The following is a 57,671-nucleotide window of genomic DNA, read 5'->3' on the forward strand; positions in this document are numbered from 1 at the left end:
CAGATTGCCAAAAAAAACACAAGAGGCGCAGAAGCTGATCGATTATTATGAATCCAATAAAACGAGAATGAATTATCCGTTATACAAAACGATAGGTGCAGGGCTTATTGGTTCCGGCGCTATCGAATCGGCACACCGAACGGTTGTCCAAAAGAGGCTGAAGCAATCCGGCCAAAGATGGAGCCGAAATGGCGCCCAAAATATGTTGTATCTCAGAGTAACGAAGAAGAATCAACAATGGTCAAAGATTGTAGAACTAACCAAAAGGGAGTTTGTTAAGAATGCTGCATAGCGAAAATTTGAAATGCACCCACTCTTCCTTTTCTACATCTACTATGCTTGTAAATTTGCATTATTCCAAAAACCAACTATACCCCTCATGACCATTTAAAGCCTGAATAAAGCCCTCTGTTAATTGGTAGGAGTTTACTGTTCTCTCAACAAAATTGTCAATGTAGCTGCTCTTAACAGCACCTGTAAACAAATTATACATTTTCCATAAATCGATATTACCATTTGAATTTGATGCAAAATTTTTATCTTCAAAATAGGCTTTGGCTATTGCTCCTAGCTGGCCATCATTCATCGCTAAATAGGGGATTGCAGTTTTTTCCTTCTTTGGCAGGTAATGGTATAATTTGGCCTTACCTATAAACTGACAAAATTGGCGTTGAGTTAACTCATAGTCAGCAAAACTGTCAAGCTTGGTAAGCATAGCATTAGCATTGAAATCCAGAAATAGTGGTACAACTTTGGAAAGTAATTCATCAGTGCTACTTGCTCGAACTTCTTCTGCATATCCATCTGTAGAAATACACATATTGCAACAAACCTGATTCTGAAAGCCAATGAAAACTTTGAATTTTTCCATTGTCTTTTTACTATATAAGTTTTCTTGGTTATATGCCCTTACACCACCTATACTTAATATCAGTTCATTGCCATTGATGATATTTGTAATACTTTTTACTTCATAAATAAACGCCATTCTTTCATAGTAGGTTGTTTTCTCATGTTCTAATAACTCTTTAGCAGGTTTCCCAATGGCTTCAGGAATTCTTCCCCTGATGTCGTGGCTTATTCTTAATTCAGGTTCAGATATAGATTCCATTGGGAAAACCATTTTTATTGCTTCAAATACTGTTTCAACGAATTGATGATGACTTATTGTTGTCTCGTTATCCTTTGAGAAGACTGGTATAATGCAGTCATTAGCTAAATGTGTGAGGCTAACCTCTTTCGTGTTAGCCTCAATAAATGATTTGCTTTTGTTTCTGGACTGATCACTATCAAAAGAAATGTTATCCTGATCTGTGATTTGTGGTATTAACTGAAGTTCCATTTTTACTGAAATTTTGTGGTTGAATAATTGACTTTGATTCTAAGAATAGTTTTTTTGTTGTGAAATGGCTTAGTAACGGCTCCTGATACTGTGGGTAATCCTGATATAGCTTGATAAGTTCAGATACAGATTTACGGCTTTCAATTCTAGTCAAAAGTTGTTCTGACAAATCCATATTGTTTTTGGCCCTATCTGAAATAGGCGTTCCTGAATTGCACCAATCTATTATTTTTTTTCCTGTTTCAGTTGTGATAATAAATTCAGGTTTATCAGTAAATAAACCAGTTCTATCTTTGGACGCCTTTGCTAAGTGTTTATCATTGATAATTTCTAGGGCAATGGTCATCTCATATTCGTAACCATCCCTTATCTCATCATCAAGACCAGCTTTTTCTACTCTAGTTTTACTACCATCTGTAATCATATTGTAGCCCTGCTTTTTCCTGTTAGTAGTTATTATATGACATTGAGATTGTAAAATAGTATTAAGCCATTTTTGATATAATGGAGTTGCTTTGGCCCAGTCCTGATAGCGCCCACCTAAAGAATTTTGATACTCCAATAGCCCTCCCTGACCTTTCCATACATGGGTAATTGAATCAATTATGATAACATCTATACCTGCCTGCTCGCATATTTTGATTGCCTGTATATACCTGTCAGTGGTAAAGGGAGGATCAAGCCTTATGGTCTTAAATTTTCCCAGGTGGGCATAAAGAGAGGCAGAGCCATTTTCTGTGTCCAGGACTGCAATATTTTCCCAATTTGAACAGATTCCATAGGCAATGAGCAATGCTGAATAGGATTTACCAAAGCCACTGGGGGAGGCTATATTTAGCCTTAATTTTACTTTTTGTCTTTCTGCTGTTTGTAATTTCATAAATAGTTGATTTTGTATGATTTAAAATAAAAAAGCCACCTTATGGGTGGCTACAAGAAAATATCCAAGATTTACTCACACCTATAATAGAGCATGGTAAATTTTGGATATTACAGAGTTCCTATTGTTTCACAATCATTGGGATTTTCAGGAAATTCGAAATGATTATATGCTGTACTTTCTATAAAGGGGATTGAAGAATTATAAACAAGATTTAGTGCACTTATATTTATGTAATCATGTTCTTTTGTTATTTCATATGGCTTAGATTTCAGATTCGTGATCTCAATATTATTTGTATTGGTCAAAAGAGTTCTTTCTGATAATGTCGTTGGCTTAGTAGTAAATAAGATATCTCTTAAAGTGTCTATTGCTTTCCCGAAATATTTTTTTAGGTCAACTTCACTCGTTCTTAATGTAGGAATATCTAATCCTGAAGTCCACTGGAAGAAGCTAAAAGTATCATCCCTAAAAAAGAAGTCATTTTCTCGCAAATATTTGAGTATGTCCAAGAAATAAAGTTGTTGTTCCACAGAAAAGAGTTCTTTCTCCAAAATGTCGTTTTTCTTGAGAATATACCTTTTGCCGTTGGTTGAAGTAAATACAGCATTTTTCTTATAAAGTTCTGCAAATAAATATAGCTTTCGATATTGATTTAAGAACAATTGATCATTATCTGATAGATGATGATCAATTACATGATTTTCACCAACTAGTAGTAAGTCATTTTGAACACTATTTAATGCGGCTAAAATATATGTGTTCCTATCTATGAAATAATCTATAGCATTTTGTGTGCCCCCAGAAGGATAAACTTGTGATCTAAACCTTTCTGTAGGACGTTTTATAAGTTTTACTACAGTGATTAAAGCCTTTTTAAATTCAGGAGACTTTGCGGCAGTTATATAGTGTTTTTTCCCATTTTTCTTAACCTCCGTTGCAATTGCTTCTGTGAAATATGCGTATAAGATTTCAAATAATTTCTTTTCTGACGTAAAGCCACTATGGGAATCTCCTGAAAGCTGACTATTGAAAATTTCTAGAATTTTCTGTACAATACCCCCTTCTTTGAGAATTACCTTATCCTTATAGAGTACATTTTGCAATGTTGCATTTTCAAACTGATTATTAAACGCAGCCCATATTGCATATGCAGAAAGATTAGATCCAAAAATCTCAAAACTTGAATAAAGATATCTATCACCGTCTTCCATTACAAACTCCTGTAAATCCGGATAGTCAAGTTTGGGCTTTGTTTCGCTTCTTTTCTTAATGTACATACTCCTGAAATTAAAATTTGAAAATCCCTTTGAAATTACTGATCTTCTTTGAGCATCAAATCGTTCTAATAATTTCAATTGACTATTAATATTATGGTATTTAGCAGACTCTTTAAACAATTTTAGTTGTCTTAAAACAGGAACTACCGAAACTCTTTTTAAATAATCGCTCAGACCGCCAGACAATCTTTCATTTTGTATTAGTCTTTTAGGGGGTGGCATTATTAGGAGTATTTCGTTATTAATAGCGGTTCTCATTCTAGCTATTGCCTGAATAATTGTATTTGAGCCTTCCGTGAAAATCCCCATAGAATCTCTGTTTTTTGAATCATAGGATCTCATATGAGGTAGGATAATAATAAATGATGTATTGGCCCGTGTTATATTTATTCCAGTTTTGAAATTAGTGCCAATATTCCAGAACTGTTCATCAAAGCTTACTCCGGTTTCTCCAGTACAAAGCCGCAATTCTTCGTGAGAGGGGTTGTTTTTTAGTATCTTGCTGACACTAGTTGGGTCATATGTATTGTTGTTTTTAATCCCTAAGACCATTTCACTAGCAAGATTTTCAGAATAGGAAAGAATGTGAATTCTTTTTCCTTTGTCTACTTCCTGTTGTATAATATTGGCTATTTCTTCATTATTGGCATGGTATGAGCCATTTATCAAACATATATTTAAAGGGACTAGCTTTTGAGAAATACGTACCCTTCTTGATTCAACAAGTTGTATGCGATCATCAGTAAGATCAGCAAGATATTTTAATATTATTTTTGCGCTTTCTGAAAAGGTGGCGCTCAATACAAATATTTTTGAGATAACTTCCTGCCACTTCCAAAGATTCCAGATAAATCTTTGCTTAAAACTTCTTACACCTTCATGAATTTCGTCGAAGAAAAAAATAACCTTTTTCTTCTTTCTCTCACAGTGAAATATTATGTTATCTAAGTAACTTCGTTTTAGCTTAGCCTGTAAAAAAGCCTCTTCACCGTAGTTTCCCAGCAAACTATTTATAGTTATCAAGTGAATAGGAGTTTTTGCAATTTTCCTAAAATCGGAAGTTTCATCTATTGAGGTATATAAATATATGTCTGAATCAGAAATGCCAGAATCTGATTCAACTAGTAATCTGTGGTATTGATTTAGAATAGAAATATATGGAGTTGCAAAAACAATAGTAAATTCTCTCTCTCCATTTTCATCTACTTTTGCATAATATTGCTTTGCTAAGTTTATACAGGTCGTAGACTTTCCCTGACCTACTCCACAATTTATAGCTACTGTATTCCTTTCATATAAGTCAACCTCTCCAATTAAGGTGTCAGAAATATAGCCACTGGGATTGGGTTCAATATATGTTGTTTTGTTGTCTTTTACTAGATAATCTTTTTCAAAGTCTTCTGCAGATAACATTTTATACTCAATAGGCAGGGTCGCTTTTTTGACTGGAGTTGTTTTTATACTCATAGCATGATAATTAGTAGCCCAATATAGCTATTAAAGTGATCTACTTAACTGTTGGTTGCAGGGAAATGTCAAATTTATTTGGCGCTTTGATATTCATACTTTGATCTGGGGTAGATGGTAATAGAATTGCTCCCTTGCTATTTCACCCTTCTATAATATTTTATTTCCTAGTAAGACTGATCTTTTGTTATCAAAAGGGTAGGATAGCACCAAACTTGTACTATATCCTTTGTATAATAACCAAAGCATGCTAATTAACGCACTACATTAATCCATCTTTTTAATATTTATCATTTAATGAAAATAAAATAGGGACTAAAATCAGCCCCTATTTTTACAAGTACTTCTATATTTTGGGTAGGTTATTTGGTAAGGTTAATTGATGGGTATAATTCCTTAATGCAGTTTCTGGGTTATTACCCATGAGAAAAGCTGTCATTACAGGATTAATGCCTCCTTCAATACACCTGCTCCCAAAAGTATGCCTGCAAGCATATAGTACTCTTTCCTCTATTTCCAGGTCTCTAAGAATGGGTTTGAAAACTCTGTTCTGAAAATTATTATCATCTATTGATAGCCCTTTAAATGAAGTAAACACCAGATCATCTGGATCTTTTTTTTCTAGTAAGGGATTGAGAACGTTCAGTAAATCCTGTGTTAATGGCAGGGTTCTTTCTTTCCCATTTTTTGTTTCTTTCCTTGTTCTTTGACGAGAACTTGTACCTTTTAGTGAACGTGCTAATACCTCATTAATAAGGATTGTTCTGCTTGCTACGTTTACCTTATTCACTCTTAAGCCAATGGCTTCTGCATTTCTTACCCCGGTTTTGAATATAAAGTATATGAAAGGGTAATAATGGGAATGCTTGTATGCTGAATTTTTAGGAGTGCAGGTATCATTTTTAAAGGCATCCAATATTTTCCCGATTTCTTTTTCTGTGAAAGGCCTTCGCTTTGGTCTGGGTAGCCGTTTTCCTCTTTTGGATTTGACATCCACTATGGGGTTGACTTTCCAGATTCCAGATTTTACCAACCAGCTTACATATTGTTTTAGCATAGTAAGTCTTCTATTATAGGTGCCAATACAGAATTGTTCAGCGTTGAATTTCTTCAGGACATTTTTTTCGCTGACAGCTCCCCACTTGTTTATCATATTCCTGAAGGCATTGTAATTGACATTTTTTTCACAATCCATATTCAGGTAGTCGGATACCCATTCCTCATACTGCTTAGTGAAGGGTTTGGCTTGGGGGGCAGGGGTAGTTTCTCCGCGATACTTTTTTAATGACCCGTCAAAAATCTCTAAAGCAATATCCCTTTCAATTTCTAAAGCCGTTTTTTGAGCTTTTTGCAGGTTTATTTTGTTGTAGGCCAGGAGGCTTAGTGTATATCTCGTTCCTAAATGCCTCCACCTTAGCCGGATTCTGGACCTGTAATTTTCAATACTTACAGTTCCTTTCTGGTTTTTGATACCCATTTGATACCCAAATTTGAAGTGAAGGAGTACCACTTGGCAGAAAAGGACATAAAAAAAGGCTCTACAATGAATTGTAAAGCCTTATCCTGGTGGAGAATACCGGATTCGAACCGGTGACCTCTTGCATGCCATGCAAGCGCTCTAGCCAGCTGAGCTAATCCCCCAAACGGAGCGCAAACTTAATGGATTGTTTGTTATTGTCCAAGATTTTTCTTCATTATTTAGCAGGAACTTTTTGTGCTCGGTATTACACCGGTAATGGACCGGAACACGGTGAAGCCGGCGGCTCATTTGTAACGGATCACTATCCGGGTAATATGGTGTTTGTGTTGTACCGGAGGGCTGCATAACGCTGCAGGAAATATTGCAGGGCACTCTTTAAAGCCGTTTCGGGATATCCGGAATCTCGAAATAAGCGCTACTTTTGACGGGCTTCAAAAGCAGGATTTATGAATTGTTTGATTGTTGATGACAATAAGATCGCACGTACCACTTTAAAACAGCTGGCCGCACAGGTGAGCGATCTGGAGGTGGCAGGGGAAGCTTCCGGCGCGCTGGAGGCCAGTAACCTGTTGCGCCACCAGCCGGTAGACCTGTTGCTGCTGGATATCGAAATGGAGGAAATGACCGGCCTGGAGCTAACCCGTCTTTTGGGGGAGAACCGGCCGGTGATCATTTTTATATCTGCCAAAAAGGAGTATGCGCTTGAAGCATTTGAGCTGAACGTGGCCGATTATATTACCAAACCGGTTCAGCCGGCGCGCTTTCTGCAGGCGATCGACCGCGCCCGGGAGCTGATTGCCAGTAACCAGGTGCAGGTAAACATCCACCCGGACGCTTTTCTTTTTATAAGGGATTCCAACGTGGTAAAACGGCTGGGCTTTGATGAGATCCTGTATGCAGAAGCCATGGGCGACTATGTAAAACTGCATACCGCCAAAAAATTCTACGCGGTACACAGCCCGCTAAAGGTTGTGGAGGAGCGGCTGCCGGCGCAGCAATTCATCCGTGTGCACCGGTCCTATATTGTGGCAGTGGATAAGATCGACAGTGTGGAGCAGGGCGGGTTGGTTATAGGCGGCCGGCCTGTGCCGGTTGCAGATGCCTACCGGAGCGCGCTCAATAAACGGTTAAATGTACTGTAGACGCGCTTCTTTTGTTCCCCCGGGTGTTTCACAGGAAACTCCTCCGGGAAATCGGTTCCCGCCTTTTTAACGTGGAGACTTTCAGAAGTACCAGGCGCCCCGGCAGTATCTGTGCAGAATAAGAACCGGCCGGCATTGCTTTTAACCGGGGCGCGGCGGTTATAATAAAAAGCCCCCCGCTTAAGCGAAGGGCACCTTAACAATCAAGAACTCAAAACGTATTTACTTCTTATTTTCTTTATAGCGTTTATCCGGCGTGCCGTCTTTCTTTAAATGCTGATTTTCCTTATAGCGTTTGTCCGGCGTGCCATCCTTTTTTACATGAGCCGTGGCGGGCGCCGCCTTTGTTTCCGTAACGGCCTTCTTTTCTGCCGCTTTTTTTTCTGCGGCTTTCGAAGCCGGTTTTGCAGCCTGCGTTTTTGCGGGCTTTGCCTGTGCCGGAGCCGTTTGCGCCTGCGACAGGCTAAAGCTGATCAGCGCGAACAGGGCAATAAAAAGTTTTTTCATTTTTTTGTTTTTATTTATGCACTAAAGGTACTCCTGTTAATGAAACTGCGATACCCGCAATAGACGAAAAGGCAAAAATGGTCGTTGAAACTAAAAAAGAAAACGGCCGGCATGCTCCGGCGTATACCTTATCAACCATAGTGTGCCGCATAATAGGCAGCGGCCTCCTCCAGTGCGTGCCGGCACACTTCCTTCAAATGCTTATACGTATGGGCAAATAAAGGATCGGCGGGTGCTATATGTTCCAGTGCCAACAGGTACGCTTCGGTATGGGGCGTTAGCCCCAGGGCGGCCACGGTCGTTCTCATACTATGGGCCGTTCTTCGCACAAGTCCGGCATTGCCCTGTTCCCAGGCCCGCTGTATCTTTGCCAGCTCCTCAGGCACCATTTCGCAAAACTGCTCCATGATGTCTTTTTCGTATTCCCTGTTGCCCCTGCTTACCGCAAACAGGTAATCCAGTTGTAAATAGTGCAGGTATTCCTGTGCAGGAATCCCGGCAGGTGTTTCTGCGGCCGGTGCCGGGGCGGCAGGTACTTCCAGCAGCTGTACCAGTAACCGGTGCAATACGGCTTCATCCAGCGGTTTGGAGATATAATCATTCATTCCAGCCTGTAAACATTTATCCTTCTGGCTGGTTAAGGCATCTGCCGTCATGGCCACGACAGGCACGGTGCTGCGCAGGGTATTCCGGATCTCCGCCGTGGCGGTATAGCCATCCATTTCCGGCATCTGGATATCCATAAGCACGAGGTCGTACGGTTTTTCCTTCAACAGCCGGAGCCCATCGCTTCCGTTGGATACCATATCAAAGCCGATGTTCCAGCTCTTAAGCAATTGTGCCAGCAGGAGCCTGTTCATTTCATTATCCTCCACCACCAGCACTGATTTATGCCGCCATCCCGCAGGAGACGCCTTTAATAACGCACTGTCCCGCTCTTTTTTTTGTCCCCCGCTTACCCACCCAAATGGCAGCCGCACCGTAAATACAGTGCCGGTCCCTTTTTCGCCGGTTACCTCCATACTCCCGCCCTGCAGCTGCACCAGGTCCTTTACGATCGTTAGCCCCAGGCCTGTACCGCCATATTTGCGCGTAATGCTTTCATCGCCCTGGCGGAAACGGTTAAATACCACCGCACGCGCTGCCGCATCCATACCCATACCGGTATCTGATACAACAAAAGCCAGCACCATCTTATTACTCATGGCCTGCTCCAGGGTAACCGTTACCGTTACGGAGCCCCGCTCTGTAAATTTAATGGCGTTGCTGACCAGGTTTACAATGATCTGCGTAAGCCGCACCGGGTCTCCCTCAACAAGCTCCGGAACATCGTCTGCCACCTGTACAGCAAACGACAACCCTTTTTCCTCGCTGCGCTGCCGGTAAAGGTGTTCAATGGTAGCTACAGTTTCCCTGAGGTCAAAAACCGCTTTTTCAACCGGCATCATGCCTGCCTCAATTTTTGAAATATCGAGGATATTATTAACGATCTGTAAAAGATTTTCGCCGGCTTTATGGATCAGGTCTGTGTACTGCGCCGCTTCCGGATCCCCCTGTTTTTTTTGCAGTAGCCCGGTAAAACCCAATATCGCATTCAGGGGGGTGCGGATCTCATGACTCATATTGGCCAGGAAATTCTCTTTGGCCTCAGCCGACCGGCGGGCCCGCTGCTCGGATGCATTCAGCTGATCAATAAGCCGCTGCTGTTCGCCCATTTTATAGGATATATATCCAAAGGCCAGCAGTGAGGCCACGGCCGCAATTACAGCAAGGATGGTTCCAAAAGCTTTGGCATTTCTGCCGTTCCGGTCTGCATTCCGGATCAGCTGCGTAACGCTTACCTGGTATTGCCGGTCAACCCGGTGTGCCTGGCTGCGGATGGAGTCTGAAAGCAGGGCTTCTTCCTGGTCGTTAATCAATGCTTCGGCTGCTTCCTTGCCATCCCCTGCAAAAGTGCGGAGCACCTCCTTGTTCAGCGCGATCTTTTTATTCACCTGGCGTTTTAACTGCAGGATGCCCGCCCCGATAACAGGATTGATCTCAAAAGAATCCAGCGTCCGGAACGACTGGCTGACCTTTTTTGCCTGCTGCTCAAACCGGCCGTCCCGCAGGTCATGCCCGCGTATAACAATACTTTTCACTTCCGTTTCCAGCTGGGTTACATTTTCCTGTACCTGCTGCAGTTCCATCTTCAGCTTTAGTACATTCATCAGGTCCTCGTTGCCATTGATCAGCTGGTTAATGCTCTGGCTGGAGTTAAACTGGAGGAAAACGATGACGATAACGGCCGCTATAAACGTAACCACAAGTATATACCGAAAGGAAGATTTCATAACCGGGCAATTCCTGTCAAACTTACATGAAATTTTTGATCCGAAAATCGCAGGTATAGGCTCCGCGCAGCCGGCAGGCGATCCCAACGCTTTGTGCCCGTCACAGGCGCTGCGGCGCTGTGTCATACGATCCGAAGGGGGGGATACTATCGTTCAGGTATCATCACGATGACTGGTAGTAAGGTTCCAGAACAGTTTTACAAAAACAACCACATCCGCCACGATAAGCACCATAAACAGGGCTACAACGGGCCAGTTCCGGAACACGTATAGCTCATAGAGCAATCCATATACAAACCCGATCAGCAGCAGGACCGACAGTGTCATATATATGATTTTCCAGGTGTTCACGATACGGGGATTTATTCTGAATACTAAAAGTACAACCCGGAAAATGCCTGGCACCGGTAAAATCGCCGAACAGGCAAAATGGGTCGGCGGGGTGATGGCTGGCCCTTCCCGGGGGAGTTCCGAAAGCGTCCTTCCGGTCTTCGGACCGGTTTAAGGCCCTATCCCGATAGTTAACCGGAAAACGCCGGAGCCGGTCCCGTACCCGGTTGCACATTGATTATTGCCCGGTTACCAGTACCCGCTCTATTTATTGATGAACAGGTTCCCGTTAATGGTGCACCCTTTTCCCTTTTTCAACGATCCGTTTTGCCGTTCCGGCTATTGTATCTTTGTATGGCCGCGCGGCCGGCGTAGTTTTAACGCAGCAAACAACATTTCATCATTACTAAAAGTAGCACAATGAAAAAGATCTTAGTAGCCGCAATGATTTTATTAACCACAGGAGCAGTTGTAAATGCCACGGGGATCCCTATGCAGGATAAAACCGTTAAAACAGAAATGAGCAAGACGCACAAGAAGGGGAAAGCCGGTAAAAAACATCATGCACATGCGAGGAAAGAAGCTGCAAAAAAAGATGATAAGAGAAAGTGATAGCGGCCGGTTTTATAAATGTGGATACAGGTTTCCGCCTGGATATTTGAGACAACCTCACCTGGTGGGGTTGTTTTTTTAAGCTGTATTTTTGTGTATGTATTTTTTAAACCAATGCTGTCTTCGCCGGCCGGGCACACTCTTTACCATGCTGATCTGCCTGCTGCTGTTTACAAAGTCCGGGGCACAGTCGGGATCAGACCTCAGGTTGAACGTGGAAGACCTCTACAGTACCCATAGTAATCATTTTGCGGGGGCAAGCGCTTCTTACAACCGGTATTGGGGCAACAAATGGGCGCTGGGGGTGGGAGTTGAGTATTCGGGAACTGCCTATCACGATGATAACGGTTGGAATTTGTACCACCTGAATTTTATCCCTGTGTATGTAAGTGCGTATTTTAATATAGGAACCTACAGACAATGGACCCCTTATGCGCATTTGCAGGAGGGAATCAGTTTTGCCTGGTATGATAAAGAATTCCCGGATCATCCCGGTACGCGGCACCGCATCCGTGAAAAGGGGGGCTATGGTTATGGGGGCGCCGGTACCCGGTATGCTGTTTCGCCAGGGTCCGGCTTTTTCCTGGAAGCCGGCATGAAGGCTTTTCATCTTTCTTTTAACAATTTAGATGTAAATCCACATGGTTTTACATCTAAATTAGGCTATGTTTACCGGCTCCAATAACTGAACCAGATCTATATGAAAGAGCGGATATTAAATCAGTTCCGGAAATTCTCACCCAAAACTTATTGGAAGGAGATCCTGGCTGTACTCGTGATCCTGCTGGCCTTTGTGTTTTTCAGAAGCGAACGTAAGGAGCTGCAATCCATCCTGCCCCAGTTGCGGGCTGCGGACGGAAGCTGGATCCTTGCCGGGCTGGCGGTGTCGGCCCTGTATGTGTTGCTCCAGGCATTAATGTATATTTATAGTTTCCGGGCAATGGGCATGCGGCTGAAGCTGACGGACGCCGTTGAGCTTTTCTTAAAACGGAATTTTTTGAGCGTGTTCCTCCCGGCAGGAGGTATCAGTTCCCTGGCTTATACCACATCGCAGTTGCGTAAGCGGAATCTGAATGCCACACAGATCCACCAGGCCAGCGCCATTTACGGTTATGTGGGGCTACTGACCGTTTTCCTGATAGGGGTGCCGGTGATCCTTTATACCGTTGGCAAACAGCGGCATGCCGGTGCGGCCGGGCTTTCATTATTACTGCTGGGACTATTGCTGGGGAGCGTGTTCCTGGTCGTATATGCTTTTAGAAAAAAAGGGAAGCTGTACCAGTGGATCAGCCGTAAATTCCCTTCTGTTATCAATAATATTGATGAGATCTTTTCAGGGACCATCAATAAACGGCAGTTGTGGCTTACCATTGCAGCCTCGCTGGCCATTGAATGTTGCGGTATTGCACATGTTTATATCAGCATTTATGCGCTGGGTGCGGCTCCTTCGTTCCAGGTAGCTGCGGTGGGGTACACACTTTCGGTAGTGCTGATGATCCTGTCGCCGTTCCTGCGCGGATTGGGCGCTGTGGAATTTACCATGTTGTATATCTTTATGGGGTACGGGTACCGCCATGATGAAGGATTGGGCATTACCCTGCTATACCGGGTATTTGAATTCTGGATCCCCCTGCTGCTGGGTTTGTTCGCCTTTATATGGAGGGGACGGCAGCTGGCAGCACGCATTGTACCGGCGATCGCCATTTTTTTCCTGGGCATTGTAAATATTATTTCTGTAGCCACCCCGCCGCTGGCCGAGCGGATGCGGCTGGACCGCTATTATCTTCCGGTAGAAGCCATACATGCTTCCAAGCTGATGGTGCTGGTGCTGGGCGTGTCGCTGCTGGTTACATCAGCCTATCTCATCAAAGGGCTGCGGGCAGCGTGGATCGCCGCGCTGATCTTTACCGTGCTTTCCATCTTCGGCAATATTGCAAAAGCGCTGGACTATGAAGAAAGCCTGCTGGCAGGTTTCATCCTGGTGCTGCTGATCACCAACAGCAAACAGTACCGTATCCGTGAAAATCCCAGGTGGATCCGCATCGGCTTTGCCACCTTCTTTATCACGCTGATCTCTGTTTGCCTTTTTGATTTCCTCAGTTTTTACTTTATCGACAAACGGCATTTTGGTATCGATTTCAACTGGCGTCAGTCGGTTTACTATACGCTCCGGAGCTTCCTGTTGTTTTCGGATGATGAGCTTACGCCTCAAACCCATTTCGGGCGCGACTTCGTAAATATTACCCGGTTCCTGGGCGTATGCTCCTGGTTACTCCTGATCTATTCCCTGCTGCGCCCGCGCATCTTTGCAGATACCGTTCCGGATGCCCGGACAGCGGCGGATGTAGCAAAGGATGTGCTGGAAGAGCACGGAAGGTCGGCAGTGGATTATTTTAAGACGATGCCAGACAAACAGCTGTTCTTTTCCGGCATCACCAGCGGCTTTACATCCTACCGGGTTGCCAATGACTTTGCCGTGGTACTGGAGGAGCCGGTTTGCGCGGCAGAAGATAAAATGGAAGTGCTGAAAGAATTTGAGGCCTTTTGTAAACAGGAGGGGTTAAAGACGGTGTACTACCGGGTAGATGAAAGCAGCCTGTTGTATTTTGAGGACCTGAAAAAGATGAAGATCTTTATCGGGCAGGAGGCAATCATGGAAGTGGGGCAGTTTACCCTGGAAGGAAAGGGTCGTAAATCATTGCGTAACGGGCTGAACAGCCTGCAGAAAAAAGGGTACGAGACCGTGCTGGTGCCGGCGCCGCAGCGTGATGCTTTCCTGAAAGAACTGGAGTCGGTGTCGGACGAGTGGCTGGATAAATTTGAAAAGAAGGAAATGGTGTTTTCGCAGGGGATGTTTAACCCGGAAGCGATCCGGCAATCGGATGTGATCATTGTAAAAGATGCTGAAGGAGCAGTGCAGGCCTTCCTGAACATCATCAGGGACTATACGCCCGAAGAATGCACTTATGACCTGATCCGTAAACGCCTGGAAGCCCCGGGCGGGTGTATGGACGCATTGATCGTAAAGCTGACGGAGTATGCCCGGCAGCAGGAGTTTAAATACCTGAACCTGGGAATGATCCCGCTGAACGGACTGGACGCCCCGGATAACCCGGCCGAGCGCATCATCAAATATGCTTCACAGCGCATGGGGAGCTTCCGGCACTATAAGACCCTGCGCGATTTTAAAGAAAAATATGCGACCATCTGGGAAAATAAATATATGATCTTTGGAAATGATTTTGACCTGTTGCAGATCCCTGGTGCGCTCAGAAAAGTAATGAAACCTTTATCAGATACAATTTAAGATATGAAAGGAATCTGTTTTTTTTGCGGAATGCTCCTGTCCCTGTATACAGGGGCGGCCGGTGCGGCGGACCTGCCGTTGAAAAACTGGCAGGGCAATGATAAAATGCCGCTGGTACTTTATATAAGCGGCGACGGTGGGTTGAACAGTTTTACCAATGATTTTTGTAAAGGGATCAACCAGGCAGGGTACACAGTAACGGCGATCAATTCCAGGTCTTATTTCTGGAATAAAAGAACACCGGAGCAGGTAACTGCGGAGCTGACGGCTTACGTGGATGGCGTATTGAAAAACCGGCAGAACCGGCAATGGCTGATCATTGGGTATTCGTTTGGAGCCGATGTAACACCCTTTATCCTGAACCGGCTGGGCAATACAGTTAAAACGCACCTGTTGCGTACGATACTGCTGGCGCCTTCGCCTACCACGGATTTTGTGATCCGTGTGTCCGATATGTGGGGCAGTGCCAAAAAAAGAAGCATGGATGTGGTAGCTGAGATCAACCGGGCGGCCGGCCAGCGGATCGTAGCCGTCCTGCCGGGCGATGATAAGGATTTTCCGGTATCCGCGGTAAAATCCGGCAGCTTTAAAGCGGTTGTTTTAAAAGGCGGTCATCACTTTGGCGGTGATACGGCCGGACTTGTGAAAATTGTTGCCGGCTATTTCTGATGAAACCTGTTTACCGGTATGCCGTTTTATGCTGGCTGCTGATAACAGCCGGCATTGCACAGGCCCAGGTGCGGCGGGACACGGCTTTTATAGCCGGGTTTGACCGCGAAAATACCATTGAAGCATATCCCGGCTACTATACCACCCGCTTTAGTTTTGAGGGCTATGGGAAAAGGCCGGCGGCATTCCGGCTTACGGCCAATAGCAACGCCTATACCGGTTTTTTTATCAATTATAAATGGTTGTCCTTTCAGTATGCCTGGGGCATTCCCGGTACGGAACTGGCAAAGGGCATCCGGCTGAAGCATGCTTCTTTTTCTTTCCGGTATAACCGGCCCCGCGTGAGCTTCTATCCTTTTTTTGACGGGTATGACGGGCTGCTGTTACGGACGGCAAAACGGCATCCCCGCTTCGATTCGTTTCGCGGGATGCAGCTCTTCCGGGCCGGCGTGCGTACGTATTACTTTACCAATACGGAACATTATACCTACCGTGCAGGACTTTCTTTTGCGGAACGGCAGCTGCGGCCGGCCGGCGGGTTTATTTTTAATATGATCCCGCAGTGGCAACAGATCAACTGGAAAACCCCCTCCCGCGCGCTGATCCGCGATTCGGTCACGTACCGGTTGCTGGCCTCCGATCCCCAATGGATCAGCCTGGTGGCCGGGGGCGGGTATAATTACAACTGGGTATTTAACAGGGGAGCATGGATCGTATCACCTGCGGTTATCGGGGGCATTGGCGGTCTCCGGGAATTGAACAATGCACGCTCGGTGCAACCCATGCTGAACCTGCAGGCCTGGGTAAATGCAGGATATAGCGGTCCGGTCTTTTACGCTTATATCAATGGCAGCATCCAGGCCTCTCAAACCCATCTTATTGTGCGAAAGCTCAACACTATGGATGACGAAGTTTCGCTTACTCTTGGTTACCGGTTCAAAGGACATTCGAAAAAGATACTGGGGATGTTGTGAGGGGGAGGAATTTGAAAATTTGGAAATGGGCATCGTGTGTGAAATCGGGCTGAAGACTGACGGCTGAAAACTGATAACAGCCCCTTAAAAATAAAGCAGGAACACGGTTCCTTCGCCTTCCTTGCTTTTTACCTGGATGCTGCCTTTATGCAGGATCATGATCTGTTTACAAAGGCTAAGGCCAATGCCGTTGCCATTTTTACGGGTACTGAAAAAAGGGATAAAGATCTGGTCCGCAATATTGCTGGGAATCCCCACGCCGTTGTCGGCAATTTTAATATAGGGACGGTCGCCTTCGCTGAACGCCGAAAGTGTGATCTGCGGTGTGGCTTGCATCCGTACCGCTTCGATGGCATTCGTCATCAGGTTGATCAGGACCTGCTCTATCAGGCTGACATCGGCCTGAACGCTCAGGAACGGATCCTTTAAAATAACGTCCAGCTCAATATGTTTCTGGTCCAGCGTAGGCTGCATCAGGTTCTGGAGGTTTTCAAAAATATCGCTGACCAGCACTTTTTTAAAAACCGGTTTGGTGATCTTGTTGAGGTTGCGGTAAGTGATGGCGAAGCGCTGCAGTCCTTCGCTTCTCTTCCGGATCGTTTCCAGCCCCAGTTTCAGGTCTTCCGGGTCGATGGGCGCAGGCCCCGCATCGGGTTCCCTGGGCTCCAGCTGGTTCTTCAGGGTATCGGCCAGGGATGAGATCGGGGCTACGGAGTTCATGATCTCATGGGTCATCACGTTCAGCAGCTTTTGCCAGGCTACGGATTCGGTTTCATCCAGTGTGCCTTTAATACTTTGCAGGGAGATCAGTTTATCCGTTCTGCCATCGGTCGCAAATAGGGTGGCGCCGATAAGCAGCTTTTCATCCAGCATGCCTTTTTTAAAGGTGAAGACATTCGTTTGCCCGGTTTCCATGTTCAGCAGCAGTTTCAGGAATTCCGGGTTCCGTTTTTCAAGGGCCTGTATATTTTTAAAATAGGGGATGTCGGTCATTTTTTTGAATGCTTCATTCATCCAGCGGATCAGCCCGGTTGTATGATCAAAGGAGAGGATGCCGATCCCCGTCAGCTCCAGGATGGTTTGCAGGTAGATATTCTCTGCCTTCCTTTCTTTATTAACCGTCTTAAAGCGGTCGTTGATGGAATTCAGGCCGGCAAGCAGTTTCTTCATGTCGCCACTGGCGGAAGCCGTATTGTAATTTTTGCTGAAGTCGTTGTATTTAACGGCTTCTACAAATTCGAGGATGATCTTATCCGTTTTCTCTGCGGACCCGATAATGCGGGTCAGCACATAGAACCAGAGAGGGAAACAGGCAACGCCCCACCACCACTCCCTGCGCACACAGCACCATGCAATCACTGCCGTTAAAAAAAGCAGCAGCAGGATCTGCAGGAGCAGCCCGGTTCTTTTTTTATTCAATATCATATTTATTCAGCCTGCGGTAAAGGGCGGTTCGGGTAAGCCCCAGCTCTTTAGCAGCTTTTGTGATGTTGCCATTGTTTTTTTCGATCGCCAGCAGGATGGCGTTGCGTTCCAGCGTATTCAGGTTGATGGACTCCGGGGCTTTTGCCAGTTCCACTTCCCGGCTTTCGATGGGCGAGAACACAATATCACCGGGCAGCAGCTGTTCTCCGTCGCTCATGATCACGGCGCGCTCAATGGCGTATTGCAGCTCCCGCACATTACCGGGAAAGTGATAGTGATTGAGTTTGTCGATCGTTCTTTTATCCAGCTCCAGGTTGGGCTTAAAATATTTTTCCTTGTATTGTTTTACAAAGTGCCGGGCCAGCAGCTCAATGTCGCCCGTTCTTTTCCGCAGCGGCGGCAGGATGATCTCCACGGTATTGATGCGGTAAATAAGATCCTTACGGAAACGCTTTTCATTGGCCAGCTCCTCAAGCGGCACATTGGTGGCGCAGATCAGCCGGATATCGATTGGGATCGGCTGGTGCGATCCCAGCTTGGTTACCTGCCTGTTTTGAAGTACGGTCAGCAGGCGCGCCTGCTGATGCAGGGTAATGTTGCCGATCTCGTCCAGGAACAGCGTACCGCTGCTGGCTGCCTCAAAGCGGCCGGCGCGTTCTTCCCGCGCATCGGTAAAAGCTCCTTTTGTGTGGCCAAAGAGCTCACTTTCAAAAAGACTTTCCGTCAGAGACCCCACATCCGTTTTTATAAACGGGCGCTGCACGCGCAGCGATTGCTGGTGAATAGCCTGCGCTACCAGGTCTTTCCCCGTCCCATTTTCACCCAGCACCAGGATATTGGCATCCGTGGGGGCGATCTTTTCAATTTTCTTCAGCACATCCTGCATGGCCTCCGAGTGGCCCAGCAGGCCGCCGGCATCTTTAGCCGTTGCCGGCACGGCAGGCCTGCCGGTTCTCTTTTTCAGCAGCTCTTTTATATTCTGGATCAGCTGGTCGTTTTGCCAGGGTTTCAGCATAAAATCCGATGCGCCTTCTTTCAATGAACGTACGGCCAGGTCGATATCGCCGTAGGCAGTGATCATAATGATCGATGCTTTTGACCCCAGCTCCCGGATCTTCCGCAGCCAGTATAAACCTTCATTGCCGGTATTGATGCTGCTGTTAAAGTTCATGTCCATCAATACCAGGTCAAAGTCTTTTTTGGAAAAAACGGAACGCAGGTTCTCGGGGTTCTTTTCCGTGAATACTTCTTTTACCTGCGATTTTAACAGGAGCCTTGCTGCTGTCAGCACATCAGGATCGTCGTCTACGATCAATATGGATGCATCTCTTAATACCATAACCGGTACAAAAATGAGGATAGTCCTCCGTACTACAAATATTCATTGCTGAAATTTTTACAGCTGTATCAAAAACAGACGTTTGGTGTTCGCTTTTACGCAGGACTGGAAATTGTGATAAGTGTAAAATGTTGATACATAGCTTTTTGATATTGTGGCACGCTGTTGCCATACAGTGTAAATGAAAAAAAGAAGCATTATAAATTTTTTAAAACATAGAACAATGAAAAAATTAGCAGGGATCATCGCCGTCTTTGTATCGCTCAGCGCAGCGGCTGTAAACAGCAACCCGGTTGTAAACGAAAAAGTACAGAAAACTTTTGAAATGGTTTTCGCCAATGCACAGCATGTTACCTGGCGCTCGGAAAAAGACAATAACGAAGCCAGCTTCAGCATCAACAATATCAGGGTACGTGCTGTTATTGACAACAGCGGACAGCTGGTCCGGACGATCCGCTATTACGGGGAGGAAAACCTGCCCGCTTCGATCCGTTACGGTCTGAAAAAGAAATTTGACAAAGAGGAAATCAGCAGCGTTTCTGAACTAAGCGCCAATGACCAGGTGGTTTACTATATCACCTTAAAGGATAAAACCCACTTGCTAAACCTGGTGGTGAATGCGGGTGGCAATATTGTTTCATTAAAAAAATACAAAAGGGGCGATCTGTAAGCGCCCCCGGTGTATCGTTTTTTATCTTCCGACATTTCTCATGTATAATACGGAGCGGGTAGTCTTACCGGCTCCCTTTTTTTCCGATCTGAGGCCTTCCGGAGTGATAGAGGAGGGATATACGAAGGATACAGAAAGGATACAGGAAGGATATACAAACGATATACAAAGGATACAGAACCGATACAGAAAACATGCTTTTTGAGGTCATTGGCAGTCAGATGAGATCAGATGGGATCAGAAGGAGTCATCAGGGATCAAAAAAATGAACGGGTGTGCAAAAGCACCAACTTTATACCGCTGAAATTTATTTTTTTGAAATTGAAAGTGATGGAAGGGCTATTGGTGTATAAAGAGGGATGAATAACAGGTTCAGCTGTTAACCGGGTATTTTACGGCATCATGATTCCTGCTTTACGCAACAATACTGAGGGGCAAGGCGTTGTTCCTCACCTGGATCCGGATTGTATCAAAACCGGACAGCTTTTGTGCGATAGCGGACAAGAAAATAAGGGTTGCCGGTACAATATGTTGGTTGTTAGGTGTTTATTAAATTGGCATATTGTTGAATGTTTTGCTGTATTGTTTTTAATTGACAAAAGAAGATGAAGACAACGTATTTGTATGGAATGCTGTTATTGGGGAGCTGCCGGGCGGGTTTTCCGGCAGGGTATACCAATAACTGGGAGGGAGCAGATCAACCCGGCCATACCTATGCTGATTTTGGCAGGCTGAACGGCAGACAGCGTTTTGAAATGAATTTGCCGGGAAGCGACAGCGGTTTTGTACATTACACGGTGCAACGTAAAAGCGGAACGCTGAAAATGATGATCCGCTCTGCTGATAAAACGATTGTTGACGCACAGGTAGACCAGGTACTGTCAGATAGCCTGGTGCTGCCTGCTAACCGGCGATATTCGGTAACCTTTATAGGAAATAAAGCGTCCGGGCGTTTCGATGTTAAATACGGGATCAAATAGTTATCAAAACAAAAAAAGAGCAAGTGGACAGAGTCATAGAGAAAAAATTCTGGAACAAGAAACGGATATGGTCCATCGCTGGTATCGCGGCACTGGCTTTGTTAATTATATTCAGCATTGTAATGGCCGGTGGCAAAAGTAAGTTGAATGTGGATATGGAGCGCATAACGGTTAGCGAGGTTAAAAAGGCTGCTTTTAAGGAATACATACCGGTAAACGGCGTGGTGCTGCCCATCAGTACGATTTACCTCGATGCCATGGAAGGAGGAAGGGTTGAAGAAAAATTTGTGGAAGACGGGGCCATGATGAAAAAAGGAGAACCGATATTGCGATTGAGCAATACCGATCTTGAGCTTAACCTCATCGGCCAGCAGTCTTCAGTGTATACTACCCTGGCGCAGGTACAGCTGGCCAAGGCAACGGCCCAGCAGAATACGGTGAATAACCTGAACCAGATGACGGATGCCGAAAGCCAGTTGAAAGAGGCAGAGCGGTTATACAAGCTGAACAGGTACCTGTATGAAAATAAGGCCATCGGCGAGCAGGAGTTCCGGAAAACGGAATTGGATTATAACTACAGGCTCAAAAAAAGAGATCTTGCCGAGCGGATCACCAAACAGGATGCCGAGTCGAACCAGTTACAAACCAAACAGGCCAGTCAGTCTTTCAATAATTCTCAAAAGGCCCTGAGCCTGTACAGCCGGAAGGTGGGCGACCTGGTACTGCGTGCTCCTGTAGACGGGCAGCTGACCTCGCTGGATGCAGAGATCGGCCAATCGAAAAACAAGGGCGAGCGCCTGGGGCAGATCGACGTGCTGAGCGGGTATAAAGTGCGGGTGGATATAGATGAGCATTATATTTCCCGCGTTTTCAACGGCCTCACCGGGGATGTAACGATAGCCGGCAGGAACTACGAGCTGCGGGTTAAAAAAGTATATACCCAGGTTACCAGTGGCCGGTTCCAGGTAGACATGGAATTTACAGGTGCCGTACCTAAGGACATCCGCCGGGGGCAAACCCTTTCCATAAGCCTGGCGCTGAGTGATGAAACCACGGCGATCCTGCTGGCAAAGGGCGGGTTCTATCAGCAAACCGGCGGAAACTGGGTATTCAAACTGAGTGATGACGGGAAAACGGCCTATAAGGCGGAAGTGCAGCTGGGACGTCAGAACCCGGATTACTATGAAGTGCTCAAAGGTCTTAAACCCGGGGATAAAGTGGTAACCAGCAGTTATGAAAATTATGGAGATATGCAGGAACTGGTATTGAAGAAGTAGCGATCAGCTATCAGTTTTCAGCAACCGGTTGTTTAAAGTTGATCCATGAACCCTTGAATCATTTTTTTTATTTCGATGCCCCCCGGATTAAGCTTTCGGCAGGCGTAGGGGTAATATAGGAAAGATCTTTGGAAAGAATAAGTTGGTAATGAATTTCGGTAGCGGAGCCTGCGGCTATATCGAGGAAGTTTTTGAATTGTGGAACTGTTCTCCTGCCACAGCCTTCTGCGATGTTCGTAGGAATAGAATAGGCCGCTTTTCTTATTTGATAAGTCAATGCCATATTTTGTTCCCTGGGAAAATTTTAGTAATGCGGTAGATGGCTAAGGTGAGCTGATGATTCCTTTGCCAAATAGCAAGTTTTGCAAAAGCGCTCATAGGGTCGTTATTGATAGTGTTAATAGTAAGTAGATATAAAAAATAGTTTAATTATACAGATTCGTGTAAAATCTGATAGCTGAAAGCTGATGCCTGATAGCTCGATTCTCAACCCCCAATTCTATATATGATCAAAATAACCAATCTCGAAAAGATCTATCGCACCGAAGAAGTGGAAACTGTAGCATTGAATGACCTTTCCTTTCAGGTAAAAGAAGGAGAGTTTGTTGCTGTAATGGGCCCTTCCGGTTGCGGAAAATCTACACTGCTCAACATACTCGGGCTGCTGGATGATCCTGATGCAGGCAGCTTTTTATTCAATGGTGTTGAGGTAGCCAAATTTAACGAGCGCAAGCGTGCTGATATGCGCAAAAAGAACATCGGGTTTGTGTTCCAGAGTTTTAACCTGATTGATGAACTGACCGTTTTTGAGAACGTAGAACTGCCGCTGATGTATGCGGGTGTCAAGAAGTCGGAACGTAAGGCCCGGGTAGATGAAGTGCTGGAAAAAGTACAGATCATGCACCGGCGCAATCACTTCCCGCAGCAGTTATCGGGCGGGCAGCAACAACGTGTGGCCGTTGCCAGAGCCGTAGTGAATAAACCCAAATTGATCCTTGCGGATGAACCTACCGGTAACCTCGACAGCAGTAACGGGAATGAGGTTATGCAGATGCTTACCGACCTCAATGAAGCCGGTACTACCATTGTGATGGTAACGCACAGCGAGCATGACGCCCGTTACAGCCATCGCATCATCCGTATGCTGGATGGACATACGGTAACGGAGAATATCCTGGTGTAGAAAATGCGGAAATTGGGAAATAGCCAGTAAGGAATGACAGGTGGGGTGTAGCGGAATGATGACGGCAGCAACCTGAATGCAGACAGCTCAATTCCCGGTTGAGCCGCTCAAATCTCAAAATTATGATCAGGAATTATTTAAAAACAGCGTGGCGCCAGTTTAAAAAAAATAAACTTACCACCGGAATCAGCGTCACCGCCCTGGTGCTCGGGTTTTCCACGGTAATGGTACTGGCGGCAATGGTATACCAGTTTAAGACGGCCGACAGCCAGTTTGCTCACCGGGATAATATGTATTACCTCCGGTCTGTTCCAAAGGAAGGTGGGTTGGGCGGTATGCAGACGACCTATCCCTTGCTTGGTGAAATTGTAAAAACCTGCCCACAGGTGGTTGCGGCCTCCCATTACCAGCAATGGTACCAGCCCTGGTTAAAAAATGGGCAGCATGAGATACAGGACAATACGACTGCTTTTGTGGATACCGCTTTTCTTAAAGTGTTTCCCTTCCCGCTAAAATATGGCAACAGGGAATCCGCCCTGGCGGGCAAATTCAGTATTGTTCTGAGTGAGGAGAATGCTGAGAAATTGTTTGGCAATGAAAATCCGCTGGGAAAAACGATTGCGGCGGATGACACCACGCTGCTTACAGTAACAGGCGTGCTACAGCATATCCCCGGTAATACATCGATAAAGCCGGGTGTATTGCTGACCACTGCCTTCCTGGAAGACAGCCCCGGGTTTAAAGATAATGTAAACTGGTATAATGGCTTTGCAGTGAATTATCTTCGCATAAGACCCGGCACAGATATGATGGCGTTGGAAACTGCTATCAATAAGATCGTACGGCTCAACTATTCAAAGGAACGGCAGTGGGAGCAAGTGATCATAAGACCTTTTAGCCGGCACTTCGCCGACAATGCCGATGAAGTAGGCAAATCTGTTGTAACAGGAAGCCTTGGTACCATTCTTTTCATATTAACGATCCTGGTAGTAAATCTGATCAATCTGAATGCGGGTAATTTATACCGAAGGGCAAAAGAGGTAGCGGTAAAAAAGATTGTGGGAGGCTCAAAAAGAGGTATTATAGTACAATTTTTTACCGAAAACCTCCTGGTGGTATTTGTTTCCCTGGCATTGGCGGTCCTCTTTTCTTATTTCCTGCTGGTACCGTTCATTAACAGTACTTTTGGCGCACGGTTCGGGGATATGGAATTCTCTCTGAACCGGGATTATCCGCTGGTACTGCTCTTCCTGTTGCTGGCTTTCGTAATTGCAGCTATTGTTGCGGTATTGCCGGCCATACGCATGCTGAGCCTGAAGATCAGTGATGCGGTGAAGGGGAAGATCGTTTCCGGCGGCGGGAGAACCGCTTATGTGCGGAATATATTTATTACCCTACAGTTCCTCCTGTCTGTTATTATTATCTATGTTGCTATCATACTTGCACGCCAGTTAAATTATATGAAAGCAGGTTCATTGGGATTCAATAAAGGGGATGTGGCCGTTGTTGACCTTGACCTGGCGTTCAAAGATCCTAAAACAGCTTCGTCGCGGTTTAACGTAATCCTGAATAAGCTCCGGAATCATGCGGATGTTAAATCATTCTCCGTTAACCGGTTTATACCTACCGCCTATGGGTATAATACCAATGCTTTTGTTGACCGGTCTGCCCAAAAGGAAGTATGGATGTTTCAGGGTGGAGCAGATGCCGGGTATTTTCAGACATACGATATCCCCGTATCTGAAGGCCGGCCGTTTGATAATAGCGCTGCAGATTCAATAGAGACCCGCAATGTAATTATCAATAAGGCAGCAGAAAAAGCCTTCGGGTGGACGAATGCTGTCGGCCGGCAGATTATCCCGAAGTCAGGTGGCCCGTCTTATACCATCATCGGTGTTACCAATGATTTTGTATTTCAGAATTTCCCCGGCAAAGTGGAGCCGCTGATCCATTATTATACCGGAAAACAGGCTTTGGAAGGGGCCGCTTTTCTGAGTTTAAATATTGCAAAGGGGAAAGCACAGCCTGTATTGTCCATGCTGGAAAAGGAATTTAAGGAAATGCCGGGCAAGCGTGCTTTCAATTATGATTTTATCAGCGACCGGGTAAGCAAACAATACCAGATGCTTGACAGTATTTTGAAAATGACTCAGTACGCTGGTTTTATAACCATATTTATAGCGGCCATTGGTATGCTTGGGCTTATAACGATCCTGCTGCGGTTAAAGGTAAAGGAGATTGGCGTACGAAAGATACTGGGCGGCAGCGTTGCCGGTATTGCAACCTTACTTTCAAAAAGTTTCCTGGTAATGGTAATGATTGCCAGTGTGGTTTCGGTGCCGCTGGCCTCCCTTATAATGGGAGCATGGCTGCAGCATTTTACATATCGTATCACCATTTCCTGGTGGATGTTCCTGGGTGGGGCATTAATGACGCTACTGGTAGCATTAATAACAGTAGGCACACAAACCATCAAGGCTGCGATGGCCAACCCGGTGAAGTCGTTGCGGAGCGAATAAGGAAAATGGGCAAATGTGTTGATGGGGCCCCCTGACTGTGGGGATGAAAATAGGGCGTGGGATCCCGGGCCTCAGGTGCCGAATCAGAAATCGTAAATCAGAAATTGCGGTATGTTCAAAAAATATTTTAAAACGGCTTTGCGAAACCTGCTCCGGAACAGGACCTTTTCCGTTATTAATGTTACCGGCCTGGCTTTTGCATTGGCGGCCTTCTGGCTCATTATGCTTTTTGTGGCAGATGAACTGAGTTACGACCGGTATCACGCAAAATCAGATCGTATTTTCAGGCTGGTATCACATGGTAAATGGGATGGCGGAAGCTTTGATATTACGGGCACTTCCGGTCCTATGGCGGCAGCGCTTAAAAAGGACTATCCTGAGATAGAGGCGACAGTTCGTCTGGATCCCACTGCCGGCGGGCTGATTACCTACGCGCAAAAACATTTAAGAGCAGACGATGTTTTTTTTGCCGACAGTAACTTTTTTTCGGTATTCAGTTTTCCGTTCCTGGCGGGAGATCCTTATTCAGCATTACTGAAACCCCAATCCATTGTGCTTACCAGGAAAATGGCTGTGCGTCTTTTTGGCACGGTTGACGCGGCGCTGAATAAAATTGTTTATTTCCAAAATAAACAGCCCGAACAGGTAACAGGTGTTGTTGAAGATGTTCCCGAGAATTCGCATTTTACCTTTAGTGCCATCCGTTCTTTCCCGGCTGATTTTAACCCGGACTGGTCCAATTTTTATCTTTATACTTATGGTGTACTGAGGGACAAAAAGGAGGGTGCTGCTTTGCAGGAGAAATTACCGGGGTTTGTAAAAAAATATCTTTACAGCAAGGGGCTTGATATAAAATATGATTTGGAATTACAACCACTTACATCCATTCATTTGCATTCAAATGTAGGGTATGAACTGGGCGCAAACCGGAGCATGAAGTTTATTTATATTTTCTGCATTGTAGCCTTGCTGATTTTGTCCGTCGCAGTCATCAACTATATCAACATTACTACGGCCCGTGCTTCTGTAAGATTGCGGGAGATTGCCGTGCGGAAGGTGATTGGTTCGGGGCGGAAAGATCTGGTTTGTCTCTTTCTGGCAGAATCGGTTACGATAACGATTGGGGCTACCTTATTAAGTGCCCTGCTGGCAGGAGCTTTTATGCCTGTGTTTAACCAGCTGGCTGGTAAAAGCCTGCAGTTCTGGCATTTTGGCCCGCTCCAAACCGTTGCAGCACTCTTATTGTTTGCAGCAGTACTTGGCGCTACAGGAGGTTTGTATCCTGCGTTGTTTTTGTCTGGTTTCAAACCTGTTCCTGCCTTGAAGAATCAAATAGGCAAACAGCCTCTTCAGGCATTGTTTCGTAAAACGCTGGTGGTATTTCAGTTTACTATAACTGTGGTGATGATTGTGGCTACCCTGGTCGTGTACTGCCAGCTTCGCTATATGACTCATAAAGATCTGGGATTTGATAAAAACCAGGTGCTCACCTTCCGTTCGGATGATGAAAATATGCGTTTAAAAAGTAAGGAGTTCCGAAACAGTTTATTAGCAGATAGCAGGATAGAAGAAGTGGCATTTTCCGGTAGCCCTATTGGAAATAATAATATCGGAATGGGCTCTTTTAACGTGGAGACAGAAGATGGGGCTATTGATCAGAATATGACACTGGCCTATGGGCTGGCTATTGATGAACATTATATCCCCACAATGCGCATACGGCTGCTGCAGGGGCGGAATTTTAATGAGGCAATGCTTACGGATAGCAACACCCTGCTGGTGAATGCCGCCTTTGTTAAGAAAACGGGTTGGAAAAATGCCATTGGCAAAGGGATACAAATGGGTAGAGATGCATCCGGAAAACCGGTGGTTAAAAGGATCATCGGTGTTACCAGCGACTTTCATACGTATTCCCTGCAGCACAAAATTGAGCCGCTGGTTATGCACCTGCCGGCCGGCGCAAATGAGAAAACGAATGTGTATGTGCGTGTTAGCCGGCAGGATATTGCGGCCACTACCGGTTTTATTGGAAATGTATTTAGAAAATTTGATGCCATATCGCCTTTTGAGTACAATTTCCTGGATCGGAATTTTAGAAAGCAGTATCAGTCGGAAGAGAAGCAGGGGAAAGTGCTGCTGCTTTTTACGATCGTTACCATTGGTATCGCCTGTTTGGGCCTGTTGGGATTGATCACGTTTACAACAGCCCAGCGGGTAAAAGAGATCGGTATCCGCAAAGTGCTGGGCGCTTCGGGTATTGGTTTGGTTCGGCTGTTATCAACGGGGCTGCTGAAGTTGGTGATTATTGCTTTAGTGATCGCTATTCCTGTGGCGTGGCTTGTGATGAACAAATGGCTGGGCGATTTCGCCTATCGCGTCCATATCCGCTGGTGGATGTTTATGGTTTCGGGCGGGGTTGCTTTTGTTATTGCAGGAGTTACTTTGAGCTTTCAGACTATAAAAGCGGCGATTGCCAACCCGGCCAAAGCATTGCGGAGCGAGTAGTAATGTGCAAATGTGTTGATGGGTTCCGGCGGCTGTCTGTCTTGTGAAGGGGATCCTGTTCATAGGAGGGCGTCAGCAGGGCATCGTTTATAGGTAAGTTTTAAATGTCGGATACGGGATCTGGATAATAAACTGAAAATTGTAGTATGTTCAAAAATTATTTTAAAACAGCCTGGCGCAGCCTGTTTCGGAATAAGCTCACCACCTTTATTAACGTTTTTGGGTTGGGCCTGAGCATGTCGGTAGGATTGATGGTGATGGTCATTGTGCAGGATGCGCTTGGCTATGACCGGTTTCATCCTCACCCCGGCAGCACATACCGGGTGCTTTCCGACTATACAAAGCGTAACGGGGAACACTGGGCCATGGCAAGTACTCCGCTGCCACTGGCAGATGCATTGCAAAAAGACAGCAGTACCGTTGCTGCCGTTACAACGGTATATCCCGCACTGGGTGGCGTAGCCACGGCAAACGGAAAAGAGCTTTATATCGATGGCGTATTCGTTCATCCCTCTTTTTTCAGCATTTTTGGTTTCCGTTTTAACGAAGGAAACCCTGTTTCAGCGCTGCAGCAGCCTAATACCATTGTAATGAGCAAAGCAACAGCGCTTAATTTTTTTGGAAAAACAGAGGTTGTCGGCAAAACCATAAAGATGGCCAATGGGGTGAATTATACCATAACCGGTGTTTTGGAAACACCGCCCGGCAAATCGCATCTGGACTATGCCGTATATGGCTCTTACAGCACGGTGGCACAAATGGAGAAAGACGGGCTGCTGGCAGAAAAATCGGCCGCCTGGTATGCATTCAATGCTGCTTATACCTATATATTATTAAAGCCGGGCGCCAAAAAGGCGGTTCTTCAATCGCAGCTGAATGCCATAGCCGGGGTGCTGAACCGCGGGAATAGGGATGGCAGTTGTGCGCTCGGGATCCAGTCATTAAATAAAATATCACCGGGGCAGGCTTACCTGGGCAATGACAACGCAAGAGGCACATCCTGGGGGAAGCTTTATTTTTCTATGGGACTGGGGCTGCTGATCCTGCTGGCAGCCTGTTTTAACTATACCAATCTTACCATTGCCCGGGGGCTCACAAGGGCCAAAGAAGTAGGCATGCGCAAAATTTCCGGGGCCCGGCGCTATCATGTTTTTCTACAGTATGTATGGGAGGCCGTACTGCTTTCCCTGCTGGCACTCCTGTTTGCATTTGTGATCCTGTCGGTAATACTCCGGTACCAGCCCTTCAATGATAGCTATGAAATGATCCCCGCCTCGTTCCGCTTTAGTTCCCGCTTTTTTATTGTATCCCTGCTGTACGCGATAGTGGCAGGAACCATTGCCGGCATATTCCCTGCCTGGATCCTGTCTTCGTTTACACCGTTGCGGGTGTTAAAGAATATTGGAACAGCCCGGATACTGGGTAATGTAAGCCTGCAGCGGGCGCTGATCGTTTTTCAGTACGCCCTCTCCCTGGTATTTATTATTTTTCTTTTCGCTTTTTATAAACAGTTCTCCTTTCTGTCAAAGTCGGATCCCGGCTTCAAACGGGAGGGCGTGTTAATAGTACCGCTGAATGGGTTGAAGGAGGGGGTTGCTTCGCAACGGGTGGCTTCGGTACCGGGGGTGAAATCTGTTTCAGCAGCTTCGATGAAATTTTCGGCGAGGTTTGGCGGCATGAACGACCCCATATGGCTCAGCGACCGGGATCATGCGATCAATCTGAATTATTATTATGCGGGAGACCGGTTTCTAAAAGATATGAAACTGGCTTTTATTGCCGGTACTAATTTTCCTCCGGCGGCCGGCGAGGATCAAGAGCATTATATCTTATTGAATAGAAAGGCGGCGGTTGCCTATGGTTTTACAGATCCGGGGAAAGCTGTGGGACAAAAACTCTGGATCAATGATACCACGCAGCTCGAGGTGAGGGGCGTACTGAAGGACTTCAATTACGAAAATATGGGAAAACCCATATTCCCGCTGGCGATCCGGAGCAACCCACCGGCGAACCGCTATTTATACATCCAAACGGCGGCGGCAGACAGAAAGGAGATTGCTTCAAAGGTACAGGGCGCATTGCAGGTGCTGGATCCGGGCCAGCCTGTTACTTTCTCATGGCTGAGTGAGGACCTGGATGCCGGAAATTCGCAGGCTGCAACCATTTCCCTGCTGGGCTTTTTAGGCTTCATTGCTTTATCCGTGGCTACCCTGGGCCTGTTAGGGCTGGTCGTATACACTGTAGAAATAAAGCGGAAGGAAATAGGTGTGCGTAAAGTAACAGGCGCCAGCAATGCGCAGATCGTTCATGTTTTGTCAAAAAGCTTCGTAAAGTTGCTCCTTGTTGCAGGCCTTATATCAATGCCGGTTGGCTGGGTTTTGGCGCGATTATTTATGCAGAATTTCGTTTTGCGCGGCTCATTCGGGATCGGGAGTGTATTGTTGTGCTTCCTGTTCCTGCTGGCAGCAGGCCTGTTTACAATTGTGTCGCAAACGCTGAAGGCAGCGGCGGCAAGTCCTGTTAAGGCATTGCGCAGCGAATAAGCAATGGAGGCAACAGGAAGTAGATAGCCGTACAGGACAACCGGGGTATAAGGGTGTGCCGCTGAAGATCGTTAAATATGACGGAATATCGTTTAAAGTGTAGCATTGCCGGTTTAATATCCGGAAGCCGGGACCCGGTGCCTGAAGTTTACCATACAACAGGCCCGGTATCTGATGCCAGCTACCTGGTGCGGGGTGTTTGGTATCCGGCATCTGATATTTATCATCTAATAATTCCAATCCATGATAAAAAACTATTTTAAAACAGCGCTCCGCTTTTTTTGGAACAATAAGGCCGTTACCGGCATTAATATACTGGGCCTGGCCATTGGCATTAGCGCCGCACTGGTCATTTTCCTGATCATCCGGTACGATTACAGCTTTGATAAATGGGAGCCCGGCCGGGAGCGTATTTACCGGGTTATTACAAAATTGCCGGACGGGAGCGACGCCGGTTTGTCGCTAATGGCGCCGCCTGCAATAAAAGCGGGTGTTACCGGTATTGAGGCGGTAACGCATATGGAACGGTACGCGTTTTATAAGCTGACGATCACCGTTCCCGGAGATGATAAGACCCCGCAAAGGATCTTTACAAAGAATGATAATGTTATCCTGGCGGATGAAAATTATTTTAAGATATTCCCGCACCAATGGCTGGCCGGGAATGCACAGGCACTGGCACAATTGAACCAAACCGTGCTTACGCTTTCAAATGCGGAAAAATATTTTCCCGGCAACGACCCCGGAAGTATCATTGGAAAAAAGATCGTTTATAACGACAGTATTGTTACTACAGTAGGTGGGGTTATCGCGGATCTGAAGGAGAAAACGGATTTTGACAACCGGATGTTTGTATCCTTTAAAACCATTGCTGAAACCGGTTTAAAGAAAAGCTTCCTGGGAGAGCCCAACTGGACGAATATAAACAGCGGCACACAATGTATTGTGTTGCTGAAACGGGGAACAGACCCGGCAAATATTGAGGCGCAGATCCGGAACCTGTACCGGGCCGGTCTGAGCGGGTCCCATTCCAGGTATAAGGGCTACGGCGGGCTGCAGCCTTTAAATGATATCCATTTTAATACTGCGCTGGACGGTAAGGTAAGTAAGAACGCTTTGCGGAACCTGGCGGTACTGGCCTTGTTGCTGCTGCTGCTTGCCGCTATAAATTTTATTAATCTTTCTACGGCGCAATCCACATTGCGGGGAAGGGAGATCGGTGTGCGTAAAACATTTGGCAGCGGCAAAAAACAGATTGTTTACCAGTTCCTGGCGGAGACCTTCCTTGTTTCCCTGCTGGCATCTGTTTTGGCGCTCGGCTTTTCGCCCTTCCTTCTTTATGCTTTTAAGGAATTTATTCCAAAGGGACTGGAGGCAGGGGAGATCCTGCAAGGCAATGTGTTTGTTTTTCTTATGGTGCTTATTGTTGTGGTAACACTTCTGGCAGGGCTGTACCCCTCCTTTATTCTTTCCCGGTTTCAACCCGTAGTGGTATTAAAGAATAAGGTACTCAGCAGCGGAAAATCGCGCAGTGCCGTTATCCGACAAGTGTTAACGGTAGCCCAGTTTGTGATCGCATTGATATTCCTGGTAATGGTATTGGTGATCAGCCGGCAAATTTATTTTATACTCAATAAAGATCTCGGGTTTAAAAAAGAAGCCATCGTATCCGTTCCCGTTCCGGATGTTATGCTGGGTAAAAAAAGTAAAAGCGGTGTGTTGGTAAACGAACTTAAAAGTATACCCGGCATCCGCAACGTATCCGTATCAACCGCGCTGCCTACCCAGGATGGCCGAAAAAGCGGAAGGGTGTTCTGGTACCATAAAGGAGAAAAAAGGATATTGGATGATATTCATTTTCGTACGATCGATGAGCATTACCTGGATCTCTTTGGAATTCAGCTGATCGGCGGGAATAATATCCGGGTAGATACCGGCTCAAAGATAACGGATGTATTAATTAACCAGACCCTGCTGCATCAGCTGGGATTTCAGCATCCGGAAAATGCCATCGGTCAGTATATGAAGGGCGGGCCGGCAGATTCGGCTCAGATCGTAGGAGTGGTAAAGGATTTTACTACGATGTCTTTGCACAACCCGGTACAGCCGGTGCTGCTCTTTGCCAATAACCAAATGTTTTCACCGGTGATTTCGGTGTTGCTGAGCCCGGACCCCGCTTCGTGGAAGCCTGCAGTTGCGGCAATGGAACAAAAATTCAGGGCCCTGTATCCGGATAAGGAATTTGAGTATAGCTTTTTTGATGAGAGCATCCGGTCGCTGTATGAAACGGAGCAGCGTATAGCGATGTTGCTGAAATGGGCTGCCGGGCTGGCGATATTGATTAGTTGCCTGGGATTGCTGGGCCTGGTTAGCTTTATGGCGAACAGGCGGGAAAAGGAGATCGGGATCCGTAAGGTGCTGGGAGCTTCTGTGGGACAGATCATTTTCCTGCTTTCAAAGAGCCTGCTGCTGCTGGTAATGATCGCATCGGCAATTGCCTTTCCTGTTGCCTGGTATTTTTCCAGGAAATGGCTGGAGGATTTTGCGTTCAGGACAAACCTTAGCTGGTGGCTGTTTTTGGCAAGTGCAGCGGGCATGCTGGCCATTGCCCTGCTGGTGTTATGCCTGCGCACTTTCAGAACAGCAACGGCAAACCCTGTTAGAGCATTGCGGAGTGAATAGTGAATGGTGAACAGGCAATAGTTCATGGCGAATTAATATCGTTTCCTTAAGAGGGGGCAGGCTGAATGTTTGAGTTGTGTTTCACTTTTCACTGAGCAGGGACCGGTTTCCCGTTGGACGTTTGAGGTTTGACGGATCCGCCTCATACGCGAAGTGCTCCTGAATAGACAATGGTGAATGGTTAACAGTTAATAAATCGGCTATCTACCATCTAACGTCTGCCATTTAATATCTGACCAATGTAACATTTACCCATTTGTTGCGATTGATAAGTAGAGCCGGTTCATGAATGGGACCCGTTCGTTTCAATTGTCAAACAAATCATTCATCAGAAAACAAAAGATCATATGAAGAAGAATTTTCTATTATTGATGTTCATTTTTGGCGCCGGCTGTTCTGTAGCGCAGGGGCAGTCAGACAAGACCCCCTATCTGACCAAAACGTTCAATGCCGCTTCTGTAAAAACGGTAAAGGCCGAAACCTCCGGCGGCTTCATAACGGTAGAAGGCGGAAATGCTCCCGGACTTGTTGAAGTGTATGTAACCGCTTCCAACTTTGACCGGAGGAGAAAGATGTCCGAGGCCGACATCCGGTCCGTGCTGGAGCGGTATTATGACCTGGAAGTGCGCACATCCGGTAATGAGCTGATTGCAAGAGCCACCCGGAAGGACCGTACCTGGAATGAAAAAACGGCGTTATCCATTTCTTTTAAGATTCATACAGGAGCAATTGTGAATACTGATTTAAGGACCAGCGGCGGCAGCATTGCGCTATTGGGCGTTAAAGGTGATCAGCATTTTAGAACGAGTGGCGGAAGCCTGCGGGTAAGGGAGGTAACGGGGAACATCACCGGCAGGACCTCGGGTGGTGGCATCGAGGTTTCGGATGCACAGGATGAGATCGACCTGGCTACCAGCGGCGGCTCTATCCACGCTGATCATCTCAAAGGAAATATCCGGTTGAAGACTTCGGGAGGCTCGCTTTCGCTGTCGGATCTTTCGGGCCGGATCGAGGCACATACCAGCGGTGGGTCCATCACTGCTTCGGAGATAAAAGGCGACCTCCTTGCCGGCACTTCCGGCGGCAGTGTAACCCTGAGGGACATTGATGGCAACCTGGACGCTCATACCTCCGGTGGCGGGATCACCGCAACACTGACGGGGACAAAAGATTTTGTAAAGCTGCGGACCTCGGCCGGTAGTGTAAAAGTGGATATGCCAGGTACCGGCAATGCCCGGCTGGATTTGAAGGGGAGCAGGGTCAATGTAAGCCGGCTGGGAAATTTCAATGGCTCCATAGAAAAGGATCGGGTAAAAGGAACGATCGGTTCGGGAAAATTGCTGGTGGAGGTTGCTGCCTCCAGCGGGAATGTGAACCTCAACATGTGACGGGGCTGCCAGGCATATTGGTTTTAAAACTGTACCAAAAGCGTACAGTTTTTTGTTTTAAAAGCGGACATGTATTTCCTGGTCTGTTTTTTAGTACGTTGATTATTAATTTGTTGAAAATACGGCACATCGTTGGCGCAACTTCCTGGAGATCGTAAGGCCGGTATTTTAAACCATATGTTTTATGCTTAGAAATGATTTTAAGATCGCCTGGCGGCAATTGAAAAAACAGAAGCTGTATGCGGTCATCAAGATCGGCGGCTTTGCCCTTAGTATTGCGGCCTGTTTGCTGATCGCTCTTTTTATCCGGGATGAACTGAGCTATGACCGCAGTTATCCGGATGCAGACCGTATTTATCGTTTGATTGCAGCATTTGACAATCGGGGAAAACGGGAAAAAGGATGGTCGTTCCCGGCTCCCGTTGCGCAGGTGATCAGGCAGGATTTTCCTGAAGTGGAACAGACGGGCCGCCTGATGCCCAGCGCGCTTTTTGACGGAGCCGGCAGCAACCAGGTGCGGTCAACCGATATGCTGCAAAATACCTATGAGGATAAATTTGCTTATGCCGATCAGAGCCTGCTGGATATCTTAAAATTGCCGATGGTATACGGGAACCGGGCTACAGCCCTGGCAGAACCGAATACGATGGTACTGACCAAAGCCATGGCCGACAAGTATTTCCCTGACCAGGACCCGGTTGGCAAAACGATGATCCTGAACGAGAATAAAGAACGGATCTATAAGATCGGGGGCGTCATACAGGATTTTCCGGCTACATCACACTTCCCGTTCCGCTTTCTGCTGACCCTTACGGATCATGAGCTTTGGCCCGGGGAACAATCCCGGTGGAACGCCAGTAATTACAGTGTATATATGGTTTTAAAGAAAGGGAAGGATCCCGCCGTATTGCAAAACAAATTTAAAGAGATGCTGACCCGGTACTACCTGCCGGTTTTGAAAAGCTCGGGTGCCAAAGACCCCGAGTCTGTAATAAAGAATACCCGGTTAATGCTTCAGCCGCTGACAGATATTCATTTGCGGTCGGCCGATATTAACGACTGGCAATCGAAAGGTGATATCCGTTTTGTTTGGTTGTTTGGTGCCGTAGCCTGTTTTATATTGATCATCGCCTGTATCAACTTCATCAATCTCTCAACGGCCCGGTCGGCGAGCCGCGCAAAAGAAGTAGGGCTGCGTAAGGTAGTGGGCTCGCATAGGAGCGGACTGGTGCGGCAGTTCCTTATGGAGTCGGTAGGTTACAGTCTTGCTTCCTTTGTATTGGGCCTGGTGCTGGCCATCCTGCTGTTGCCCTATTTTAACCAGATGGCCGCCAGGTCGCTGACGATACCCTGGAGCGCCTGGTGGCTGTTGCCCCTGTTGCTGCTGGGTGCCGTGGGAGTAGGGCTGGTGGCGGGGCTTTACCCGGCTTTTTATCTTTCGGCTTTTAAACCGGCACAGGTGTTAAAGGGAACAGGCGCCCCGCTCAGCAAACGGTCCTTCCTGAGGAACGGGCTGGTTGTATTCCAGTTTGCCACATCGGTAGTACTCATCGTTGGTACAGTTGTGGTGTATCGCCAAACCCATTACCTGCTAAACAGGAATGCAGGTTTTGATAAGGACCAGGTAATGTTGCTGCAGGGCACCGGCACCCTCGATCCGGTGACCGTATTGCCCTCGTTAAAAAATGAACTGCTGAAAATAGCGCAGGTGAAGCAGGTCTCTGTCAGCGATTATTTGCCGGTAGTGGATACAAAAAGGGACGGGAATCCCTTTTACCGGGAAGGCCGGACAAAGGAAGATGCGGCAGTGGGAGGCCAGAAATGGTATGTGGATGCGGATTATATAAAAACGATGGGAATGCAGATCGCCTCCGGACGTGATTTTTCAAAAGAGCTGGCTTCCGATACGGCTGCAGTGGTCATTAATGAGGCAATGGTAAAGGCGCTTGGATTAAAGGACCCGGTAGGGCAGCGCATTACGAACGGATGGCAAACGTTTACGGTAATAGGCATAATAAAAGATTTCAATTTTGAAACGATGCGCCGGGAGGTAGCGCCGCTTTGCCTGACCATGAGCCGGTTTAGCGCCTCATCCATGATAGCGGTAAAGATCGATCCTGCAGGAGTGGAGCATACCATTGCATCCATTACGGCAGCCTGGAAAAGCTTTGCACCCCATCAGCCCGTTCGGTTCACTTTTCTTGATGAACGCTTTGCCGGTATGTATGCCGATGTGCAGCGAATGGGAATGGTGTTCAGCAGTTTTGCGATGCTGTCCATCTTTATTGCCTGCCTGGGGCTTTTTGCGTTATCGGCTTTTACGGCGGAGCAGCGTATAAAGGAGATCGGCGTTCGCAAGGTACTGGGAGCCGGTGTGGGAAACCTGGCGGTGCTGTTATCAAAAGATTTTATAAAGCTGGTATTGATCGCATTGGCGGTTGCCATGCCTTTTACGTGGTGGGTCATGGAGCGATGGCTGCAGGATTTTGCATACCGTATCAAAGTGACCTGGTGGATGTTCCTGGTTGCAGGATCACTGGTCATCATGGTAGCCCTGGTTACCGTCAGCTTCCAGGCCATCAGGGCGGCTATAGCCAACCCGGTAAAAGCATTACGTTCGGAGTAGGGATGGGGCAATAAGCAATAGTTAATAGGCAATGGTCAATAGCTCATGGTTTGTAGTCAATGGTTTGACTGTTTACGATCTGAAGCTCCCGCGTTAGGAGGTATCCCGTTAACATCTCGCTAATGACATCTCACTAATAACATCTCACTAATAACATCTCACTAATAACATCTCACTAACAACATCTCACTGATAGCGCATAAATAAAAGCAATGATCAGAAATTATTTAAAAACAGCATGGCGGAATTTAATACGTAACCGGCTTTATGGTGGTTTAAATATTACCGGGCTTGGCATAGCAATGGCCGCCTGTTTTATTTTACTGCTGTATGTGTATCATGAGTTTTCCTACGACCGGCACAATGAAAAGCTGGATCGTATTTATCAGGTATATACCAATTTTAAGAATAATAATGAAATCACTACGGGGAAATCGACGCCTGTTGGTGTGGCGCGGGTTGCAAAGCAGGACTTTCCGCAAGTGGAGGAAGCTGCGGTTACCGCCGCTCAGGGGGAAAGATTGTTTGGTAGCGGGGACCGGGTCTTTCGATTGGAGACCCTGGCAGCGTCACTCTCATTTTTTAATATATTCTCTTTTTCATTTTTACAGGGTACCCCGTCTGCCTTATTAAAAGATCAGGCATCCGTAGTGCTTACCCGCTCATCTGCCGTGAAGCTCTTTGGCAGAATTGATGTTGTTGGAGAAACAATTCAGTATAATAAGGAGCACCCGTTACAGGTTGCTGCGGTCATTGATGATCTGCCCATCAATGCATCGGTCCGGTTTGACGCATTGATCCCCTGGAATACCTTTCTTGGAATGGAACAATGGGTAAAAGAGGAGGCCTGGTATAACTATAGCTTCAATAGCTATATATTAGCAAAAGAGCATACAGATGTGCGCGCCTTAAATAGCGCATTTGATAAAATGCTGCTTCGCATGGATCATAACAAGGATAATAACCTGTTCCTTTTCCCTTTTTCAAAAGCTTATTTATATGATGCCTTTAAAAACGGGATACAAGCAGGTGGCCGTATCGAATATGTGCGCCTGTTTTTGATCCTGGCTTTATGCATTTTAGTAACGGGCTGTATCAACTTTATGAATATGAGTACTGCCCGTTCTATAAAACGCGCGCGGGAGGTGGGGATCCGGAAGGCAATCGGAGCAAGGCGAAGCCTGCTGGTAACGCAGTTTATAAGCGAATCGGTTTTAATGGCTGTATTGAGTTTTATAATTGCTTTGACGCTGATGATGGTACTGCTGCCCCTGTTTAACAGACTCATGCATCTGCAGCTGGCATTACCTTACTACAATCTAAGAGCATGGGTACTGACAGGCGCCGTGGTACTGCTTACAGGGCTGTTTGCCGGTAGCTACCCTGCTTTTTTCCTTTCCTCGTTTAACCCGGTTAAGGTGTTGAAAGGAAGCTTAAACAGCAGGGGGAAGGCGTCTGTAAGACCAAGACAGGTGTTGGTGGTCATACAGTTTGCGTTTGCCATCTGCCTGATTCTTTCAAGTATGCTTATTTTTAAACAAGTACACTATGTAAAAAACCGCCCGCTCGGATATAATAACAAAGGGTTAATAGAACTGCTTCCTGAGGGCAACCTGGTAAAGGATTTTGAAATTTTCCGGAGGGAAGCGATCCGGTCCGGGGCCATTGTTGATGGTGCGATCTCGGGCGGAGGCATCAACAATTCCTTTGGCAATACTTTTGGCGTTGTATGGCCGGGCCAATTGGCCGGTGAAGATAAAACGATGATCAGCCAGATAGCTACGCGATACCATTTTGTATCAACAATGGGCTTGCAGCTTACAGTAGGGCGCGATTTTTCGGAAGCTTATCCGGCAGACTCCAGTGCGGTCATCCTGAATAAAGCCGCTGTGCAAATGATGCGATTGAAAGATCCCATAGGACAGAAGATCAAATGGCAGGGGCGCGATCGCGAAGTGGTTGGCGTGGTAAAAGATTTTAGTATTAACAATCCTTATGATCAGTCGAAACCGCTTATTATCGGCTACATGAAAGACTGGATCGGGAATATTACCCTGAGACTGAACCCGGCTTTACCAATAAATGAAAGTTTAAGCAGGCTGAGACTTTTGCAGAAGCAGCTTAACCCCGGGTATCCCTTTGATTTCAAATTTACCGATGCCATTTTTGCAGATAAATTTCAATCGGAACAAAAATTGGGTACGCTGGCAATGCTTTTTACCGTGTTGTCTGTGATCATCTCCTGCCTGGGCCTGTTTGGATTGGTGGCATTTTCGGCTGAGCAGCGCCGCAAAGAAATTGGTATTCGAAAAGTACTGGGCGCGAGTGTCGGCAATGTCTGGCTTAATCTTTCCAAAGAATTTGTGCTGTTGGTGCTTATTTCGTTTGTTATTGGAGCAACTGTCAGCGCATATATGATGAAGGGCTGGCTGCTCGGGTATGAGTACCATACCAGTGTGAATGCCATGGTATTCCTTATTACGCTGCTGCTCGCATTAGCGATCTGCTTATTTACGGTAAGTTTTCAGGCCATCAGAGCTGCAGTGGCTAACCCGGCGGTGGCATTACGGAGTGAGTAAAGAGGGCTGGTGTAAAAGTGGTCTGTGGCAGAAGGCCTTTTGTCCCGGATCCCTGGTATTTGATTCAGAATGTTTAAATAGAAATAATGTTCAAAAATTATCTGAAAACCGCCTGGCGGAATATAGTACAGAGGAAAACTTTTGCTTTTATTAATATTACCGGGCTGGCCATCGGTATGGCGGCGGCACTGCTCCTTTTTATCGTGGTCCGGTATGAGCTGAGCTATGACCGGGCGCAGCCCGGCTATAACCGGATCTATCGCGTAGTAACCCAGGATAAATTTTCCGACGGGGTTACCTATAACCCGGGTGTTCCGGTACCGGCCCTGGAGTATTTGCGCGCCCGGTTTCCCGATCTTTCTTTTGGCGCTATAAATGCTACTTATCAGAGTGCCGTTAATGTGCCGGATGAAAAAGGTAACGAAACGGCTTTTGTGGAAAATACCGGTATCTTCTTCTGTGAGCCCCAGTTTTTTAACCTGTTCCAGACCCGGTGGATCAGTGGCAACGCGTCTGTACTGGATGCGCCCAATACCGTGGTTTTGAGCAGTACGGTGGCAAAAAAGTATTTTAAAACAGCGGCGAACAGCCTCGGCAAAACACTGAAACTGGATCATAACATCCTTTTAAAAGTGGCGGGTATTATTGATGATCCCCCCGGCAATACAGATTTTCCGTTGCAGGTGCTGATCTCTATGAAGACCATCAAACACGCGCCTGGTCAGTATTATTACAATGAAAACTGCTGGGGATGTGTATCCAGTAATTTCCAGGTATATACCAAACTGCCGCCGGGCATTTCCGAGGAAACGATAAACCGGCAGCTGGCACAGTTCAGCAAGGAGCAATACCGCAAGGAGAACGGGGGCGGAGGTTCCACAAAGATCAATACCCTGCAGCCGCTTTCAGACCTGCATTTTAACCTCCGGTATGAGACGCTGGGCGACCATCGCACCTCCCGCACCACCCTGGTTACCCTGTCGCTGATCGCTGTATTTATTTTGCTGATGGCCGGGATCAATTTTGTAAACCTTGCTACTGTGCAGGGGATCACCAGGTCAAGAGAAATGGGTGTTCGGAAAGTGTTAGGGGGTAACAGGAGCCAGATCTTCTGGCAGATGATGGGAGAAACGGCATTGCTGGTATTGGTTGCAGTGATTGTAGCATTTTTACTGGCCTGGGTAGCATTGCCGCATATAAAACATATAGCTTCTATACAGGAAACGCTCACATTGCTGAATGCCGCCAACCTTGGATTATTGTTCGCCATCGGGCTGTTGGTAGCCTTCCTGGCGGGGCTTTATCCTGCGCTTATTCTTTCCGGCTTCCGGCCGGCTGCGGTCTTTAACCAGAAAGTGATCACCCTCAGATCCGGTGGCGTTTCAGTGCGGAAGGTACTGGTCGTATTCCAGTTTGCTATTACACAGGTATTAATGGTGGGTACCATCGTAGCGGTAACCCAAATGGATTTTATCCGCAAGGCAGACCTGGGCTTTAATAAAGATGCCATCCTGCTGTTAAACGGCAGTACGGATAGCGTGAGCCTGGCCCGGCAGGAGGCTTTTGCGGGCGCGCTAAAGAAAGTGCCGGGCGTGCAGCAGTTCTCTTTCCAGTCGGATGCGCCCACCTCTGATAATAATTCCTCTACCAATTTTGCTTTTGATCATCGCCCCGATGCCTCCTTCCAGGTATACCTGAAGTTTGCAGATACCGGGTATCTGAACACCTACAGGATGTCTTTACTGGCGGGGACCAACTATGCCGCCAGCGATACTATCAGGGCGGGATTGATCAATGAAACGCTGGCAGGGATGCTGGGTATAAAAAATATGAAAGATGCGGTGGGCAAAACCATTAAAGTGGGAAGCGGCGGCTGGAGCGTGATCACCGGTGTGGTAAAGGATTTTAAGGCCAATTCATTAAAACAGGAAGTGAAGCCTATGTTTATTGCTACGCAAAAGAGATTGTACGGGCAGCTGGGTATTAAACTGCATGCTTCCAATCTGAATGCCGCAAAGGACCGGGTGGAAGAGGTCTGGAAACGGTATTACCCGGAATACGCGTATAATGCCGTTTTCCTGGACGATAATATCGAACGGTTCTACCAGCAGGATACGCAACTGTCGCTGCTGTATAAGATCTTTTCCGGCCTGGCAATCCTGATCGCCTGTTTGGGGCTTTATGGACTGGTGTCTTTTATGGTGGTGCAAAAAACAAAAGAAGTGGGTATCCGTAAGGTACTGGGAGCATCCGCTGCCAGCCTGGTGCTGCTGCTTTCAAAGGAGTTTTTTATATTGATCGGGATCTCCTTTTTACTGGCGGTTCCTGCAGCATGGTATATGATGCACAACTGGCTGGAGAATTTTGTATACCGGATCCCGCTGCATGCCGGGTTCTTTATTGCCGGGGTGGGCATGGCGTTGATCATTGCCTTCCTGTCGGTGGCTTATAAAGCCGTCCGGGCAGCAATGGCAGATCCGGTAAAGAGCCTGAGAACGGAATAGGCGGTCAGCCTGCAGCTGCCAGCTTGCCAGATGCCGGTTGCCGGGTTCTCAATTTTCAATTGTCGATTCTCAAATCTCAAAACAATGATGTTCAACAATTATTTTAAAACGGCATGGAGAAGTTTAGGGAAGAATAAGGCCTTCTCCGTATTGAATATCCTGGGCTTATCCGTAGGTATGGCAGCAACCTGCCTGATCCTGCTGTGGGTACAGCAGGAGCTTTCCTTCGACAGGGAGTATGCGAATACCGACCGGCTTTACCAGGTGTATAACCGGGATGTGGATAACGGGGCGCCTTATACATATGCCGCTACGCCCAACCCGATGGGACCTGCTTTAAAGGCAGGTTACCCCGAAATTGAAGACGTGACCCGGGTATCCGGTGAGCAGTTCCTGATCGCCAATCAGGAACGCCAGTTTAAACCGGAGGGGCTGTTTGTGGATGAAGGGTTTGTTTCGATGTTTGGATTTCCGGTAATGACAGGCGACAGAAGGGGCTTGCTGAGGAACCCCGGTGATATTTTTATTACCCGGTCCCTGGCCAGGAAGCTTTATGGAAGCGATGATGCAGTAGGAAAACTGCTTACGTTGAACGATTCCAATACCCTGCGGGTTGCAGCGGTATTAGAGAATGCACCGGCCGGTACAAGGTTCCGGTTCGAGTTCCTGCTGCCCTGGGCTTATTATGATAAACTTTATGGGGTCCGTACCAGCTGGACGGGCAACAACGTAAGGACCTACGTACTATTAAGAAAGAATGCCGACCCCGCCGCTGCGGATCGTAAAATAAAAAATATTACAGCGGAACATACGACAGGGGAAAGCACAACCAAAAAACTTACGCAGTTCCTGCATCCTGCACAGCGCTGGCATTTGTATAGCAAAAGCGAAAATGGTGCACTGACAGACGGGGCGATCGGGAAAGTACGCATTTTTATGGCTGTTGCCCTGCTGATGATAATTATTGCCTGTATCAATTTTGTGAACTTAAGCACCGCAAGAACAGCGCACAAAGCCCGGGAAGTGGGGGTGCGGAAGGTAGCCGGCGCCCGCAGGTCGGGCCTGGTATTACAGTTCTTAAGCGAAAGTATATGCTTATCCCTGCTTTCGGGAGTACTTGCCATTGCCGGTTTACTGCTGGCGCTCCCGGCCTTCAACGGGCTGATAGAGTCCCGGCTGCAATTACATTTTACCGACTTCCGGCTCTGGCTGTTTTTTGGCGGTATTATTTTACTAACGGGTGTGGGTGCCGGCCTTTACCCCGCACTTTATCTTTCTTCTTTTGTACCTGTAAAAGTATTAAAAGGTGCAGGAACAACCGGGAAGGGGCGGATTGGCATCCGGAAAATACTGGTGGTTACCCAGTTCGCATTTGCCATTGCGCTGATCACCTGTACATTGATCATAAAAAAACAAATGAAGTATGCGCAGCAGCGGGAGACGGGGTATAATAAAGAGTTGCTGCTGTTTTCTCCCATTGAAGGAATGGCAAAAAAAAATTATGCTTTAATTAAACAGGCCTTGCTGAAGAGCGGCGCCGTTACTACTGTAGCCGGGTCGCAGAACCCGGTTACCGGTTTCCTGCCCAACTACTATGGGTTTCATTGGGAAGGCAGTACAGAGCGCGATGAAAATACCAGTTTTTACCTGTTTAATGCAGACGAGGCATTTACAAAAACCTTTGGCACAAAAATTATCGCCGGCCGCGACATGGATATAGAGCGGTTCCCCACGGATAGTACGGCTGTGCTCTTAAATGAAGAGGCGGTTAAGTTACTGCATTTAAAGGACCCGGTAGGCAAGAGAATATGGAGGGGCGCAGGCGACCTGGATCTGCACATTGTTGGCGTGGTAAAAAATTACATCAGCGGCTCTCCGTATGGTAATATACAGCCCATGATGATCCTTGGGGCAAATCCTGCTTTGGGGGTGGCCACTCTTCATTATAAACTGGATCCGGCCAATCCTGTTCAGGAAAACATTGCCCGCATCGCCGCCATTTTTAAGCGGTACAACCCCGGCTATCCTTTTGAATATCGTTTTGCAGACCAGGATTATGCTGAACAGTTTGCAGGGGAACAAAACCTTAGCCGGCTAATAGGGCTGTTTGCTGCATTAAGTATCTTTATTGCCTGCCTGGGATTGTTTGGCCTGGCCGCCTATATGGCCGAAACCCGTTACAAAGAGATCGGTATCCGGAAAGTGCTGGGGGCATCGGTTCCCGGGATCCTGTTATTATTGACCAAAGATTTTATAAGGCCAATTGTTACTGCTTTGCTGGTTGCCGCTCCTGTTGCCTGGTGGATTATGAACCGGTGGCTGCAGGAATACAGCTACCGGACGGCGATCGGCTGGACCGTATTTTTGGCGGCAGGATCGGTGGTGCTTTGTGTAGCATTGATCACTATTGTTTCGCAAACCATCCGTGCCGCATTATCCAATCCGTCAAAAGCGTTGCGGAGCGAGTAAAGGAAAAACGGGCAGGATATTGGATAATGCGTAATGATAAAATAGCTCATAACAGCAGCTGTTAAAAGGGAACCTGGGGCAGGAACATAGAAAGTGCCGGTTCGAAGAAAAGATATCCCGGTTGTATGCCGGTACTTAAATCTGACAGCTTAAAATGTAACAATGCTCAAAAATTATTTTGCCGTTGCCTGGAGAAATCTGCAAAGGAATAAACTTTATTCCTTTGTGAATATATCCGGTCTGGCTATAGGAATATCGGTTGCGATGCTGATCAGCTTTTGGGTTTGGGATGAGCTGCATTTTGATGCATACCATGCAAACCATCAGCGGCTGGCACAGCTGATGCGCACGTATCGCAGCAATGATGGAACACTGGTAACAGAACAGGCTTCCTGTATACCGGTTGCCGATGCCCTGCGCAATAAATTTGGAAGCAACTTCAGCAATGTTGCCGCTGCCTCCTGGAATTTTGGTCATGTGCTTGCCGCAGGGGATAAAAAGATAGCAGCCAAAGGGCTCTGGACAGAAGCCGCATTCCCTGTTATGTTCTCATTTAAAATGCGCAGTGGCAGGATCGGTGCATTGGACGACCCCTCCGCTGTGTTACTCAGTGCTTCCCTTGCGCAGCGCTTGTTTGGGAGCAGCGACCCCATCGGGAAAACGATCCGCTTCGATAATAAGAATGATTTCAGGGTAGCGGGGGTATATGAAGACCTGCCGCCGAATACCACTTTTTATGAAACAAAATTATTGTTGCCCTGGAAAAAATACATCACTACGGAGGAGTGGCTCCGCAAGGCAGTTGCAGACTGGGATGAGCAGTCCTTCCAGGTATTTGCAGCACTGGCAGAAGGTGCCGATGTGGAAACGGTTTCCGGCAAAATAGAAAACGTAGTGATGACGCATAAACGCGTGAAACAGGAGTGGGAGCAGGCACAATTGTTTCCAATGGATCGCTGGCACCTGTACGGCGAATTTAAAGGCGGGAGATCGGTGGGCGGTGGCATCCGGTTTGTATATCTTTTTTCGGTGATCGGGGTTTTTGTCCTGTTGCTGGCCGGTATCAATTTTGTGAATCTTTCAACCGCCCGCAGTACGCAGCGGGCAAAAGAAGTAGGCATCCGCAAAACGGTCGGGTCTGGCAGAGGCCGGCTCATCTGGCAATTTCTGACGGAATCGGTGCTGACGACCTTCCTTTCCTTCCTGCTGGCGGTGCTGCTGGTGCTTTTAGCCATGCCTTTGTTTAATGAGTTATCCGGCAAGCAGCTGCTGTTTCCCTGGCATTCCCTGGCGTTCTGGTGCGCTGCGCTGGGTTTTATGATCCTCACCGGGTTCCTCTCCGGTATCTACCCGGCATTTTATCTTTCAGGATTCATACCGGTAAAGGTATTAAAGGGAACCTTCCGTGCAGGGAAAACAGCCGGTTCCCCCCGTAAAGTGCTTGTAGTACTCCAGTTCTCGTTTTCAATAGCGCTGGTTATTGGCAGTGTGATCGTGTTTAAACAGATCCGGTATGCAAAGGACCGGCCGGTAAATTACCGGAAGGAGGGACTGATCACCGTACAGATGAATACCCCGGATCTTTATGGGCATTATGATGCATTGAGGAATGAGCTGCTGGCCACGGGAACCGTAACAAATATGGCAGAATCCTCCAGCCCCACGATCGATGTTTTCAGCTCCAGCAGCAGGTTCGAATGGCGCGGAAAGGATCCGGCTGGGTCGCCTGTTTTTGGAATCATTGGTGTGACAACCGATTTTGGAAATACCATTGGCTGGGAGATAAAGAAAGGGCGCGACTTTTCGGGGGCGTTTTCTACTGATACCGCTGCTGTTATCCTTAATGAGGCGGCTGCGATGCAGATGGGCGCGGCCGGGGCTGTTGGCGGGGAGATCAGGCATAATGGTAAAGCCTATACAGTGATCGGGGTTGTTAAAGATATGGTGATGACTTCGCCATATGCCCCCCCGGTGCCTACCGTCTTTTTAAATGACCCCGAATGGGCAAATGTTGTGACCATTGCAATAAAAAAAGGCGTGTCCTTACAGTATGCACTGGATAAAATAGAACAGGTCTTTAAAAAATACAACCCGGATGCGCCTTTTGATTTTGCGTTTAATGACGAGATCTATGCCCGTAAATTTGCCGGCGAACAACGCATTGGCCGGTTATCGGTCCTGTTTACGGCCCTTGCGATATTTATTTCCTGCCTGGGTATATTGGGCCTGGCTTCATTTGTGGCGGAACAACGCAAAAAAGAGATCAGCCTGCGCAAAGTACTGGGAGCAGGTGTATATCAGCTCTGGCGGCTGCTTTCGGTGGAGTTTTTGCTGCTGGTGCTCATCGCCTGTTTTGTAGCGATCCCTTTGGCCTGGTATTACCTGCATCAGTGGCTGCAGCAGTATGCCTACCGGACTGAGTTGTCTTTTGGCGTCTTTCTTTTATCCGGGGCCGGGGCTTTGGTGCTGACACTGTTGACCGTGAGTATCCAGGCTTTAAAAGCGGCCCTGATGAATCCGGTGAAAGCCCTGCGATCGGAATAGGAATGGGGAATGAAAGGAGGCAATAGCATACGGCAGCGTATGCCCGAAACCGGATATTAAACAACAAACCCGGAACACCGGTCAGGAACGGCAGGTAGGAATTCTCAAATCCTGGATACGATGATAAAGAACTACTTAAAAATTGCATGGCGGAATATTACAAGGCGCAGGTTGCTTTCAGTTGTAAGCATACTGAGTCTTGCGATGGGGTTTTGTTTTGCCCTGGTAGTGGGTGTTTATATCTTTCAGCAGAGGAGCGTAAATCAACAGTTTAAAAATATAAATAACCAGTATATTATTAAAAGTAGCTGGAAGACGAAGGGCGGGAGTGCCGAGGTTACCGGCCGTGCACCGTTTGCCAAGGCATTGAAAGAAGAATACCCGGGTCTTGTAGAGCACTATTACCGGTTTAATCCGGTGGCCAATGTGGTTGCTGCAGGGGACCGTTTTTTTAAGGAAAACATAGCGATCGGTGATACCAATTTTGTTTCCATGTATGGATTGCCTGTTTTGTTTGGGAATGCTAACCACGCATTTGACAATATGGATGCTGCCGTTATTACAGAAACGATGGCAAAAAAACTGTTTGACCATGCGGATGCTATTGGAAAAATCATTTCTGTACAAACCGTAACAGAAGGTCTGAAGCAGGACTACCGGGTGTCTGCTGTTTTAAAAGATCAGCCTTATAATTCTGTATTTAACCAGGGGTATCCCGAGGGGTACAACGTTTTTATTCCCGGTGAGGGGTGCCGGTATTATCCCGATGGAGATCCGCTGCTGAGCTGGAATAATAATTCCTGTGTAACGATGGTGGAGTTAAGAAACGGCGTGGCCCCCGGGGATCTTGCACGGCCCTCCCGGCAGGTACTCGCCAGGCATGCCCCGGAGTTTTTTCAGAAAAACCTTACGGTGGTCTATGCCCCGGTGAAGGATTTTTACCTTACGGATAACAACAACGCTGTTATAAAAATGATCGCTACGTACAGCATTATTGCGGTGTTTGTATTATTAATGGCGGTTTTTAATTTCATAAACATCCGCGTGGCCACAGCAACTTCCCGTATAAAAGAAGTAGGATTAAGAAAAGTGTTTGGAAGCGGGAAGGGAGAGCTGGTTCTGCAATTTCTTGTGGAGGCATGGTTGTTGACTGCGGTAAGCGGATTTATCGCGCTGGTCTTTTATCAGGCTGCATGCCCCTGGTTTTCCCGGGTATTGGGAGTAAATCTCCTGTTCCTGAATGGACTTGATGGAAAAATACTGGCAGCTTTTGTTTTGCTGGTGGTGTTGGTCGGGTTTCTTGCAGGTATCTATCCCGCTTTTTCGCTTAGCCGTTCGCAGATCGTGACATCCGTAAAAGGTAAGACAGAAACGATGGAGCGGGGCCGGGTTTTGCGCCGGGTGGTACTGACCCTACAGTTTTCGATGGCCATCCTGGTATTTATTGGTGCTGCTGTAGTGGCCAAACAGGTGCGTTTTATCTTTAACCGTGATGCGGGTTATAATAAGGATCAATTACTGGTGGTTACGGCGTTTCCGAAGCGTTGGGATAAAACCGGCGTGCAAAAAATGGAAAGCATCAAACAGGAACTATTGAAACTGCCTGGTGTAAAGAGCGCTACTTTAAGCTTTGATCTTCCTGACAGGGTGCCTGTTAACAGTTCCGTTGAGTTGTTGCCTGTAAGAGGACAACGGCCCCCGGTTTCAGTTCCTTCTTTTATCAGCGACGAAGACTACGGCAAAACGTTTGAACTGCACATGCGGGCAGGGAGTTTCCTCAATGATAAAAAACCGTTTGTGCCCGGGCAGATTGTTTTAAATGAAACGGCCGCCCGTTTATTGGAGCTTCCAATAGATAATGCGGTGGGTAAACGGTTAAGATCCTCAGAAGGGGAGGTTTTTACAGTGGCTGGTATTGTAAAGGATTATAACATGGCAAACATGCGGGAGGCCATTACACCACTGGTGATATTTCATGTGAATGACATGCCGGGATACCGGTTGCTGATCATTAAACTGGATCATGCAACAGGGGAATCCGTGAAACGGGTCAGGGACCGGTGGCGCCAGTTATCGCCCAATGCCCCGTTTGATTATACTTTTATGGACGAAAAGTTTGCTGCACTGTACCAGTCGGAGTTGCAGTTAAAAAAAGCAACCTTTGCAGCTACCGTATTTTGCCTTCTGATAGTGTTTGCGGGTATATTCAGTGTTGTATCTGTAGCGCTTAGTAAACGCGAAAAAGAAGTTGCGATCCGGAAGGTCTTAGGTGCTCAGCTGATCCATATTTTTATGCTTTTTATGAAAGAATATATCGGGTTGCTGATCATTGCCAACCTGGTATCCTGGCCGCTGGCTTATTATTTTATAACGCAATGGCTGGCTGGATATGTATACCGGATACCGCAAAGTATTGAGATCTATTTAGGGGTTGCTGCTATCGTTATGTTGCTGGTGGCCCTTCTTATTATTACAAGGACTTTGGAGACGGCCATTGCCGGCCCCGCAAAAAAATTAAAAGCGGAGTAGGGAACAGGGGCAAGGCATATAAACCACCAGGCCGGCGTATTGATGTTTTTAGTGCTTTGGGTATATCAAACGCCATATAAGCTTACCCGTTCGTTACCGCGGGTAGTTACCCGGAAAGCTGTATCAAAACCGGACAACCCTTGTTTTAAAAGCGCACAGCGCAAGAGCTGCAATTATTCGTAATTTGCCTGTTTTTCAATAAGATAGGTTTGTGGCATTAAGGTTGGGCCGTTACCGGTAAATTAGGGGCAGGCGCAGATCTTCTGAAAAAAAGAAGTGATGATCAAACAATATTGGAACATAAGTGAATGCGCTCATCAGTACGGAACAGGTGACCGCGTATTTTGCCCGCCGATTAGGGGTGGCGGGTGCTTGCAACGGAAATGTTAAAGGGCCCGGTCAATAATGAATAGTCGATAATCAATAGTATAAATCTGGATACGGATGTCTGATGCCTGACATCTGTTAGCTCAAATCTAAATGCAATGCTCAAAAGTTATTTCAAAACCGCATTCAGGAATTTTTATCGCAATGGTGCCTATTCTGTTATTAATGTCCTGGGACTGGCCATTGGCGTGGCCAGTTTTGTTTTGGTATTGCTGTACCTTAACTATGAGCTTAGTTACGATAAATGGTCGCCCGGGTTAAAATCTGTGTACCGTGTTTCTATGGACAAGGATGGCGAGATCGAGACGAATACACCGGCGCCTCTTGCCGCGCTGCTGATGAACAATGACCCCAATATTGAGGCGGCCACCATGGTTCAGAATTCGGGTGATTTTGAAGTATTGCTGACGGCCGGTGATAAAAAGATTTACCAGAAAAACCTGATGTATGCAGACTCCCTTTTTTTAAGAGTGTTGCCTTATAAGATCGTGGAGGGAAATGCGGCAAATGCGATGGCGGCGCCCAATACGATCCTGATCAGCGAAGAAGTGGCGCGTAAACTTTTTGGAAGTACGGATGCCATGGGCAAGACGATAACCCTGTATGGGCGGGCCCTCATGGTCAATGCTGTTTTTGCTAAACCGGATGGCCCTTCTGTTTATAATACGGAAGCGATTGTGCGTATAGCAGACAATAATATTCATTGGGAAAACTTTTCGTACCAGACCCTGTTGAAGATGAAGCAGCCGGTTGCCCCGGATCTGCTCGACCGGTCCCTGAACCGGGTCTTCTATAACGAGCGGATAAAAAAGGACAGTACTTCGCTGGCGGAATACCAGGCTAAAAGCAGCCGCACGCTGTTGTTCTCTGAAAGGCTTTCGGCCATTCATAACTTTCCCGTTAAGGGCGCCTCCAATTTTAAAACGGTTTCTACCCTTATGGTGCTTGCCACGCTCCTGCTGATCATCGGGGCCATTAATTTCAGCAATCTTTCCATTGCTGCTTCTGTCAGGCGCGCCAGGGAAGTAGGGGTCCGGAAAGTGCTGGGGTCGGGGCGCTGGCAAATTGTGAAACAATTCCTGGGTGAATTTACATTGCAGTGTTTGATCGCATTCGGAACCGGCCTGTTATTGCTATGGCCGGTATTGTCCTATTTTAAAGCAGCATTCGGGATCGGGTTTGACCTTTTAAAAGCTACGGACGGTGCTGTGTTGGGGCTTCAGCTTCTGGCCTGTTTTTTATTGGTGGTACTTATTTCAGGATTGTACCCCTCCTTTTTTCTTTCCAGGTTCAGCACATCAAAGATATTAAAAGGCCATTACTCGGAGGGCGCGGGAGGAAACGGTTTTAGAAATGTGCTGATCGTGCTCCAGTTTGTATTTTCCGCCTTTTTTGTGATCGCTTCGCTGGGAATAAAAAAACAGATGGACTTTATGCAGTCGAAAGATAAAGGGTTTTCCGGCAGCCAGGTAATGCGCATACAGGTATTGCAGAAAACAGGTGAAGAAGGTTTTGAAAATGTAAGGAACCGGTTGCTGTCCGTTCCCGGCGTGGAATACGTGGCAAAGACAACCAATATGCCGGGAGCCCCGTTTTTAGATACGATGTCCCTTGGGTTTAAATTTGAAGGAAAGGAGGTACGGCTGGGCGTGGTAAAAATAAGTTCCGATTTTTTTGATGCGTTACAGATACCCCTGGTTACCGGCAGAAAGTTTGATGAGCGGCCGGACGACCAGCATACCAGGAATATTATTTTAAATGAAACGGCAGCCCGGAAATTAGGCGCCGGGAATGTTATCGGGAAGTTGATTTATTTTCCTTATGAAGACAGCCTGCCGGCGCGGATCGTGGGCGTGATAAAAGATTATAATGTGAGCGACTATGCAAATGCGGTGGTGCCGCTCACTTATTCCATTAACAACGAGATAGGTCCTTACCGGTGGGGCGGGGGACTGGTACTGAAGCTGAAGGGAAACGACCTGCGGTCCACCATCAGGGCTGTTGAGCAGGAGTGGAAAAGTATTGAGCCCGAAAATCCGATCCGTTATTCTTTTATTGACGATGATTTTCAAAAATTGTTTCAAACCTATATACGTACACAAAACGTGATTTTATTCTTTACGATCGTGGCAGTGGTCATCGCCTTGGTTGGTCTTTTTGCACTGATCTCTTTTGTAGCTAAAAGCCGTGCAAAGGAAATAAGCATCCGGAAGGTTTTAGGAGCATCCGCTGCGCGGATCTCGGTCATGTTAAGCCTGGGCTTCCTGAAGCTGGTGTTGATCGGTACCATTGTAGCCATTCCGGTTGGCTGGCTGGCCATCAGCAAATGGCTGGAGACCTTTGTTTATAAAGCATCGGTAGGCTGGGAGCTGTTTTTGGGTGCGGCGCTGATCCTGGTGATGGTTTCATTGATCGTGCTAGCCATCCAAACGCTCCGCGCGGCTGCATCAGATCCTGTTCGGGCACTGCGATCGGAGTAGCCTGGTTGATGATCAAAAGCAGACGGGAAAAATCGTTCATAATACCGGCAGGACGATCAGGACGAAAGAGGGCGCCTGTGAAGGCAGCTCTCCTAATTTAAACGTTACATATGTTCAGGATTTACTTAAAAACCTTAATGCGCGCCCTTAGGAAGAATAAGCTGGCAACCGTCATTAATGGAGTTGGCTTAACGGTGGCTTTTGCCTGCGCCATTCTGCTGATGCTCCGGGTGTACCATGAATTTTCATTTGATAGCGTTTACCCGGCAGCGGAACGGACCTATAAAGTATATCGTTCGGGCAACGCACCCCAGGGCGAAACACGGCGGGCGAGGTTCCCGCTTCCTGTTACAGAAGCGATAAAAAAAGAGTATGCAGGGGTAGAAAAAGCAGCATTGATAAGTGATGGCGCGGGGACGGGGATCCGGTATCAGGATAAGACCGTAAACCAGGAAATAAAGCTGGTAGACGCCGATTTCCTGGATGTTTTTTCCTTCCCCGTACTCAGGGGCAACCGGCAGAGCGCGCTGACCACCACCAATAATGTGGTGCTGACCCGGCGGGCCGCACAAAGCGTTTTTGGTATTGAGGACCCGGTAGGGAAGCCGGTTGAGGTGCATATAAACGGGAAATGGATCAGGCTCATTGTTGCAGCGGTACTGGCAGATCTTCCGCAAAACACGTCGATACGGTTTGATGTGCTGGCAAGAACCGAATTGCAACCAGGTTATGCGGAGGCGAAAGACAGATGGGACCAGACGAGCAGTGATTTGTATATAAAATTGAAGGCTTCTGTAACGAAGGAGGATTTTGAAAGGGCGGCCCGGTCGCTGGTGCAAAAATATTATGCAGAAGACCTGCGGTTTATGAAAAAGGAGGGTTATAAGCCCTACCCTGATGGCGATTATATGCGGCTGCATTTGTTGCCGGTAAGCGAACTGCATTTTGATCTGCAGGTGGGGGCGGGCGATGCACTGAATAAGTCCTTCCTGTATGTATTATTACTGGTGTCCTGTTGTATCCTGCTGATTGCCGGGTTTAATTTTGTAAACCTGAACATCGGGGTTTCTTTTACGCGTACCAAAGAGATCGGTATCCGTAAATGCCTGGGTGCACAAAAAAAACAGGTATGGCTGCAGGTCTGGAGCGAGAGCCTGTTCATCATCAGCTTGTCTGCGCTGATGGGCACCGGCCTGGCCCTGCTGCTGATCCCTCCATTTAACCAGCTTTTTGGCGCTTCCGTAAACGGGGCATTGCTGCGTCAGCCGGTTGTTATTATTGTGCTCGTATTGCTGGTATTATTGATGGCATTCCTTGCCTCCGGGTATCCTTCTGCTATAATGGCCCGGTTAAAGGTAACCGAGGTTTTAAAAGGAAAGCTGCATCTGAAAAAGAACAGTGTGCTGAGAAATGCGCTCATCGTACTGCAATTTGTAATGGCTGTAATACTGATTTGCGCTACCCTGGTCATTTACCGCCAATTTCAGTACTTACGTAAAGCGCCCTTGGGCTATGATACCGATGCATTGATCTCAATACCGGTCAATCAGACAGAGGCCGATAAGAACACGGTATCGAAGATGCGGATGCTCCTGGCTTCACAGCCTTCCGTGCTCAGTGTTTCCGGTTCGTCAATAAATTTAGGGATCGGAGCCGATGGCGGTACCAATAAGTGGACGCAGGGCTTTGAGTATAACGGGCGCTCTTTACGGACCAATATACTGCTGGCAGATTATGATATCATCAAAACACTGGGCATTACGCTAAGGGAGGGCCGTGACTTTTTGAGCCAATATGCTTCAGATACTGCCAATAATGTCATTATTACCCAAAGCATGCTGGCGCAGCTGGGCATTAAAGACCCGGTTGGGCGATCGATTATTGCCGACAGCTCTGAAAGGCCCTGGACCGTGATCGGTGTTATTCCTGATTTCCAGTTGTATTCCATGTATAACAAGAATGAACCACTTACCATAAAGATGGACCCGGAGGAACCGGTGAGCTACCTGCTGGTAAGGGTCATAACGAAGAACCCCTCTGCAACAATGGATATGATCCGGGATGCTTATCGGAAAATAGATCCGCGTTCTGATTTTAACGGCTCATATGTTACGGAAAATGTGTACCGGTGGTATGCTTCTGAAGAACGGTTGGCAAAAATGTTTACCGCTGCTGCGGGCGTTGCCATACTCCTGTCCTGTATGGGGCTGTTTGGAATGGCTTTTATTGTGGTAGGACAGCGTACCAAAGAGATCGGTGTACGTAAAGTACTGGGGGCTTCGGTTGGCAATATTGCAACCCTGGTCAGCAAAGAATTCATTAAACCTGTTGGTATCGCCATCCTGATTGCATTACCAATTGCTTTATGGGTGTTGAACAAGTGGCTGCAGCATTTTACCTACCGGGTATCCCTTACCTGGTGGGTATTTGCAGCGGCGGGATTGCTGGCGGTACTGATCGCCGTTATTACGGTAAGTGTACAGGCCGTAAGGGCGGCGATCGTGAACCCGGTGAAAAGCCTGAGAACGGAATGAGTGAGGTAGCGGTATTTTTACCATCCGGCGATCTGTGCATGGACTTATCCATTCATTGTCGGGAATCTTTCCGCAGGAAGCCCGGTTTGGCAGCAATGACGGGAGAGGCGCAGGATATCGCCGGCGCATTCCGGTGGCCCCTCACTTTTTAAAGATGAAGCGTAGCCGGCTGCGGCGTTTAATCAGTATGCCGTGTTCTCCGGCCCGGTTGTATAGGCGACCCGATCTATACCTGGGAAGGAAGGGGGAACTTTTAAAGCATACCTGAAACGATATTACGGAAAGGGAGCCGGGCGTTGGAGGGAGATAATAAGCGTCTGTGAAACTGTATCAAAACCGGACAGTGCCTGTTTTGAAAACGCACAGCGCATTACCCGTTTTTATGGTTAATGCATTTGTTGTCAGCTGGTTGTGTTCGTGGCATCAAGATTGGGAATGGGGTAATAGTAATCGTGCATATAAAGTGATCAGTATGAATGCAGGGCCGGATGCTAATGGCGGATAGCCGAAAACTGGAGAAGATGCTCAAGAATTATTTAATAACAGCCTGGCGGAGTATTTTGAGGCGCAAAGTATTTTCCCTTATCAATATTACAGGGCTTGCTGTAGGTATTGCAGCAGGGATGCTTATTATTTTGTACGTAAAACATGAGCGTGATTTTGATCTCTTTCATAGAAATGCGGACCGGATATTTTCGATGGGGATCAGAATGGGGGCTGATGGCGATTCGCTGTTTGTTTCCCGGCTCCGTTATACTGACGCTCCGGTTGTAACAGAAAGAGAGCCCTCTGTAGCAGGCTTTTTAAGGATACGAAAGGGGATGGAGCATGTTATGATTCAGGACCCCGCTCATCCATCCGTTAAATTTTCAGAGCCGGGTTTCGCTTTTGCCGATAGCAACTTTTTTGATTTTTTCTCTTTCAACCTGTTACAGGGGAACAGCCGGGAGGTATTACAGAACCCTTTGTCGGTGGTCGTATCTGAAGCTACAGCGTTAAAATATTTTGGTACTACCGATGTGATGGGCAGGGTACTGCGGTACAATAATGCCTATGATCTTCTGATTACCGGCGTTGCGGAAAATGCGCCTTCCAACTCCAGCATCCGGTACGATTTTGTAGCTTCTTTATCCAGCATGTCGGCCATGCCGGAACTCAGGCAGCTTGCGGAAAAGGGCAGGTTTGACTTTCTGACGTTTTTTACGGGACGGGACGATCGTGCCATGCCGAAAGTGGAGCGCTCGCTGGCGCAGCTGCGAAAAGAAAGAGACGGCGAAGCGGATGGAAGATTTGTAGGAATACCGATGCAAAATTTCCGGGCAGAGTCGGGGAGTGACGTGAATACCGTGAAATATTTGAAAATTTTTCCTTTTGTAGCGGCGCTTATACTGCTTCTGGCAATGATCAATTACGTAAGTCTGGCCACTGCCCGGGCGGTCCTGCGTGTGAAGGAGGTAGGTATAAGAAAGGTGATGGGCGCGGGGCGAAGCAACCTGGCGCTTCAATTCTTTACCGAATCGTTTTTATGTATAGGAATGGCTTTTGTTCTGGGGTATGTCCTGTGTGCTGTGTTGCAAACCTGGCTGTTTGGGGTTTTGAAAATAAATATCGATTCTTCGTTCATCCGGAAACCCGGCATGCTTGCCCGTTTTGGGGTTTTATTTGTTGTGCTTACCCTGCTCACCTCCGTATACCCCTCATTGTTGCTATCTTCGTTTAAGCCTGCAGCTTTGCTTTATGGCCGGATCATAAATGGGGGCAATGCCGGGGTACGCCGTTTTTTTACAATATTTCAGTTTGCGGTTGCGGTACTGTTTGTTCTTTGCGGTATCATTATACAGCAGCAGATCCGTTATATAAAAACTGCCGATACCGGAATAGACCGGGATCATGTGGTGACGATCCCTTTTGGAAAAGATCTTTCCCGGCATTCACTGGCTTTTAAGCACGAAGTGAATTCCCTTGGCAGTATTCAAAAAGCCGCCATTGCCTTACGCCCCTTATTCGGAGGCTATGATATGACAGGGGTTACGCCGCCGGGAACTGAAAAAATAACCATGATGCCGATGCTGGAAGTGGATCAGGATTTTATTTCCATTTTAGGATTGCAATGGAAATTGCCTCCCGCCGATCCGTTGTTTTATAAGACCCGGCAAAATGTACTCTTAAATGAAGCGGCGGTTGC

34 protein-coding genes, 1 tRNA gene and 1 pseudogene (1 of these 36 running past the window's edge) are annotated in these 57,671 nt (G+C 47.0%); 25 read left to right on the plus strand and 11 right to left on the minus strand.

All coding sequences use genetic code 11. The features are described from left to right. Positions 1-292: pseudogene (locus BLS44_RS26865) on the plus strand (hypothetical protein); the annotation flags it as partial. Between the two features lie 60 nt (positions 293-352). Here BLS44_RS26865 and BLS44_RS23710 read toward each other — a convergent pair. From BLS44_RS23710 to BLS44_RS23730, 5 genes are all read right to left on the minus strand, one after another. Beyond that, on the minus strand, positions 353-1,342 hold the full coding sequence (locus tag BLS44_RS23710) for a DUF3871 family protein (protein ID WP_090393127.1): 990 nt from the start codon (positions 1,340-1,342) through the stop codon (positions 353-355). Further along, positions 1,302-2,222, minus strand: a complete 921-nt coding sequence (locus tag BLS44_RS23715; protein ID WP_090393128.1) for an AAA family ATPase — start codon at positions 2,220-2,222, stop codon at positions 1,302-1,304. Before BLS44_RS23715 ends, BLS44_RS23710 begins: the two co-directional genes overlap by 41 nt. Before the next feature lie 110 nt (positions 2,223-2,332). Further along, positions 2,333-4,969, minus strand: a complete 2,637-nt coding sequence (locus BLS44_RS23720; RefSeq protein ID WP_090393130.1) for a DEAD/DEAH box helicase family protein — start codon at positions 4,967-4,969, stop codon at positions 2,333-2,335. Positions 4,970-5,315: 346 nt separating this feature from the next. Next, positions 5,316-6,446: a site-specific integrase gene (locus tag BLS44_RS23725; RefSeq protein ID WP_143019908.1), complete on the minus strand. Its 1,131-nt coding sequence runs from the start codon at positions 6,444-6,446 to the stop codon at positions 5,316-5,318. Between the two features lie 87 nt (positions 6,447-6,533). Then, positions 6,534-6,610, minus strand: a tRNA-Ala gene (locus tag BLS44_RS23730). Between the two features lie 285 nt (positions 6,611-6,895). On the opposite strand from BLS44_RS23730, the gene BLS44_RS23735 reads away from it, so the two are divergent. After that, positions 6,896-7,591, plus strand: a complete 696-nt coding sequence (locus BLS44_RS23735; protein ID WP_090393134.1) for a LytR/AlgR family response regulator transcription factor — start codon at positions 6,896-6,898, stop codon at positions 7,589-7,591. Between the two features lie 222 nt (positions 7,592-7,813). Here the strand turns inward: BLS44_RS23735 and BLS44_RS23740 are convergent, their stop codons facing one another. From BLS44_RS23740 to BLS44_RS26715, 3 genes are all read right to left on the minus strand, one after another. Next, complete coding sequence (locus BLS44_RS23740) at positions 7,814-8,098, minus strand: hypothetical protein (protein WP_090393136.1); 285 nt, start codon at positions 8,096-8,098, stop codon at positions 7,814-7,816. Positions 8,099-8,229: 131 nt separating this feature from the next. Next, positions 8,230-10,431: a hybrid sensor histidine kinase/response regulator gene (locus tag BLS44_RS23745; RefSeq protein ID WP_090393138.1), complete on the minus strand. Its 2,202-nt coding sequence runs from the start codon at positions 10,429-10,431 to the stop codon at positions 8,230-8,232. Positions 10,432-10,584: 153 nt separating this feature from the next. Next, positions 10,585-10,758, minus strand: a complete 174-nt coding sequence (locus BLS44_RS26715) for a hypothetical protein (RefSeq protein ID WP_176954537.1) — start codon at positions 10,756-10,758, stop codon at positions 10,585-10,587. A 423-nt stretch (positions 10,759-11,181) separates the two neighbouring features. Here BLS44_RS26715 and BLS44_RS23755 point away from each other — a divergent pair, with 423 nt between their 5' ends. The 5 genes from BLS44_RS23755 to BLS44_RS23775 all read left to right on the plus strand — a co-directional run bounded on the left by BLS44_RS23755 (position 11,182) and on the right by BLS44_RS23775 (position 16,323). Continuing rightward, positions 11,182-11,373 (plus strand): hypothetical protein, encoded by a 192-nt coding sequence (locus BLS44_RS23755; RefSeq protein WP_090393141.1) that lies wholly within the window; start codon positions 11,182-11,184, stop codon positions 11,371-11,373. Between the two features lie 97 nt (positions 11,374-11,470). Beyond that, complete coding sequence (locus tag BLS44_RS23760) at positions 11,471-12,058, plus strand: hypothetical protein (protein ID WP_090393143.1); 588 nt, start codon at positions 11,471-11,473, stop codon at positions 12,056-12,058. Positions 12,059-12,073: 15 nt separating this feature from the next. Next, positions 12,074-14,680, plus strand: a complete 2,607-nt coding sequence (locus BLS44_RS23765) for a phosphatidylglycerol lysyltransferase domain-containing protein (RefSeq protein WP_090393145.1) — start codon at positions 12,074-12,076, stop codon at positions 14,678-14,680. Between the two features lie 3 nt (positions 14,681-14,683). After that, positions 14,684-15,349 carry an AcvB/VirJ family lysyl-phosphatidylglycerol hydrolase gene (locus BLS44_RS23770; RefSeq protein ID WP_090393146.1) on the plus strand — a complete coding sequence of 222 codons (666 nt, stop codon included), beginning with the start codon at positions 14,684-14,686 and terminating at the stop codon, positions 15,347-15,349. Further along, positions 15,349-16,323 (plus strand): DUF4421 family protein, encoded by a 975-nt coding sequence (locus BLS44_RS23775; protein WP_090393148.1) that lies wholly within the window; start codon positions 15,349-15,351, stop codon positions 16,321-16,323. The genes BLS44_RS23770 and BLS44_RS23775 overlap by 1 nt, the downstream gene beginning before the upstream one ends. Before the next feature lie 84 nt (positions 16,324-16,407). Here BLS44_RS23775 and BLS44_RS23780 read toward each other — a convergent pair whose 3' ends face one another. Together BLS44_RS23780 and BLS44_RS23785 are read right to left on the minus strand one after the other, a co-directional pair. Further along, complete coding sequence (locus tag BLS44_RS23780; protein ID WP_090393150.1) at positions 16,408-17,748, minus strand: sensor histidine kinase; 1,341 nt, start codon at positions 17,746-17,748, stop codon at positions 16,408-16,410. Next, positions 17,735-19,087 carry a sigma-54-dependent transcriptional regulator gene (locus BLS44_RS23785; RefSeq protein ID WP_090393153.1) on the minus strand — a complete coding sequence of 451 codons (1,353 nt, stop codon included), beginning with the start codon at positions 19,085-19,087 and terminating at the stop codon, positions 17,735-17,737. Before BLS44_RS23785 ends, BLS44_RS23780 begins: the two co-directional genes overlap by 14 nt. A gap of 223 nt (positions 19,088-19,310) precedes the next feature. On the opposite strand from BLS44_RS23785, the gene BLS44_RS23790 reads away from it, so the two are divergent. From BLS44_RS23790 to BLS44_RS23800, 3 genes are all read left to right on the plus strand, one after another. After that, positions 19,311-19,757: a hypothetical protein gene (locus tag BLS44_RS23790; protein WP_143019909.1), complete on the plus strand. Its 447-nt coding sequence runs from the start codon at positions 19,311-19,313 to the stop codon at positions 19,755-19,757. Positions 19,758-20,362: 605 nt separating this feature from the next. Then, positions 20,363-20,737 (plus strand): hypothetical protein, encoded by a 375-nt coding sequence (locus tag BLS44_RS23795; protein ID WP_143019910.1) that lies wholly within the window; start codon positions 20,363-20,365, stop codon positions 20,735-20,737. Between the two features lie 23 nt (positions 20,738-20,760). Continuing rightward, the gene (locus BLS44_RS23800; RefSeq protein ID WP_090393159.1) at positions 20,761-22,014 is read left to right on the plus strand and encodes an efflux RND transporter periplasmic adaptor subunit; all 1,254 of its coding nucleotides are present in this window, start codon (positions 20,761-20,763) and stop codon (positions 22,012-22,014) included. A gap of 67 nt (positions 22,015-22,081) precedes the next feature. Here the strand turns inward: BLS44_RS23800 and BLS44_RS23805 are convergent, their stop codons facing one another. Further along, positions 22,082-22,297, minus strand: a complete 216-nt coding sequence (locus BLS44_RS23805) for a four helix bundle protein (RefSeq protein ID WP_090393160.1) — start codon at positions 22,295-22,297, stop codon at positions 22,082-22,084. Positions 22,298-22,519: 222 nt separating this feature from the next. Between BLS44_RS23805 and BLS44_RS23810 the strand changes: the two genes are divergently transcribed. The 15 genes from BLS44_RS23810 to BLS44_RS23880 all read left to right on the plus strand — a co-directional run. After that, positions 22,520-23,197, plus strand: coding sequence for an ABC transporter ATP-binding protein (locus BLS44_RS23810; protein ID WP_090393162.1), 678 nt, complete (start codon positions 22,520-22,522; stop codon positions 23,195-23,197). Between the two features lie 122 nt (positions 23,198-23,319). Further along, complete coding sequence (locus tag BLS44_RS23815; protein ID WP_090393164.1) at positions 23,320-25,716, plus strand: ABC transporter permease; 2,397 nt, start codon at positions 23,320-23,322, stop codon at positions 25,714-25,716. Positions 25,717-25,827: 111 nt separating this feature from the next. After that, positions 25,828-28,221 (plus strand): ABC transporter permease, encoded by a 2,394-nt coding sequence (locus BLS44_RS23820; protein WP_090393166.1) that lies wholly within the window; start codon positions 25,828-25,830, stop codon positions 28,219-28,221. 146 nt (positions 28,222-28,367) lie between these two features. Beyond that, positions 28,368-30,764 carry an ABC transporter permease gene (locus BLS44_RS23825; protein WP_090393169.1) on the plus strand — a complete coding sequence of 799 codons (2,397 nt, stop codon included), beginning with the start codon at positions 28,368-28,370 and terminating at the stop codon, positions 30,762-30,764. Positions 30,765-31,007: 243 nt separating this feature from the next. Continuing rightward, the gene (locus BLS44_RS23830; protein ID WP_090393171.1) at positions 31,008-33,446 is read left to right on the plus strand and encodes an ABC transporter permease; all 2,439 of its coding nucleotides are present in this window, start codon (positions 31,008-31,010) and stop codon (positions 33,444-33,446) included. Positions 33,447-33,793: 347 nt separating this feature from the next. Then, the gene (locus BLS44_RS23835) at positions 33,794-34,834 is read left to right on the plus strand and encodes a DUF4097 family beta strand repeat-containing protein (RefSeq protein ID WP_143019911.1); all 1,041 of its coding nucleotides are present in this window, start codon (positions 33,794-33,796) and stop codon (positions 34,832-34,834) included. Positions 34,835-35,018: 184 nt separating this feature from the next. Continuing rightward, positions 35,019-37,460, plus strand: a complete 2,442-nt coding sequence (locus tag BLS44_RS23840) for an ABC transporter permease (protein WP_090393175.1) — start codon at positions 35,019-35,021, stop codon at positions 37,458-37,460. A 212-nt stretch (positions 37,461-37,672) separates the two neighbouring features. Beyond that, complete coding sequence (locus tag BLS44_RS23845) at positions 37,673-40,039, plus strand: ABC transporter permease (protein WP_090393176.1); 2,367 nt, start codon at positions 37,673-37,675, stop codon at positions 40,037-40,039. 86 nt (positions 40,040-40,125) lie between these two features. Further along, the gene (locus BLS44_RS23850) at positions 40,126-42,543 is read left to right on the plus strand and encodes an ABC transporter permease (protein ID WP_090393179.1); all 2,418 of its coding nucleotides are present in this window, start codon (positions 40,126-40,128) and stop codon (positions 42,541-42,543) included. Between the two features lie 84 nt (positions 42,544-42,627). After that, on the plus strand, positions 42,628-45,012 hold the full coding sequence (locus tag BLS44_RS23855; protein WP_245729388.1) for an ABC transporter permease: 2,385 nt from the start codon (positions 42,628-42,630) through the stop codon (positions 45,010-45,012). Between the two features lie 162 nt (positions 45,013-45,174). Then, a complete protein-coding gene (locus BLS44_RS23860; protein ID WP_090393180.1) occupies positions 45,175-47,556 on the plus strand; it encodes an ABC transporter permease in 2,382 nt (793 codons plus the stop codon). Between the two features lie 120 nt (positions 47,557-47,676). After that, positions 47,677-50,085 (plus strand): ABC transporter permease, encoded by a 2,409-nt coding sequence (locus BLS44_RS23865; protein ID WP_090393182.1) that lies wholly within the window; start codon positions 47,677-47,679, stop codon positions 50,083-50,085. A 485-nt stretch (positions 50,086-50,570) separates the two neighbouring features. Then, the gene (locus tag BLS44_RS23870; RefSeq protein ID WP_090393183.1) at positions 50,571-52,952 is read left to right on the plus strand and encodes an ABC transporter permease; all 2,382 of its coding nucleotides are present in this window, start codon (positions 50,571-50,573) and stop codon (positions 52,950-52,952) included. A gap of 110 nt (positions 52,953-53,062) precedes the next feature. After that, positions 53,063-55,486, plus strand: coding sequence for an ABC transporter permease (locus tag BLS44_RS23875; RefSeq protein ID WP_090393186.1), 2,424 nt, complete (start codon positions 53,063-53,065; stop codon positions 55,484-55,486). Between the two features lie 521 nt (positions 55,487-56,007). After that, positions 56,008-57,671, plus strand: the 5' portion of a protein-coding gene (locus BLS44_RS23880) for an ABC transporter permease (protein ID WP_176954538.1). The gene runs 727 nt beyond the window's last position; the window shows 1,664 of its 2,391 coding nt (coding positions 1-1,664); it begins with the start codon at positions 56,008-56,010; its stop codon lies off the right edge, out of view.

Origin of the sequence: Niabella drilacis (genome assembly GCF_900101395.1) — a bacterium.
In the GTDB taxonomy this organism is placed as follows: domain Bacteria; phylum Bacteroidota; class Bacteroidia; order Chitinophagales; family Chitinophagaceae; genus Niabella; species Niabella drilacis.

Bases quoted from the DNA above. Each gene is read 5' to 3' on its own strand.
- BLS44_RS23805 (WP_090393160.1), bottom strand. From the start codon at position 22,297: ATGGCATTGACTTATCAAATAAGAAAAGCGGCCTATTCTATTCCTACG.
- BLS44_RS23720 (WP_090393130.1), bottom strand. From the start codon at position 4,969: ATGAGTATAAAAACAACTCCAGTCAAAAAAGCGACCCTGCCTATTGAG.
- BLS44_RS23735 (WP_090393134.1), top strand. From the start codon at position 6,896: ATGAATTGTTTGATTGTTGATGACAATAAGATCGCACGTACCACTTTA.
- BLS44_RS23755 (WP_090393141.1), top strand. From the start codon at position 11,182: ATGAAAAAGATCTTAGTAGCCGCAATGATTTTATTAACCACAGGAGCA.
- BLS44_RS23780 (WP_090393150.1), bottom strand. From the start codon at position 17,748: ATGATATTGAATAAAAAAAGAACCGGGCTGCTCCTGCAGATCCTGCTG.
- BLS44_RS23775 (WP_090393148.1), top strand. From the start codon at position 15,349: ATGAAACCTGTTTACCGGTATGCCGTTTTATGCTGGCTGCTGATAACA.
- BLS44_RS23770 (WP_090393146.1), top strand. From the start codon at position 14,684: ATGAAAGGAATCTGTTTTTTTTGCGGAATGCTCCTGTCCCTGTATACA.
- BLS44_RS23785 (WP_090393153.1), bottom strand. From the start codon at position 19,087: ATGGTATTAAGAGATGCATCCATATTGATCGTAGACGACGATCCTGAT.
- BLS44_RS23815 (WP_090393164.1), top strand. From the start codon at position 23,320: ATGATCAGGAATTATTTAAAAACAGCGTGGCGCCAGTTTAAAAAAAAT.
- BLS44_RS23760 (WP_090393143.1), top strand. From the start codon at position 11,471: ATGTATTTTTTAAACCAATGCTGTCTTCGCCGGCCGGGCACACTCTTT.
- BLS44_RS23765 (WP_090393145.1), top strand. From the start codon at position 12,074: ATGAAAGAGCGGATATTAAATCAGTTCCGGAAATTCTCACCCAAAACT.
- BLS44_RS23745 (WP_090393138.1), bottom strand. From the start codon at position 10,431: ATGAAATCTTCCTTTCGGTATATACTTGTGGTTACGTTTATAGCGGCC.
- BLS44_RS26715 (WP_176954537.1), bottom strand. From the start codon at position 10,758: ATGACACTGTCGGTCCTGCTGCTGATCGGGTTTGTATATGGATTGCTC.
- BLS44_RS23830 (WP_090393171.1), top strand. From the start codon at position 31,008: ATGATAAAAAACTATTTTAAAACAGCGCTCCGCTTTTTTTGGAACAAT.
- BLS44_RS23795 (WP_143019910.1), top strand. From the start codon at position 20,363: ATGAAGACAACGTATTTGTATGGAATGCTGTTATTGGGGAGCTGCCGG.
- BLS44_RS23725 (WP_143019908.1), bottom strand. From the start codon at position 6,446: ATGGGTATCAAAAACCAGAAAGGAACTGTAAGTATTGAAAATTACAGG.
- BLS44_RS23715 (WP_090393128.1), bottom strand. From the start codon at position 2,222: ATGAAATTACAAACAGCAGAAAGACAAAAAGTAAAATTAAGGCTAAAT.
- BLS44_RS23825 (WP_090393169.1), top strand. From the start codon at position 28,368: ATGTTCAAAAATTATTTTAAAACAGCCTGGCGCAGCCTGTTTCGGAAT.
- BLS44_RS23860 (WP_090393180.1), top strand. From the start codon at position 45,175: ATGCTCAAAAATTATTTTGCCGTTGCCTGGAGAAATCTGCAAAGGAAT.
- BLS44_RS23840 (WP_090393175.1), top strand. From the start codon at position 35,019: ATGCTTAGAAATGATTTTAAGATCGCCTGGCGGCAATTGAAAAAACAG.
- BLS44_RS23740 (WP_090393136.1), bottom strand. From the start codon at position 8,098: ATGAAAAAACTTTTTATTGCCCTGTTCGCGCTGATCAGCTTTAGCCTG.
- BLS44_RS23810 (WP_090393162.1), top strand. From the start codon at position 22,520: ATGATCAAAATAACCAATCTCGAAAAGATCTATCGCACCGAAGAAGTG.
- BLS44_RS23870 (WP_090393183.1), top strand. From the start codon at position 50,571: ATGCTCAAAAGTTATTTCAAAACCGCATTCAGGAATTTTTATCGCAAT.
- BLS44_RS23790 (WP_143019909.1), top strand. From the start codon at position 19,311: ATGAAAAAATTAGCAGGGATCATCGCCGTCTTTGTATCGCTCAGCGCA.
- BLS44_RS23835 (WP_143019911.1), top strand. From the start codon at position 33,794: ATGAAGAAGAATTTTCTATTATTGATGTTCATTTTTGGCGCCGGCTGT.
- BLS44_RS23850 (WP_090393179.1), top strand. From the start codon at position 40,126: ATGTTCAAAAATTATCTGAAAACCGCCTGGCGGAATATAGTACAGAGG.
- BLS44_RS23855 (WP_245729388.1), top strand. From the start codon at position 42,628: ATGATGTTCAACAATTATTTTAAAACGGCATGGAGAAGTTTAGGGAAG.
- BLS44_RS23845 (WP_090393176.1), top strand. From the start codon at position 37,673: ATGATCAGAAATTATTTAAAAACAGCATGGCGGAATTTAATACGTAAC.
- BLS44_RS23875 (WP_090393186.1), top strand. From the start codon at position 53,063: ATGTTCAGGATTTACTTAAAAACCTTAATGCGCGCCCTTAGGAAGAAT.
- BLS44_RS23710 (WP_090393127.1), bottom strand. From the start codon at position 1,342: ATGGAACTTCAGTTAATACCACAAATCACAGATCAGGATAACATTTCT.
- BLS44_RS23820 (WP_090393166.1), top strand. From the start codon at position 25,828: ATGTTCAAAAAATATTTTAAAACGGCTTTGCGAAACCTGCTCCGGAAC.
- BLS44_RS23865 (WP_090393182.1), top strand. From the start codon at position 47,677: ATGATAAAGAACTACTTAAAAATTGCATGGCGGAATATTACAAGGCGC.